Source organism: Westiellopsis prolifica IICB1, assembly GCF_004323185.1.
In the GTDB taxonomy this organism is placed as follows: domain Bacteria; phylum Cyanobacteriota; class Cyanobacteriia; order Cyanobacteriales; family Nostocaceae; genus Pelatocladus; species Pelatocladus prolificus_A.
Genome location: NZ_NAPS01000002.1, coordinates 854,753 through 895,123 on the forward strand (window position 1 = coordinate 854,753; position 40,371 = coordinate 895,123).

Sequence of the window (40,371 nt, forward strand, 5' to 3'; positions counted from 1 at the left end):
ATTTCTGGGTTCGCCGAAATCATTTCTGGGTTCGCCGAAATCATTTCTGGGTTCGCCGAAATCATTTCTTGATGCACCGAAATCATTTCTTGATGCACCGAAATCATTTTTGGGTTCACTGATAACTGATAAGTTGTCTCCCTTGTCCAGAATGTCTTCCTTGTCCCCAATCAAGCCACTTGACTAGAACTTGATCTCAAATTAACAACGTGTTCTGGGACTCCAGATTTACAAACAGTTGTGTGGCTATCATGATTTAGCCCAGCGATTGTGACATGCTTATTGAGGCGGTGATATTTACTTACTACCTTGGCGATCGCATTGGCTGCGGCCTGATCCCATACATGGGAACGATGAAAATCAATGACTACGTTGTCTGTATCTGTAGTATATTCAAACAATTCTACAAACTGGTTCGCGGAACCAAAGAACAATTGACCGTGAATGTAATACACTTTGTTTTCATCACGATCAATGCTGACTGTAGTCCCAATTTGAGATGCTTGCCAGCCAAATATTAATAAGTTCAGAATTACTCCTGCTAGTACGCCTTTAGCTAAGTCATGTGTAACTAGTGCAACTATGACTGTAAAAGGCATGACTAATGCTTCTGGTAGTGGTGTCTTCCGTAATACCTTCAAAGACTTCCAGTCGAATGTTTCAAAGGACACCATAATCATCACACCAACCAATGCAGCCATGGGAATTTGCTGTACAATATCCCGCAGTACGAAGATAGAAAACAACAAAAACGCACCAGAAACGAAGGTAGATAAACGTCCTTTCGCACCACATCTAGTATTGATAACAGATTGTCCGACCATACCACAGCCTGCCATCCCACCCATTAAGCCAGTAACTGCATTAGCTATTCCTTGACCTTTTGTTTCTCGATTCTTAGAGGTGCGAGTGTCAGTCAGTTCATCGACCAAAGCAGCTGTTAACAATGATTCTAATAGTCCGACGATCGCTAATGTCAGTGAGTAAGGTAGAATAATCATGAATGTTTCTGGGGAGAAACTAACCTGGGGTATATGTAACACAGGTAAGTTGCGTGTAATTTCTCCAATATCTCCGACTCTACGAATATCCAAATCCATTGCGATCGCAACAATGGTCATAGCAATAATTGCTATAAGTGGTGAAGGAATGCTCTTTGTCAGACGTGGAAATAAGTAGACAATCGCCAGTGTGACGGCTACCATCACATACATTTGCCAAGGTTCCCCAGCAAATAACCTTAACTGAGCGGTAAAAATGAGAATTCCTAAAGCATTAACAAATCCAGCAATGGCAGATTGAGGAATAAAACTGAAGCATCTTTCTAACTTCAAAACCCCAATTGAAAATTGAATAATTCCTGTCAAAATGGTAGCAGCAAATAAATATTCAACTCCATGCTTTTCAACCAATGTTGTCATCAGTAACGCCATTGAGCCAGTTGCCGCTGATATCATAGCTGGGCGTCCTCCTACCAAGGAAATGATCACTGCCATACAAAAAGATGTATACAGTGCTACCATGGGGTTAACTTTGGCGATCGCGGCAAATGCCAAAGATTCTGGAATCAGCGCTAATGCTACTGTTGCACCTGCAAGTACCTCAGTTTTAATTTTAGATAGATGCAGATTACTCGTTATTTTTCTCTGCAAGCATTGAATTTTTGTTCCCTGTTTTTTGTTAGGGTTTTCTCGTCGATGGAAAAGCATATCTAACCCTGCTACTGTGGTATGGCTGTGTAGCTCTGAATTGGCAAACTAAAAATTAATTGCTTCAAAAATGTAATTAATGCAGATATCATCAAGTGTTTGATAGACCTGTATGAACCAATGAAAGGCAAGTGCATTAGTATTAGATAAAAATCAAAACTAAGCTATTTTTACACTATTAAAGCCATATATTTCCGATATATTTGTCAAGCAATTATGATTTTGATTTCCTCTTCATACTGTGATGAATATGTATAAAATTTCAATCAAGGCATTGATATTGACCCTATAAACCCTAAATTACGACTCTCTCTAGTTAGCTTTATGAAATTTTCTTTACCAATAGGAAAGGGACTTTTGTATGTCCTGTTGACGCTGTACGCTATAGTCACCATCATCCCGTTTTTGTGGGCGCTTTCGGCATCCTTTAAACCTCTATCTGAAATAGTTAGCGGCGCAGCTAATTTTTTACCTCAAAACTTTACTCTTGAAAATTACAAGCAAATTTTTCTGCAAGAACCACTATTTCTGCGTTGGTTGTTCAATAGTGTAGTTATTGCGATTTGCGTCACTATTTTAAACTTGCTGTTCAATTCAATGGCTGGTTATGCCCTAGCAAGATTGCGGTTTCGGGGTAGACATTTTTGGTTTTTACTGATTTTGGCAGTACTCGCAGTACCAGCACAAGTCACACTCATTCCAACATTTTTGATTTTAAAAGCTTTCGGCTGGCTGAATTCCTATCAAGGTATGATTGTTCCAAGTATGGTGAATGCCACTTTTATTTTCATGATGCGGCAGTTTTTTGTTAATTTTCCTAAAGAATTAGAGGAAGCTGCTGCACTTGACGGTTTAGCTCCTTTGGGAATTTTCTGGCGTATTGTTTTACCTTTGGCAAAACCAGCATTGGCGGCGCAGGTAGTTTTTGTTTTTATGGGTAGTTGGAATAATTTCTTGTTGCCTGTGGTGATACTGTTTGATCCGGAGATGTTTACTCTGCCTTTGGGTTTGAATTCTTTCAAAGGTCAGTATATTAGCTATTGGAACTACATCATGGCAGCTTCAATGGTGTTTACTCTGCCAGCTTTAGCTATTTATGCTTTTTTCAATCGGTACTTTATTCAAAGTGTGACTTTTACAGGAGGAAAAGGGTAGGAATTGGAAGGAAGTGTGGGGAGTAATGTAGAGACGCGCTGTTTGAAGCGTCTGGGAAGTGTGGGAAAAATTATTTGACAAGTCTCTTCCAATACCCAATGCTCAATGCCCCATGCCCAATGCTCAATTGCGATCGCAACTTCTTTGACAGTAAAAATACTCATAATTCTATCCTAGTAGTTAGGGCAACAAATTGGCCTCCTAACGTGATATTTGTATAACAGCGACTTTATCTATAATCTGTCAGTTAACATACTTTATGGGTTGTCAACGACCCAGGTCTGAAGACACTAGGCTTCTAGCCTAAGACTTAAGACGATAGTTGACCAGACTAAGTACTTTGCGTACTACGTTAGAGGCAAGAGTTAAAGACCTACCAAGGAATGCGTAGCTAGTTCCTTGCTCTAGAACCGGGGGATTAAACAGATTTATTGGGTTAAGTCAGTGTCTTTCGGATAGTACCGACCTCTAACATTGTCGAAGCTAACTTTACCCCGCAAGGGAGGCTCTTCGGAGCAAAACCGTTATGTGTACAGGGCGAAAAATCTCAGTTCGTAATTGCCCGAACGAAAGTAGATTGCAAAACTACACGGGCTTGAGTAACCCCAAGGCAGTAATGGGAAATATTCAAGGCGATTAAAATCGCCCGTGTCGTTTCGCTCTCAGGTCGCCCATACTCGCTCGTTTCCCGCATACCGTAAGGTCTTATGACATCCATCCTGTAGGAGGGATTTGATCTGTATGCAACCGATTGCAACCAATATAGTTTAGTTCGTTGTTAGTGGTTGGTGGAACAAACAACAAACAACAAACAACAAACAAAAAACAAAAAAAATTGACAACTGGCAGTTAACAACAAAAGATTGAGTATCGCGAGATTTAGCTGTGTTGAGCGTCAAAATCTTTAAGGGGAAAGATGTTAAAAAGACTCATTGGCATTTTTGTAGCTACTGTGTTGCTGACTTTTCAGTTTGTTGTTGGTAGTGCAACAGCAGTGGAGATAGATCAAGCTTCACGCACAGTACAGTTAAATGAAAAGGGTGATACAGTTGTAATCAGCTTGAAACAGCTTACAGAAGGCAAGCGCTTGTTTAACAATACTTGCTCTCAGTGTCACCCTGGTGGAATCACCAAAACCAACCAGAACGTAGGACTTGATCCTGAAGCTTTGGCATTGGCAACACCACCACGTAATAACATTGAAGGATTAGTGGATTACATGAAAAACCCCACTACCTACGATGGAGAATATGAAATTTCTGAGTTACATCCCAGCATCAAGAGTGCTGATATTTTCACAGAAATGAGAAATCTGACTGATGATGATTTGAAAGCGATCGCTGGCTATATTTTAGTGCAACCGAAAGTAATTGGTATCAAGTGGGGCGGCGGTAAAATTTATTACTAAGTTCCCAGTCACTAACATTAGTAGAGACGCTATTATACTCTTACCTTGAAGCCGCTCTTACGAGTGTCTACGTGTCTGTACAATAGTCATTAGTCTTTTGGTAAGTAGTCCGAGATGATTAGGGCTACTTACGAAAAACTAATGACTATATTTTTGATTATCTTTCCAAAAAAAATTTTACATCTACGACATCTTGTCATATTTGGCGTTAATTTTATCTAAAATGAATAGAGGAAAATAAAACTTGTTGATTGGAGAAGGCTATGAAATTAATTGCGGCCGGCTTGCGTCGCTTTGGTCTAGCGGTATTGACAATCCTTTTAGTTGTTGGTAGCTTTGCTGTTTTCACTCCTAGTGCTGCTGCTGATACATATACAGTAAAACTTGGCAGTGATAAGGGAATGCTGGCGTTTGAGCCTGCAAAGTTAACTGTCAAGCCAGGTGACACAATTAAATGGGTAAACAACAAAGTTCCTCCCCACAATGTTGTATTTGATCCTGCCCAGTCAAAAAGTGCTGATTTAGCAAAAGCTTGGACTCACAAGCAGTTGTTCATGAGTCCTGGGCAAGAGTATGAAACCACAATCCCCGCAGATGCTCCCAAGGGTGACTATACCTTCTACTGCGATCCTCACCGTGGTGCTGGCATGGCTGGTAAACTGACTGTTGAATAATTAGCAGACTCTGTGGAAAACTAGACTTGGTATACTCTTTGAGTGATGTTTTGCCACACTAAAAGAGAATGCACACTTAACTTAAACACGATGACGAGTCTGATTCCTACTGTTGATGGTACTACAAGCCAAATGGCAAACTAGCGAATAGACTCGTCATCTGATTTTAGATTTTAGATTTTAGATTTTAGATTTTAGAAAACGGGGCATTTTGGCCCTCCTGTTGTAAGTGCTTTGCGTCCCCGAAAGGTAGCAAAAACTCCCACCACTAAAAGCGGGTAGAGTGTCAATAAAGTCGTGCCTGTTGACTAGGCCTTGAAAGCTTTGAACAACCATAGAATATTACTGAAAGGATTTTTCAATGGCTGGAAGCTTATTGCGAGGTCAAGACTTTGAGATTAGTATTATTAATTTTGCTATTGTTTATTTTTATATTTATCAGTCCAGCACAGGCGGCCGAAATTTCTCCTGCTGCCAAAATATTTGCTTCTAACTGTGCCTCTTGTCATATTGGTGGTGGGAATGTCCTCATCGCTGAGAAAACCTTGAGAAAAGAAGCCTTGCAAAAGTATTTGGAAAATTACGATGTTAACTCACTAACAGCAATTATTCACCAAGTCAAAAACGGCAAAAATGCTATGCCTGCTTTTAAAAGCAAATTAAGCGAAGATGAAATTATCGAAGTAGCTAGTTACGTTTTTCAAAAAGCAGAACAGGGTTGGTAATCAGTTATCAGTTATCAGTTATCAGTTATCAGTTATCAGTTATCAGCAATTTGTTAACTGATAACTGTTCACTGTTTACTGTTGATTTGAGTTTTCTCTTTCCTGTTTAACTTGACGTAGCTGTTGTATCAGTTTTTGGTTGGAATTTTGACTGTTGTTATTAACTTGTGGTTGGGATAGTTTTGGTATGGGTTGAGTCTGATTTGTTCCTACTTGGGCTGATTGTATGGGTTGCTGCTGTTGGGGTGATGATTGATTTTGTGGAAGCGATCGCAAACGCTGTTTTAAATCCTGTTGTTCACTGGGGGATAACTGTGTTTTGGGTGTTTCCAAAATCGGCAATTTTTGAGGAACAAGTGCAGGTAATTTTGATGGAGTAGCTGTTACGGGATTTATATTATTATTCGGTAAGAAAGAGAGTCGAAATGGATAATACTGGGGTTTGCCATTAGCCTGCACAGGATTTTTCTGGAAATAGTCCCTAAAATATTCCCGCGCTGCGACTTGAAGGCTAGATGAAACTGAATTATCAAGAAATTCTATAGATTCTACTTTGCCGTCAGAGTATACCAAACCGCCCTCTATTTTGCCTTCCTGACCTCTTTGACCGCTAACGGTTTCGGAGATCAGTTTTTTGGTTTCAATGTTGGGGTATTGATCTCTGACTTTTCGCAATTGATCATTTAGAGAATTGATTTTCGCGATTTGCTGTGCCGTCTGGGATGTTGTTGCTGTTGATGGTAAATTGGGTGTCTGAGGTATTGTAGACTGCTGTGATTGCCATTGTGGTAGGTTTGTACCTCCCATTGCTAGGTTACTTCCTGATTGTGGAGTACTTATAGCAACTGGAAATTCCTGATTTGGCAATCCACTGGCAGGATTGGAGTTAGGAGTACTAGAGTTATTGGAATAAACCGAAGTCGGCGTGTTAGGTAAATTAGTGGGGATGTTAGCAGCTTGTATATCCGGCAAGTTTGTGGGGTATTGGGAGTTAGAAGAATTGACAGAAGAAGGTAGTGGTTGTGGTTTTCCTAAGTCAATTTCATCTTGCAAACGAGAAACTTTCCTGTCATTTACACGGGGAACAGTTGCTGTATTGTTCTGGTTGATGTCAAAATTCGTTTGTTCTATTTGCAACTGGCTCTTCCTTGGTAAAGGTTGGACACTAACTCGATTAGGAGATACGGGAATAGAAGTTAGTGGGGGTTCAACCAGAGAAGTTGGTGATTGCTGTGGGGGTAAAGGTGTTGATTTGAGGGCAAAGTTGGGAAATGGCGGAACTTGCGCTTGTAGAGGAACTTGTCCAACTTGGGGAAGTTTTGCTTGTAAAGGAATCCCTGGTTGCTTGGGAAGCGCAGATGTAGTTGTCTGTGGTAAACGACTTTGATCAGCTTGGTTTAATTCAACAAGTCCGACGCCTGTTTTTGGTGTTTTTGTCTGTTTTGGTTGAGTTTCCATCTGCATCCACGGCAGAAATAATGCGATTACACCGTGGATACCAACAGAGGCTAATACTGCTATCCCTGTTGGCTGACTAAATATTTCTGGTATGCTTTTGAATACGGAAACGTATGACATAGTTGTTATCGTTCACTCGGCTTGATTAAAGTAAGCTGACAGACCTAATCTTTGACTCAAGTAATCTCTCTTTTGTAAGTGCGTTCCTCTACAAATAATAACTTCCTGCGTCATCAGTCAAAACAGGAAAACTGCAAAACCTTAAAATTATTTTATTAAAATTGATATTATATTGTACTAAAAATTGACTTTGGTCAATCCTAATCTTCAACAATAGTTAACTTTGTTAGCATTGTACAATTATCACAATAGCCCATATCCCCGACTTCTGGGAGAAGTAAGTGGGGGGTAGTGTTGTTAACGAAATATTTAGGAATACTATGGGGAAAATCTAACTAAATCTGAGTTCTATAGTGAAAATTCCAAAAGCTTGTATTCCAAGGTTTAACTTATACATACTTTACGAACTCTTGGTGTTCTGGGTGTCTATGGTAACTCAATCAATTAATACCAATTTCAAAAATGAATGCGATAGATAGACTTACAAAACTCTTATGCACAAAGAGTTTTTCAATCCCAAATCAATAGACACACTTTGGTGCAGCTTTTCGACAGAGTAATCTAAAATTCAAAATGGTATAAATAAGCTTGATCAGTGACCACAATTCAGTTTCTAGAAAGAATTAGAGCAATGAAGTCCTGATGTATCTAAGGCATCAACATTTGACAGTTCAGAATGATATAAATATAGCTTGATATTTACTGATTAATTCATTGAGTAGCTTGTATTCAAAATACTTACAAAAATTTCATAGGGATTTAGTATAATACGAGAGATTATTAATCATATAGACAAATTTTTCAGGGCATCCCTAGCGTCATTTGTCACGCAGTCGTACTTTTTGTAATCAATGATCTGCTGCTTAAATCCTGATTGCCCACATCCCCTTAATCCTGATGGAAAGGAATTCTGCCAAACTTGTAACAGTCCCCTCGTACAACTGTTACGGAAGCGTTTTCGTGTCATCCGTGTGCTTTCAGATGAGGGTGGATTTGGTAGAACTTACTTGGCAGAAGATATAGATAAACTTAACGAACGCTGCGTTATCAAGCAATTAGCGCCTAAATTCCAAGAAAGCTGGGCCCTCTCTAAAGCGATGGATTTATTTCAGAGAGAGGCACAGCGTTTGCAACAACTTGGAGAACATCCGCAAATACCCACTTTATTAGCTTATTTTGAAGAAAACACATATCTCTATTTAGTGCAGCAGTTTATAGATGGACAGAATTTGTTAAAGGAGTTGCAACAAAAAAGAGGGTATAGTGCTAAAGAAATTCGAGACATTTTGTTAGATTTACTACCTGTTTTAAGATTTATTCATGAACGAGGAGTTATTCATAGAGATATCAAGCCACAGAATATTATTCGCCGTAAAAATGATGGGCGTCTATGCTTGATTGATTTTGGTTCTTCCAAACAATTAACAGCGAAAGTACACATACAAATGGGTACTTCGATTGGTTCACATGGCTATTCTGCGATCGAACAAATTAGAGATGGAAAAGCTTACCCAGCCAGCGATTTATTCAGTTTGGGGGCTACTTGTTTTCATCTGTTGACTGGAGTTTCTCCTTTTAAATTGTGGACAGAATATGGCTATGCTTGGGTGCAAGATTGGCAACACTATTTAAAGAGTCCGATCGCCACTGAACTGGCTGAAGTCATTGATAAACTATTAGCAAAAGATACTCAGCAGCGCTATCAATCAGCGGAACAAGTTCTGAAAGCTTTGATGCCTAAGCAGCTATCAGAACGAAAAACACAAATAGCTCACTCGTCGGTAATACTACCACCAACTCAGCCGCCATTTGTACCTAAAAAATACACATTGCTAAGAAATTTATTCTTGCTGAGTTCTTTTGTGATGTTAATCGTGTTGGGTGAATTTTTCTATCGCCAATCGCATCATTTTGACACCTCTGTCTCCTCTCGTTTTGGTCAATCAGGTAACACACCAACAAATACTGAAGGAATTCTGCCCCAATCGTCTAAACTGCCTATGGGGAATTTTTATTTGGCGCATACTTTCAAATCGCCGTCTAAATCGGTTTTGTCTGTTGCGATTAGCCCAGATGATAAAACAATTGTCAGCAACAGTGGGGACACGATTAAACTTTGGAGTTTAACCACCGGACAGGAAATTATAACTTTGAAAGGGCATAGCGATCGCGTTAATGTTGTTAGCATCACCCCAGATGGACAAACCTTGGTTAGTGGTAGTGAAGATAAAACCATCAAACTCTGGAATTTGGCTAGAGGACAAGAAATCCGAACCTTTGAGGGACGTACAAATTCAGTTCATACTCTGGTCATTAGCCCGGATGGTAATCTTGTAGCCAACGGTAGCGACGATAACACGATTAAATTATGGGATTTGGCAACTGGCCAAGAAATTCGCACTTTTAATGGTCATACCTCTTGGGTGCGGTCTATCGTCTTCAGTCCTGATCAAAAAACATTGATCAGTGGTAGTCGCGATCAAACTATCAAAATTTGGGATGTGACAACCGGAAACGAAATTCGTACTCTTACAGGACATACCCAAGCTGTAACATCCATCGCCATTACGCCAGATGGAAAAACCCTGATCAGTGGAAGTGATGATAAAACCATCAAAATTTGGGATTTGACAACCGGAAAAGAAATTCGTACCCTTGTCGGTCATTCTGGAGGAGTTCGCTCTGTGGCCCTGAGTCCAGATGGCCAAACTCTTGCTAGCGGTAGTGGCGATAAGACTATTAAATTGTGGAATATAAATACAGGCGAACAAATTCGCACTCTAGCAGGACACGGTGACGGAGTTCAGTCTCTAGCTTTTAGTCAAAATGGCAACATCCTAGTCAGTTGCGGTTTTGACAATATAATCAAAATTTGGCGAGTCTCAACTTAATCGTTTTTTTACATATAAAAAGTAATGTTAAATATTGACCAATAAATCTGAAAAGTCTTTCATCCAATGGGTAAATAAATTTATCCCCAGGAAAATATATAAAATCTCTGGTTTGTGAATTTCACAGCATGAGACCTGAGCAACTGCTGAATTTGCAATATCTGTACAAATGAGCTACTCAAAAATCAAAATCTTAACGGGTGCGGCGATCATACTTTTAGGTTCTGGAGGAACTTGGCTGTGGCAATCTGCTCCAGCTGCCACCAGCTTGTCTCCTGAAAGCTTTAGTCAGCCGAATAAAACGGCATGGACAAATGTTGGGGTCGGCGACGCTCTCACCCTCAAAGGACATGCTTACCCCGTTTGGTCTGTGGCGATGAGTCCAGATGGTAAAAAACTTGCTTCCGCAAGCACAGACAAAACTATCAAAATTTGGGATACAGAAACAGGGTCAGAATTGCACACTTTGAGGGGGCATTCTGAATGGATTAACTCTGTTGCTATTAGTCCTGATGGCAAAATTCTCGCATCTGCCAGTGCAGATAATACCATCAAAATTTGGGATTTGCAAACAGGAAAATTAGTTCAGACTTTAAAAGGACATCTAGCCTCAGTTCAGTCTATCGCCTTCAGTTCAGATAACCAAACTTTAGTTAGTGGCAGTTGGGATCAGAGCATTAAAGTATGGGATGTAGCCACAGGCAAACAAATTCGTACCCTTAAAGGAGATTGTGACGTAGTAGATGCGATCGCTATTAGCCCCGACAGGAATACAGTTGCTAGTAGTAGTTACTTTGAAAACAGTGTAAAGCTGTGGAATTTACACACAGGAAAACAAATTCGCGTCTTGAGAGGTAACACACAGGCTGTTCATTCCCTTGCTTTTACCCCTGATAGCAATACTTTGGCAACTGGTAGCTGGGATAACACAATCAAACTATGGAATTTAAAGACAGGTAAAGAAAGTCACACAATGACAGGTCATACCAACAAGGTTTGGTCTGTCAGCTTTAGTCCAGATGGGAAAACTTTGGCTAGTGGTAGTTGGGACAAGACCATTAAACTTTGGAATGTGAACACAGGAGAAGAAATTCGCACCCTCAAAGGACATGACGACAAAGTTTGGTCTGTGGCCTTTAGTGCTGATGGTAATTCTGTTGCAAGTAGCAGTTTGGACAAAACGATCAAGATTTGGCGGGTATCGCAGTAAATATTGTTGATAGTTGGTAGTTGGTAGTTGATTGTTACTAGGAAAACAATCAACTACCAGATATTACTTAACTCTCAACTTGCACCTAGTCCGAAATTAAAATTTGAACTGAAAGCTAAAGTCGGCTTTTAACCGACTGGCTCAAGTTTGAACCCATTAAAATGGGTTTGAGCTTTGATCCGAAAATTTATTTTACCGCTGATTCCAGCTGGTGCAAGATATCACCATAATTAAAAAATAGTCAATCGATATGTACCTGTTCGTTGAGGAACAGAGGAAATGACCACAACATAATAAGCTCCATCTTCAGGTAACTTAGCTCGATCAATCAAAGCAGTATATCTACCATCTTTATCATTATCCGCCGCAATGACTTGACCTTTGGAATTAAGCAGAACGATGTAGGGAGAAAACTGTTCTAGGACGCTATCTACACGTATGCTCACAAGTTGGTCTTTTTTACCCTCAAATCTAGAAACACTGTAAGGACTGCCATTATTTTTGAGTTTAGAGCCGTTTGCAGCCAATTGATCTGATTCATCAAGAGTGTAACTAGCTCTGTCGTTCCTCAAAGCTAAACTATAGCGACCTATTTCTCCAGGATTACGACTAGTGACTGCGATGGTATAAACACCTCTAGCAGGTAGTCTGACAAATAGAAATGCGTCTTTGACTTCCCCATTAATTCCTATTTCCCCACTGCTTCTTTTAGCAAGAACGTTATTGTTGGGGTCAAGCAAAATCATGAATGGATTTAGATTCAGATTGTTAGAACGGCGTTGATCAGCACTACCAATCAGTCTAATTTGAATTAATTGATTTTCTCTGCCTTCAAACTGATAAAAGTGAAAATATCTACCTTGAGATTTAAAATCACCTGGAGCTAAGACACCCAATTGAATGTCTACAAAGTTAATTGGTTTGGCGTTAGGTATTTTGCTACCAGAAACAGGTGATCCGCCAGAATTTCTATTATTATTTGTAGGCTTAATTCTAGAAGGTGAAGAATTAACAGGACGAGGACTCGGTTGTGGCGCTGGTTGAGTATAAGTCGGTTTTGGTGTATTTGGTGTAGAACGACGAGGACTCGGTTGTGGTGCTGGTTGGGTACTGGGAGTACCAGTACCGGAAGGTTGGGGTTTTGGAGATGGTGTTGGAGATGGTGTTGGAGATGGTGTTGGTGTTGTAGTAGAACCAGTACCGGAAGGTTGGGGTTTTGGAGATGGTGTTGGTGTTGGTGTGGGAGGGATGGGAGATTCTATGGGTTGATTAGTTTGAGCAGCTGGGGATGGTTGCGTAACAGGAATTTGCTCAATCGCCTGTTTGACTGCTTCTGGTTGTCTCTCATCTGGTGTTTTAGCAATTATAAATTCTTCCGACTGTTTGGGAATTTCCAACGCAGCCATAGGTAGAGCATAATTTGTGATTAACAAACTACTACTCAAAGAAATAATTAAAGCCAAATCAAATTTATTCCAAAAGTTTTTGTTATTTCTTCTTACGAACATGTCACTCCTCACAATTTTGATGCATAGATAATATATAAAATACAAAAAATTAGTTTTAGAATACTAAAAAACCATAATCATCTTCTTGATCTCAAGGAGATTTTTAAAGAGAAACAATTTTAGTTATTTTAAATTTATAGCATTACTGATAAATAAAATTTTCATTTCAGCTAGTAATAGCTCCTGTTATTCTAACTTTAGATAGTTGTTTTTATTAGATATTGGATATATTCACTCCCTACAAAATATTGTATTTGCTTTGCATAATATTTACTTAACACAAGTATTACTGGTAAATTTTTGATTCATGACTGTACAAGTCTGTAAAAAAATGTTATTTCCGTGCTTGTTTGATAATATATAAAATGTGGACGTAGACATACTAATGCCGGCACCTGTGCTGCTAGCAACCACGATTATAGAAAAAATCCGATACTTTAATTTTAAATTGCCTAGTTACCAATAGATTGATTTTGGAGTCAAAAACTTTGTTTTGGCAAATTAATAGCAAAATGATACGTCATAAATTAACATATACTCAAGCTGCAAATTTCTTGCTAGTATGATTTGCTGCCTAAATCCCGATTGCCAAGATCCCTTAAACCCTGATGATAGCCAATATTGTCAGAATTGCGGAACCCTCCTAGTACCTCTGCTTAGAGGTCACTACCGTGTTATCGATAGATTGTCTGTAGAAGGTGGATTTAGTATCACCTATCTAGCGGAAGATATCGACAAACTAAATGCAAAATGCGTTGTTAAGCAACTCGCCCCAAAAGTCAAAGATACAGGGGCTTTAAAGAAGGCTGTCCAGCTTTTTGAACAGGAAGCCCGACGCCTACAAGAGTTGGGAGAACACCCACAAATTCCCCACCTGCTAGCTTACTTTGAGCAAGATAACTATTTATATTTAGTACAACAATATATAGATGGACAAAATTTACTAAAAGAATTGCAGCAGCAAGGTAGATTTAGCGAGAGAAAAATCCGGGAACTTTTATTAGATTTATTACCAGTTCTGAAATTTATCCATGATCACGGTGTAGTTCACCGAGATATCAAGCCTCAAAATATTATTCGTCGTAAATCCTTGCATCCTTTTGTAGACAGAGATTCAAAAGGAGAGCTAGTATTAATTGATTTTGGAGCCTCAAAGCTACTGACGACAACAGTGCAGCCGAAAATGGGAACAACTATCGGTTCACATGGGTATACTCCCGTTGAACAAATGCAAGATGGAGAGGCCTATCCAGCTAGTGATTTATTTAGCTTGGGCGCCACTTGTTTTTACCTGCTAACTGGAACTTCCCCATCAAAATTGTGGATGCAACAAGGCTATGGCTGGGTGTCATCTTGGTGGCAATATTTTAGTACTCCTAGTAGAGGTGGACTCGCCCTTTCTATGGAGTTGGGTAGGGTTTTGGACAAGCTGCTAAAGATAGAGATTCAAGAGCGCTATCAATCAGCTGATGATGTAATTAAAGATTTATCACGTCAACCATCGCCATTACCAGAACTTGATGAAACTGTATTGTCAGGTTCGCCACAAAATAAAGGCGGATTTTTTCCACTATCAACTAAAAAATTTAAAAATAGATTATTTATTAATGCTGTAATTGTCATATTGGCATTAGCAGGGGTTTGGTATTTTCAGTCTCGTCCACAGGTAACTCAGTCTGCTGATCCTGTTCCACCTCAACAGACTGTGACTGTAACTCAAAAATCTGATGAACCCAGCACTTTAAAAGGACATGCTAGCGATGTTAATTCTGTCGCTTTTGACTTTGATGGGCAAAAACTGGCTAGTGGTAGTGACGACAAAACTATTAAAATTTGGGATTTAGCAACTCAACAAGAAATTCAGACTTTGCGGGGACATTCCCAATGGGTTTGGGGTGTCGTCTTTAGTCCTGATGGAAAAACTCTTGCGAGTGCAAGTGCAGACGAAACAGTTAAATTGTGGGATTTAGCAACCGGAAGCGAAATTTTCACCTTCAAGGGACACAAAGCTGGTGTCACTTCTGTAGCTTTTAGTCCTGATGGGAAAATTCTTGCTAGTGCTAGTTTAGACAAGACGATCAAACTGTGGAATGTCAAAACTGGAAAAGAAATTTGCACTCTTGTGGGACATTCGGGGGCGATCGCTTCTGTAGCTTTTAGTCCCGATGGACAAACTGTTGCTAGCGGTAGCTGGGATAAAACTATTAGACTGTGGAATGTCAATACTGCTAAGAATATCCGTACTTTTAAAGGACACTCTGATTTAATTGTTTCCGTGGCTTTTAGTCCTGATGGTACTAGCCTAGCTAGTGGTAGTAAGGACAAAACTATTAAACTGTGGAACTTGGCAACAGGAAAAGCAACTCTAACTTTAAAAGCCCATACTGATAAAGTCAATTCTGTTGCTTTTGTATCTAATACTGCTAACAATAAATCTTTAGATACAGTGAGTCTCGTCAGTGGTAGTAGTGACAATACGATTAAACTCTGGAATCTAAAAACAGCAAAAGAAATTCGTACTCTCAAAAGAGACTCTGGATATATTTATTCTGTTGCGATTAGTCCAGATGGAAATACTGTTGCTGGTGGGGGTAGTGCAGAGAATATTATTAAGGTTTGGCGAGTGCAAGAATGAGTTTGGGGATTGGGGTTACACCCCTGATACCATTTCACGAAAAACCTGATACAAATACAGACCCTGTACCAGACGCGATATATCACGTCTGGTACAAAATTTATATGGATCGTGATTAACGTGAAATGGTATGAGCAACGTTTTTTCGTCATTCCACCAAATGTAGAGACGCGTTCGCTTTTAGCGTTCCCGCAGGGTAATTTCGCGTCTGTTGAAACTAATTTGTGAACAAATTAATACTCCTTACTAACCACTCACCACTTCCAAGAATTGCGCCGGTTTCATAAACTCATAATGTTCAAATGGTTGATGAATCCAAGGATTGTCAGGGAGATAGTCAACGTAGTAATCAGGTTTGATGACTGAACAAGCTTTATACCAAATAACCGCAGTACGAATTTCTTCTATTGGAGCATCAGAATACATCTTCAACCAAGGTATAGTCTCTTTGAGAGTCACTCCAGAATCTACTAAATCATCTACTAAAAGAATACGCGAACCTAACTTTTCTGTAGTCATTGTCAAATGGCGAGAAAAACTTAAACATGCTCTCTCTTGCTTGCCTGGGCCACTGTAAGATGATGTTGCTAAAATTGCCAATGGCTGTTTATATATACGGGAGAGAATATCTCCCACCCGTAGTCCTCCTCTAGCAATACAGATAATTTGATTGAACTCCCAACCGGATTGATAGATTTGAGCAGCCAGTTGTTCAATTTTGCGGTGATAATCTGACCAAGAAATGTAAAGGTCTGTCATAGTTAGGAAGGTTAATTGCAGCTATTAATAAATGGCAAACCAAACTTCTTATTGTAATATGAGCGTAGTCTAATATGAGCGATTCTGTCCCTGATGCTGATTTCCAGCAAAGTGCTGAGAATGAAAAACTAAACCTTAGTACTAAGCTGGCTTTTGGTGCTGGAGATTTGGGTACAGCAATTACTGCTATGATTGGGATTTCTTATTTGTCACCCTTCCTGACAGATGTAGCTGGCTTGAATCCCCAACTAGCAGGACAGACGCAACTAGTCGGTAAAGTCTGGGATGCAGTCAACGATCCCATGGTGGGAGTATTGAGCGATCGCACTCAAAGCAGTCAGGGAAGACGCTATCCTTGGATGATTTGGGGAGCAATTCCCTTTGGATTTTTCTTTTTTTTGCAGTGGATTGTACCTAACTTTGGTAACAACGAAAATGCAAATCAGTGGGGCTTATTTTGGTATTACACTGCGACTTCAATTTTGTTTAATGCCTTCTATACTGTTGTTAATTTACCATATACAGCTCTGACCGCAGAACTAACCCAAGACTACGATGAACGTACCAGCCTCAACAGTTTTCGTTTTGCTTTTTCAATTGGTGGAAGCATTTTTGCTGTAGTTCTTGGATTAATTATTTCTCTGATCATTCCTAATAACCGCAGCTTACAATTTTTCTTATTGGGGTTAATTTGTGCGATTCTTTCTGTTTTCCCCATATATTGGTGTGTCTGGGGAACGAAAAAACGCGCTCAAGCTATGGCAAATTTACACCCACAGATAGAACAAACTGTTTCAATTCCCTTTTTGCAACAACTCAAAATCGCTTTTACTAATCGCCCTTTTTTATTTGTAGTCGGTATATATCTTTGTTCTTGGTTAGCAGTCCAACTCACCGCTGGAATTGTTCCTTATTTTGTTGTTAATTGGATGCGTCTTCCACAATGGCACTACAATTTAGTGCTGTTAACAATACAAGGAACTGCTATGGCCATGCTATTTGTGTGGAGTGCCATCAGTAGGCGTGTTGGTAAACGAGCTGTTTATTGTATGGGTATGACTATGTGGATTATTGCTCAGGCTGGATTATTTTTTATGAAGCCAGAGCAAGTTGTGTTGATGTACTGTCTAGCTGTTTTAGCTGGTTTTGGAGTATCCACAGCTTACTTAGTTCCCTGGTCAATGCTACCAGATGTCATAGAACTAGATGAATTACAAACTGGACAGCGACGAGAAGGCATTTTTTATAGTTTTGTGGTTTTTGTGCAAAAAATCTGTTTGGGATTTGCAGTTAGCTTGATGCTGCAAAGATTAGGTGCAGCTGGATATATTAAACCCACACCACAAATTCCTGTACCAATCCAACCAGATGCAGTCCTAGAAGTAATTCGCGTAACTATTGGCCCATTACCAGCAGTAGCTTTGATTTGTGGCTTAGTTTTGGCATACTTTTACCCAATTACCCGCGAAATGCACGCTGAAGTCTTACTCCAACTTGAGGAAAGGAGGAGGAGATAGGGGAGCGGGGATTGGGGATCGGGGATCGGGGATCGGGAGACAAGGGAAGGGGGACACAGGGGACATAGGAGACAAGGGGGACACGGGGGACACGGGGGACATAGGACATAAGGGGGACATAGGAGATAAGGGGGACACAGGAGAATTTATTCCAATTCCCCGATCCCCGATTCCCGACCCCCGATCCCCGATCCCTGACCCCCAATCCCCGATCCCAACAATCAACCTAAAGATGGTGAATGTATCTGAAAAAACGTAATAATACTTAATAGATATGAAGTAGAAAAAGCCAATTAATTAAACCAAATGGCAGTTCCAAGCTTAGAGGAAATTTCCACTCAATTAGACAGTCCGAATCTGCGCGATCGCATGGTAGCTCTTGCTTCGTTGAAAGATGTACCAGCAGAGGATGCTGTACCTTTAATTAAAAAAGTGTTGGATGATGAGTCTCTGCAATTGCGCTCAATGGCAATATTTGCCTTGGGGATTAAACCAACTTCAGAATGCTACTCTCTTTTGGTAAAAATTCTGGAAACAGATCCAGACTATAGTATTCGTGCTGGTGCTGCTGGTGCGCTGGGATATTTGGGTGATGGAAGGGCTTTTGAGCCTCTCTCAAGAGCATTTTATGAAGATACTGACTGGCTAGTCCGTTTTAGTGCGGCTGTTTCACTAGGTAATCTTAAAGACTCCCGCGCCCGTGAACTCCTTTACCAAGCTTTAGACGGAGAAGAAATCGTACTACAACAAGCAGCGATCGCCGCACTAGGAGAAATTAAAGATATCGACGCAGTAGATCGGATTTTGCGTTTTGCTCAATCTGATGACTGGTTGGTGCGACAACGTTTAGCCGAAACTCTCGGTCAACTTCCCACTGTTAAAAGTGTCTCCGCATTAAAGTATCTAGAAAAAGACAGTAATAGAAACGTCGCTGAATCTGCAAGAATCTCTCTCAAACGATTAGAGGAAGCAGGTTATCAACCTTGATACACAAAATAGCAAATATGTCAATAGAAGGGAGAAAAATTATGTATATTCTCCCTTGTCCTCCCACACTCCCAGACGCGATGAATCGCGTCTCTACATTACTCCCCACTCTCCCTTGTCCCCTACATCCCCCTTCCTGCTACCTTGTAATAAGTGGGATCATCAAGATTTTGACGCAAGGTAATGTGATTCATGAATATTAAAGAGTTTTTTGAGTTAAGTGCTGGTAAATGGTTTTCCCATCGTACTAGTCATCACTTAGCTTTTAAGCAATCAGAGTCTGGCAAATCAGATATCATTATAGAAATGGTGGCAGTAGATCACCCGGAGGTGATCCAACTGTGCGAACAAAATGAAATTGACCCCAAACATGCTTCCTGTGGTGCGAGAGTCACTTGGAAAGGCACAATGCAATGGGATGAAGAAGATCACAAAGGTTCCACGATATTAGTACCTGTGCCGAATGCAGATAATCCCAATGAAGGCAAGTTATTGCGGGAAATGGGCTATGCTGAAAAAATGCCTGTTGCTGGCAGTTACAAGCTCGGTGATGATGAGGCGTTGACCTTAATTACAGAATACGAAACAATGTGGTCTGAAGAGCGCCTCTGGTTTGCTAGCCCCAACTTACGGATGCGAGTCGGTGTCCTGAAGCGCTTCGGTGGCTTCAGTATGGCTTCGTTCACTTCTGAAATTCGCATGGGTGGTGCTGTACCAGAGAAAGAGTCTGAAGCAGCAAATTCAGCATCAAGTTAGTTGAAGCAATTATCGAACCGCAAAGACGCTTAAAGATACAAGCTTTCTTCAGGCGTCTTTATAAACAGGTTCAAAAATAATCCGGGGATTCGCCCATTTAATCAAATATTTGGGTCTGATTGATATGTAATTTATATCTGTAGCCAACTAGCGATCGCCTGCGGTAATGGCAAGATAATCATCACTAACAAAGCCATTGCGAACAATCCCCAAACATCACGTTGGTTATCCAGGTCAGTAACGTCATTCAAAGCAGGTTCATCCATTAACGGTATGAACAACAAAATCAACGCCCATAAGAAAAATCCTGGCTGCACTAAAGATAACAACAACAACAATAGACGAGCAATTTGACCAATTACAATAGCATTTCTTTGTCCAAACATTGCATGGACAATATGTCCTCCATCTAATTGTCCCACTGGCATTAAATTTAATGCAGTCACTATTAATCCCAAACAAGCAGCGACTGCTACTGGATGTAAATCAATCGCAGATTGTGGTGTTAATTGACTACCCAAGGCCAGTTTTGACAGCAGTGCTAGTAAAATAGAATATTTAGGATTAAGAGCATCCGGATTTAATACTCCTGTTTTTTCGTCTGGTAAACTTACAATCGTAGAGTGAGCTAATCCCCAAAATAATAAGGGTAATGTCACTATAAAACCTGCCAAAGGTCCAGCAATGCTCACATCAAATAAAGCTTTACGGTTAGGTACCGGACTACGCATCTTAATAAATGCACCAAAAGTTCCCAAGAAAAATGGCATGGGAATAAAGTAGGGTGGAGTTGAACGAATTCTATAGCGTTTCGTTGCCATTAAATAGTGACCAAGTTCGTGAATACCCAAAATCAGCATTAAAGCTAGGGCGTAGGGTAATCCTTGGAAAATCAAACTAGGATTAGATTGAAACTGGCGGATTGTTAATTCAACACCAGCGATTCCTACTCCAACTTTGGTAGTTGTTAACAAAGTCGCTAAAAATAACAAAAATGCCCAAGCAAATTGTTTGAGTTTTTCTTCTTTTGTGGGCGTATTACCTTGGGTAAGTTGAGTATTCGGAATCAGTACAAAGAAGGGTTTAGCATTGACACCTTCTTGAAAGAACACCAAAAATCGACCCGCAAATTTTGTTTCTATATTTTCTTTTATCTTTTGGTACGCTTCGTTGGGTTTACTTCTTAACTGACCTCGGCAAATTACAGCTTGAGGTCTATATTCTATATTTTGAATGTAATATACAGACCAAGGAAAGCAATCGCGCAGTATTTGTTCTTCGTTGGGCTGAATCGGACGCACAGAATTTGGTTCTGTAGGAGTTGTCGGGGATTCAGTTTGTGGTGTTTGAGCTTCAGTTGGTTTGTCTGTTTGCGGTTGGCGTCCCGACTGAAATAGCACCCAGTATAAAATAGGACATATTACTAATGGCCAGATAATTAGCGCTTGCGGTAGTGGTTGTTTGTCTCCATACATTACCGTCCATCCCGTCCACAACATTGCTGGAGTCATTAATACTAACCACAATAACCAGACAGGTGTCCGGGTGAGGCGAGCCACACTACGCTGCACCATTAAATAAGTAATTAGTCCCAGTAGAATTAGAAACCAAACTGTCATGTGATTTTAGTTTATTTTGAAACGTCAGTCCTAACTTGTGGTCAACTGCACCACTATTATTGCCACAAGATAGACACTATTCCGCTTTTTGCTTCCGAGAAGTTTTATACTTAAACCGGGTTTGTCAAAACTCCTCAAGGAAATTGTTTTTCTTATGTGTCCCTTGTCTCAAGAATCAAATCATTTAGCCAAGCCAGCACAAGAAGTTCTCGATACTATTTTCGCATTTCCACCAAATCGGGACACACTGGGGGGAACCGCTTATTTTATTGTCAAAAATGAAGGTAACATCCTAATTGATTGTCCAGCTTTTGATCAAACTTACCAGGATTTCATGCGATCGCATGGTGGTGTACGTTGGTTATTTATTACCCACAGAGGGGCTATCGGTAAGACAGTAGAATATCAGCAAATCTTCAATTGTGAAGTTTTGATTCAAGAGCAAGAAGCATATCTCTTACCTGAACTATCTGTAACTACTTTTAGTCAAGAATTTGTCCTTGATTCCATCACAAAAGTGATTTGGACTTGTGGACATTCTCCCGGCTCGTCTTGCCTTTATTATAGTGAGTCTGGAGGCGTGCTGTTTTCTGGACGTCACTTACTTCCCAACCTACAAGGCGACCCAGTCCCACAACGAACAGCTAAGACTTTCCACTGGCGTAGACAAATAAAAAGCATAAAAATGCTTCTAGAACACTTTACTCCAGAAACATTAAAATATATCTGCCCTGGAGCAAATACGGGTTTTCTCAGAGGAAAACGTGTAATAGATAATGCATATCAACGTCTAGAGAGCGGGGATAGGGAATAGGGGATCGGGGATCGGGGATCGGGGATCGGGGATCGGGAAGACAAGGAAGACAAGGAAGACAAGGGGGACAAGGGAGACAATAAACACCAATCCCTGATCCCTGATCCCCGATCCCCGATCCCCAATTAAGCCGCTCCACCTGCAATGACTGAATGTTCTGTTAGCACTTTTATTGCTGCTTGATATTGCTGATCTGCTTCGGTCGCAATTTGTTCGCGGGTAATTGGTGCAGAGGAAATTATCTTGTCTGGTTTTATACCTAACTTATTAATATCTTTATGGTTTGGGGTTTCGTACTTGGCAATTGTCACTGCTAAACCAGAACCATCTGATAATTCAAACAAGGATTGGATTAAGCCTTTACCAAAAGTAGTTTCCCCTACAAGTGTTGCGCGATCGTTATCTTGCAATGCACCAGCGAGAATTTCACTAGCACTAGCTGTTCCTTCATTGACCAGAACAACTAACGGATCGTCTGTGAGTGCTGGGCCAAATGATTCAAAGCTACCTTGAATTCCTTGACGATTGGCTGTGTAAACTATGGTGCCAGAGTTTAACCACAGACGCGCAACTTCAATTCCTGCTTGTAGCAAGCCGCCCGGATTATTTCGCAAATCTAAAATATATGCGGATGCACCTTTTTTTTCTAAACTGTTAATGGCGTGTGCCAACTCCATAGCAGCATTGGCGTTAAATTGAGTGAGGCGAATATATCCAAAGGGCTGTCCAGAGGGAGTATTCTGTAACTCTGCGACTACAGGATTAAGGGAAATGCGATCGCGCATCACTCGAAACTCTTTTTGTCCTTCTCTATCCCGTTCGATAAGCAAGGTGACGAAACTGCCAATTGGACCACGCATTCTAGCAGCTGCTTCATCGAGGGTAAGATTTTGTGTCACCATCCCTTCTATTTTAATGATGCGATCGCGTGACCGGATTCCGGCTTTTTCTGCTGGTGAGCCTGCAAGGGGAGTCACGACTTCTAAACCACCTGTCTGTTGATTCAGAGCGATTTGCAAGCCAACCCCAGTCAATTCTCCAGAAGTATTTACCTGTAAACTACGGTATTGCTCTGGATCTAAAAAACGGGTAAAGGGGTCATCAAGGCTTTTGAGCATTTTCTGAATTGCTGTGTAGGCTGATTTTTGATCTGACACAGATGTAGAAAGAATTTTTTGCCTGACAGCTGCCCAATTTTGATGATTAAACGTGTCGTCTAAATAAGTACGGTTAACAATTCGCCATACTTCTGATATCAGCCTTTGTTCCTGAGTTAAAGCCATTGCTGGTTGACAAAAATTGCAAAATCCTAGCCAAAACGCCACGAACAGTGATAATCCAACCCGAAAAACCTGTTTATGCATTGACCCCATGTTTAATCCCATTTTCTAGCCAAAATTGTCTAGCTTGATGCAGTTACCTTAATTTAGACTTCTGATCACAAGTCAGTCAATCACGGGAAAATTCCTCTAATTTAACATAAAAATAGAACTCCTCGTACATCCCCAAACGTTCAACCTTTACCTTTTACCCCTTACCAACAATTACAAAAATTACTTTTGTAATTGATATATGAAATCTATCTCTCGACTATGTTACTTTTTTTATAGAAGTGGTGGATTTTGAAATCAAGAGGTTTAATCTCCTGATTCGTGCAAAACCCCCTCCACAAACGATAAAATCTACTTTGTGACCAATATTTTTTGATTGGGTGCAAAGAGAACGCAATATATTCTATCTTTGCAGAGTGTTAAGTTTTTTTAAATTATTAACACTCGTGAGGCTCAACAAAAAACGAGCTTATCCTCTGTTTGCGGGGACTAAAGATAGGGGATAAGGGGTCAGGGAGCGGGAATTGGGCATTGGGGAGCCAGTGCGCCCTTGGAGGTTCCACGCCACGTGCTTTATGCCGGGAAACCCGTCCACCGCAGTGGCTCCTCCGTTGTAGCACCTGGCGTCATTGGGCATGAATCAGTTAACAGTTAACAGTTAACAGTGAGCAGTTTAATTTGATAACTGATAACTGATAAGTTGTCTCCCCTTGTCCCTCTTCAGTTGTCTCCACTCCCCGATCACCTATCCCCAATCCTCGCTCCCAATCACCAATCCCCGGTAAGTCGGAGATTTATCAACCGCGATCGATTTCTAGGAATTTGAGATTGTATGGCCAACGTTTATGACTGGTTCGAGGAGCGCTTGGAGATTCAAGCGATCGCAGAAGACGTCACCAGCAAGTACGTCCCTCCCCACGTCAACATCTTCTACTGCCTGGGTGGAATTACCCTCACTTGCTTTTTAATCCAGTTTGCCACTGGATTTGCCATGACCTTCTACTACAAGCCAACTGTCACGGAAGCTTATGCCTCTGTGCAGCACATCATGAATGATGTCAGCTTTGGTTGGTTAATTCGCTCCGTCCACAAGTGGTCTGCCAGCATGATGGTGCTGATGATGGTTCTGCACGTATTCCGGGTTTACCTGACTGGCGGTTTTAAAAAGCCCCGCGAGTTAACCTGGGTAAGTGGAGTCATCCTAGCAGTAATCACCGTTTCTTTCGGAGTAACTGGCTATTCTCTGCCTTGGGACCAAGTAGGCTACTGGGCTGTGAAAATCGTTAGCGGCGTACCAGAAGCCATTCCTGTAGTTGGCACATTAATTTCTGAACTGCTGCGTGGTGGTTCCAGCGTTGGACAAGGAACACTCACTCGTTACTACAGCGCCCACACCTTTGTGTTACCTTGGCTAATTGCCGTCTTCATGCTGTTCCACTTCTTGATGATTCGCAAGCAAGGAATTTCCGGCCCATTGTAATTGAGATGAGGTGAGGCATTTTTTGTGGCATTGAGCCCACCAGCCACAGAGCCTAAAAGCATAAATGCTTCTCCCAAAGAGTGATCAGGCACTGACTTTTAGTTTCCAGATTTAGCTGTTCGTTTTAAACTGAATAAAAAATAACAAAGTTATTGACAAATAGAAGACAAAAAAACAAACAGTCACATCTTAAGCTGAAAGCTAGTGCCTGAAGCTCGAGGCTTAAACAAACGCTTTAACTCGACGTCAGCAGGAGAACACATTAAAAAATGGCAACAGTAAAGAAACCAGATCTAAGCGATCCAGCTTTAAGAGCCAAACTGGCAAAAGGAATGGGTCATAACTATTATGGCGAACCCGCTTGGCCCAATGACCTACTCTACGTCTTTCCAGTTGTAATTATGGGAAGTTTCGCTTGCATTGTGGCCCTAGCTGTACTAGATCCGGCGTTGGTCGGAGAACCAGCAAATCCCTTTGCAACACCACTAGAAATTTTACCAGAGTGGTACTTGTATCCTGTATTCCAAATTTTGCGCTCAGTTCCCAACAAACTCTTGGGAGTATTACTTATGAGCGCTGTACCCGTGGGTCTGATTCTTGTTCCCTTTCTTGAGAACGTCAACAAGTTTCAAAATCCCTTCCGCCGTCCTGTAGCAACAGCAGTTTTTCTTTTCGGTACTCTAGTTACCGTCTACTTGGGTCTTGGTGCTACCTTCCCATTGGATAAATCTTTGACTTTGGGATTGTTCTAAACACACGTCACCAAAAGCCTATTTGACGCCTGTAGAGTTCTCAAAAAGTGCAAGTGTACTTTATTTGAGAACTCTACAGGCGTTAATTTTAATAATTGAGTTTTTGTGACGCCGACTTATTTGTATAAAATAACTGAATATAATTGACACTCTCTTTCTCTGAAGCCACGCTCGATTCTTTAAGAAGGCACTCACAAGAAAACTTGTTGTGATTGATAGGCAAGGGTTTCAACTTATATCTTGTTACTAGGTCTAAATAATATCATGGTAAAACCTGCCCTTATAGTATTTAGTAGTTGGTGAGTACTGCAAACAAGACATAATAACCAATTTTGTTGGTGATTGGCGGTTCTTTCCAACAACAAACAACAAAACATGTTTATGCTGATCTACTTACAAACATTTTTCACCCATACACCAACATGTCAAGGTCAATGTTTAGCATAGTGCAGCAAGACCATCTGACTGTGAAAAGCGAACTCAAGCTTCTAAACCGAGTGCAACAGTGGTTTGAGCAATTCTGTCTACAACATTTATCTAAACTTGATTGGTCAGAAGGTCAACTTTATCGCCTGAACCTGGCGTTAGCAGAAGGTTTTACTAATGCTGTTCGCCATGCTCATCATACTCTTCCCCCGGAAACAGCAATTGATATAGATGTATCTCTATGGATGGATCGACTAGAAATTAGAATTTGGGATTATGGTAAACCTTTTAATCCGGATGCGATCGCCGAACCAGAACCAGGTACTCTACAAGTTGGTGGGTATGGATGGTTTCTGCTGCGACGTCTGGTTGATCATGTCGTCTACGAACGTAGTGCAGATGGGAGAAATTGTTTGCTGATCGTCAAGTATGGTTTACAAACACAGCATTGACCAAATTCTCCTCCTTGTCTTTTTTGTCCTCCTTCTCCCCTTCTATTTCCAATTCCCCAACACTCAATTAATACCAAAGCTGCGCTAGTCTAGAGGGTGGATCAAAAAAAACACTATGACACCTTTAGAAATTGCAGCGACGCTGACAGAACTATTTGGGGAAGCAGATGTTAAGGCGATCGCATCCGATTCTTGGCAAGTAGAAACTTCTACCTTTCGTCTACTGGTACTGCTTTGCGACGATCAAAGCTGGTTGCGAATTATGATACCAATCGTACCAGCACAACAAGCTCAACCTTTTTTTGAACAGTTTTTAGAAGCAAACTTTGATGATACTCAACAAGTACACTATGCCTTACAGCAAGGTGTAATTTGGGGTGTATTTCAACATAACTGCAACAGTCTAGTTGTAGAAGATTTTCGAGATGCGATCGCTAGACTCGTTGCTTTATACACAGCAGGTTTAGATGATGTCTTTAATCGACTAGTAGAAAGCCGCATCCGCCAGGTAATTATAGCAGCAAAACTACAAGGGCAATCCCTCCAATCCACAATGCAAAATCTGGAACGCTTCTACGCCGAAGGATTAATGGGAGATGAAAACCAAACTCCACAAGGAAGAGAAGAAACTTTAGCTGCTTGGCGACGCCAATTAGAACGACTTTGGCCAGAAATAGATGTGAATAGCTGATGCTAGACCACTACAAGCAAAAAACTGCTGATTTATCGCTAAAAGCCACTCTTGTTCCAAGGGTTAAATTACTTGTTTTTAAGCTTGGTGATCACCTTGCTATGTCAGTTCTCAAGTTGGCTTTTTTATTACTTTTTCACTAAACCCTATTTAGTTGGAACTATCCCTAATGATGTCAGTCTGCGAAGCAGAAGCAATTATCTTTAATTTGGTACAACCTCTGAACAATCAGTACGATACAGAAATTGTCGATTTGTTCGCAGCGGATAGTCGTATTCTTGCTTCTGTGGTTACGAGTCAGTTGGACTTTCCCCATTGGGATAATTCTGCGATGGATGGTTACGCAGTACGTTACGCTGATGTCCAGCAAGCTACTCAACAACAGCCAGCTATTTTAGAAATCATTGAAGAAATACCCGCCGGATATCAGCCCCAATCTACCATCCAAAAAGGGCAAGCAGCACGGATTTTCACAGGTGCGGTAATGCCAGCAGGTGCTGATACAGTGATCATGCAGGAATATACACAGCGAGAGGAAAATCGTGTACTCATCCTGACACCACCCACAAAACCACAAGAATTTGTCAGACAGCGTGCAGCTTACTATCAAGCTGGGACACAATTATTACCACCAGGAATTATGCTACATGGGTCAGAAATTGCTGTCTTAGCAACTGCCCAGTCTCCACAAGTCAGTGTTTATCGCCGACCACGAGTAGCAATTTTTTCTACAGGTAATGAACTAGTAGCTCCAGATCAACCCCTGCAACCAGGGCAAATCGTCGATTCTAACCAGTATGCTTTAGCAGCTTTAGTTAGGCAGAGTGGGGGAGAACCACTAATTTTAGGCATAGTCCCAGATGAACCAGCTGCCTTAGAAAAAGCGATCGCCTATGCAGTATCCAACGCTGATATAGTAATTTCTTCTGGCGGTGTTTCTGTGGGAGAGCATGACTATGTTGAGCAAATTGTCAAGTCTTTAGAAGGAAAAATTCATATTCAAGCCGTGGCCATGAAACCCGGTAAACCCCTCACTGTTGCCACATTTAGAAATCAAGTGATTTACTTCGGTTTACCAGGAAATCCAGCTTCAGCACTGGTAACATTCAGGCGATTTGTACAACCAAGTATCAAAAAACTTTCTGGACTAGTAGAAGGTTGGCAACCAAAATTTATCAAAGCCTTCACCCGTCAAGAATTACAATCTAATGGTAAGTGGGAAACTTATGTTTGGGGCAAATTAGATTTACAAAATGGAATTTACGAGTTTCAGCCAGCTCGTGGAAGTCAAAGTTCTGGCAATTTAATTAATCTTGCCCAAACTAATGCTTTAGCTGTGCTATCAGTGGGGCAAACATTAATTTCTCCAGGAGAACAAGTGCAAGTTTTACAGTGATCGAAGCAAAAAGCCCATAAGGGACAATCTAAAGGCGACGTATCCAGTACTTTAGGCGAAGAATCCTATACTAGCAAATCTTCTACGGTGTAAAAAGCTTTCATGCAGCAACTAGACTTTCAATAAGTATTTAATAAATGCTTGTTGTGTTTCTAGTAACCCTCTTGTAAGGAGGTGGTTTGAGCGATCGCATCTGAAATCCAAATCTGTTGTGACAACTCTGTTTTATATAAAAAAGCTACAATGCTTAACAGTACTCCTACTCACAAGGGCAAATAACCTCAGTAGGTGGATTTATCGGTCGGTTATGCGATCGCCATAATCCTTTGCGCTTTCGCCAAAGGAGTGTCAAAATCTGTTATGAATACTCGACAAAAGCAGGAGTTAACCCTTGAAGAACGCTGAGTTTTCTGGAAAACCGCGAAACTCATCACCTCTGTCTGGTGAAGATATTCCAGCAGCTTTACGCGATACTCCTGATATAGTACCCAGGAGGCGCCTGTCCCTCTTGGTTTTGGGAATTGCGGGATTAATTGGTTTTGCTGTGCTGGCTATAATTAGTGGTTTTTTATTCGCCTCGACTGCACCGAAAAAAAATCCAGTTTCTCAGCCTTCGACTACTAATTCAACTCCTGCAACCACACAAAACAATAATACCAATGAAATTCTTGGACATTTAGTATACGAAGAAGCATCAGAATCAGAACTAGTACCAATTTCCGCGGATGGACGGCAAAAAATGCGAAAAGTAGCCGCCCAAAAATATCAGGAAATGGTAGCCGCAGCTAGGAATGCTGGTGTAACTTTGACACCGATTTCTGGTTTTCGTTCAGTTCAAGAGCAAGAACAATTATTTTTTAAAGTCAGTTCTCAGCGCAATCAAACCCCAGCCCAGAGAGCGGCTTTAAGTGCTCCTCCTGGTCATAGTGAGCATCATACAGGTTACGCTGTGGATATTGGGGATGGAGCAGTACCAGCCACTAACTTAAATGAGAACTTTGAAAATACCAAAGCTTTTCAATGGCTACAAACAAATGCTGCTCGTTTTGGCTTTGAGATGTCCTTTCCCAAAAATAATCCTCAAGGCGTCAGTTATGAACCTTGGCATTGGCGTTTTGTAGGCGATAGCGACAGCTTAGAAACTTTCTACAAAGACAAAAATATCAAGCCGAGCCAAACGCCGCAATGAGGGAAGGCGAAACGTCGAGGACACGGGAGACAAGGGAGACAAGGGAGACAAGGGAAGCGAGAAAAACAAATGACAAATGACAAATGACAAATGACAATGTTAAATACATCGTCCCATAATTACTAAATCCCGCTCTACACTATCTAATTCTGCAACCTTGGGTAAGTATCCCCAATTTTCAAAGCCAAATTTTTCAAATAATTTTAAACTGGGATGATTATGGGCAAAAATAAAACAGACTAAGTTTTTGATGCCTAAGCTCGGACTTTGGTTAATTGCTTGAGTTAGTAGCTGTTTTCCTAAACCGTGGCGATGATACGTAGGAGCAATGTAAATACTAACCTCAGCAGTCGCGTGATAGGCTGGTCGCCCGTAAAAACATTGTAAACTGATCCATCCAGCCACAACGCCCTCAACTTCGATTACCCAAAGGGGACTTTTTGAGGGCGTGCGCGCACTAAACCAAGTACGACGACTTTCCACAGACACTGGTTCTAAATCAGCAGTTGCCATGCGGCCGGGAACTGCGGCGTTGTAAATTGCCACTACCTTTGGCAAATCAGCTTCTGTCGCATGGCGAATAATCATTTGCTGTTCCAAGAAAAACCTAAAAAATATTTAAAAAATCATACAGTGTATTGATTGAAAACATGTAATTATAAGATACTTTTCCCATCAGTGTAGTTTATGTATCAACTAATGCTGTAAATCATATCTTTCGCTAAAAAAATCAGGTCTAGCAGACTCCTACTAGACCAACTAAAAATTTTATATTAGAGCGCGATCGCAATTCAAAATATGTGTCGCGACACGAAAAGTTACTGATGGGAGTAATTACAATTAAGGGTGGACAGTAGCACACTGCAAACAAGCTCATGTATACAGGAAGCTCAACACAAAGCACTCACTAGAGTGAAAATTTAAACAGTGCAACTAAAAAAATCTGATAGTCACGTGAACTTTTGCAGTGCTGGACTTTGGCAGGAGACACAAGCCTTTGCCCATGGGTTAGTTGTATTAACGTGTGCCTGTCGCTAATAGAACTGAATTTTATACATTTTAGATTATTTAGTTTTTGATCAAAAGTCAAGTAGATTCTTAAGAAAATATTAAAAAAATTCAAAACAGGAAAAAGCAACTCTTAACAGTGAGTTCCCCAAAGGGGACCCCTACCTTCCCCAATCCCCGATCCTTAACGATTTAAAACCTATTTTCATACTCAAATACTGCCTGAGTATCACCAGATAAATCAGTGGAAGTACGCAGACGTAATTCTGAATTAAAACGGTAATTCAAACCAAATTGCAGTGGTTCGTCATTGGTTAGAACTTTGAGAGCAGAAAAAGAAATATTGCGCGAAACGTCAATTCCTGCTTCCGCAGCTAAATTCATTGAAAAGTTTCTCTTTGTTTCTTGTGGATTATCAGGATCATCGGAAGCGATAGTGGGGAATACACGTAGTTCACTTAAACCAAAAGCGTTTCCGATTTGATTGAAAGTTCGTTGAAGATTCAAAGCCGAACCTGCTAAATTTACAAGTCCTAAAGTACTATCGCCACGTCCCAATGTTTGTACAAAACCACCCCCAAGTAAAGCAACTAATTCTGTTTGATTGCGGGGAGGATTGCTGGTGAGTTCAAGATTTTGGTTGAGTTGGTTAGCTGGCCCATCAATTCTGGCTTCGACACGGACTGTATTTACAGGTTCAAAAGATGTAATGATTTCATCACTGATTTCAGAAGAAAAGGGTGAGGTTGTTACTTGGGAAGGATTGACATCTAAGACCTTAGCAAAGAGGCGAATGTCTAAATCAGGGTTTTGATTCCTTCTAAAAGTCGCTTTATTTTCATAACCACGAGCGAGGTTAAATTGAGTAGTAAATAAATTTACATCTCCACCCCGTAGGCGAATAGTTCCTTCTGGTTCTGGATTATTAAGTGAACCATTGACTTTCAAAGAACCAGTAGCACCGAAACTAAGAATTGGTGGTAAGGCAATTTCTACATTTTTGCCTAATACCAACTCTAAGTCATTAAATCGCGTGACTGTATTGTTATTTTCAGATTTTTCTGGCTTATTTGTTTTGGCATAAGTAATTTCTTGACCATTGTTTCCTGCATTCATGGCGTTGTTAGCTGATTCTGTAATTAGAACCTGACCATCAGCTAATTTCAGATTACCGCCAATGACTGGACTTAAAGCAGAACCAGTAATCTGTAAATTTCCACTAACTCCTCCTTGATAGCGTCCCTTCAAATTCACTGCTAATTTATTCAAAGACACAGTAAAGGGATTATCTATTTGTTTTTGTGAGTTAATGAAAATGGGAATTTCTCCTTTAGCTACCACATTACCCTGACTAAAATTGCCGTAGAGGTTTTCAACTCTAATCCGGTCAAAATCAAACTGGGCCTTTCCTGTGACATCAGTTAATTTTTCTGGTAAAGCCTGCGCGGAAAAAGTCGCATTTTTAACAGCGACAATACCATTGACTATTGGCTCTTTTGCTGTACCGCGTACAGTCAGATTGACTTGTCCTTCTCCGTTTTCAAAAGTCACTTGATCGGTAAACAAGTTTAAAATTGCTAGACCTTGGTTTTTCACCTGTACATCCAGATTGATTTGATTACTATCTGGTGCTGCGGTAGCAAAAGGCAGTTTAGCAGGAATATTCCCCGTAATGGTAACAGGTTCAGAACCAGCAATCATGAGTTTACTACCAAAATTTAAGCGTCCATCGTTATAGCTAAAACTAGCAGCAGCCGATTCTATACCTTTTCGATTCAGGGTTCCTTGTGTAACTTGCAATTCTCCTTTGGCTTGGGGATTTTTGATACTACCTGCTAATGTTGCTGTAGCGTTGATATTACCTGTTGCACCCACAGGTAAATTCACATAATTACTTAAAATCTCCAGAGGGAAATTTTTTACCCGTAGCTGGCCAGATTGTTCTGCACCGCCAATGTTACCTGTAAAAGCAAGCAGTTTATCTTCAGATTCCAAACGTAAAGGTAATAACCTGAGAACACCGTTTTCAAAATTACCGCGAGCTATGATTTGATCTACTGTATATCTCCGATTGGGTTCGCTTTTGCGTCCCCAAACAAAGTTTTGACCGTCTAACTTAAAGTCAGCTACTAGTCCGTTTGCTGTCGCAGTATCAAGATTAATTTCACCGTTAAAAGTTCCTTGTAAGTCTGCTAAATCTGGTACTAAGGAAGCGTCACGCCGTTGTTGTTGCTGTTGGACGATGAGTGCTTTAATTTCGGAAAAGCGTCGGATTTGATCTAATACAGGTTGATCTGCAAATCCTACTGACACGGTGTTGAGGTCACTAGCACTACCGTAGGTTGGCGTAGATGTTAAGCGTTGAAAATCTTGTAGTTCAAAAAACTGGAGTGTTGTTAATATATCTTGAATTTCACCTTGGCTAATATTGAGTTTGCCTTTGATTTGAGGAGTTGTCGTTGTGGGTGTAAACTCACCAGTAAAAGCATAGCGACTGTTACCTTTAATAAAAGCGCTATCGGTTAAGCTTACCTTATCAGCTTCATAACGGAATTGAGCTTGTAGGCGATCGCCTTTAATTCTACCAACTTGTGGTTGTGCGATCGCTGCATTCCCAACTACTGCTAATGTGTTTTGATTAATCTGAAAATCTCCACTCAGTGAACCTGCTACTTCTCCTTTACCCAAGTAACTATTCGCAGGTACTGGCAAATTTAATACTTTCAAGGGAAAATTTTCGACTTTTGTCATTAAATTTTCACCCTGTGCTTGACCCGTTGCCAAAGCTTGTTGCCATTTTACTGTGAAGGAATTAGGACGATCATTGGCATCAAGATTGAGAGCAATTTTGTCACGCTTGCCATTAACATCCAAATTTACACCACGTCCTACCACTGATTGAATGTTACCATTTAACTCTGACTCAAAAGCCAATTTATTAACCTTTAAATCTCGCAGCGCTAGTTTTCCTACCAAATTTGGTACAGGTAAATTACCAGTTATTTGTCCATTAAAATCAGCTTTTCCAGCCAAATCTAAATATTCCGGCAACATTAAAGACAACTTTTGCAGATTGTAATCTTGGGCTTGGACATCAAGATTTAACTCCGTAATTTCCGGTATGCTACCTTGATTTGTATTGGCTAATATGTAACCACTGGCATTTAACCCAGGGGCTGTTGCTCGTTCAACGAGCAACTTTTCTCCATCCCAGCCAACAACCGCAGTTAGTGGTCGATCAATTCCCCCTAGACCTTGAGAAAAGCTTACTTTACCTGTTGCGCGTACATCTGCGAAGTTAGAACTTGCCAAATTCCCGCTCACTTGGGCTTTACCGCCAAATTCACCCTCTAGCTGCTGCTGAAACCGATTTAATGCCACACCCGCCGCATTCACTACAGTCTGATAGCGACCGTTAGCGACTTGGATGTTTGTGGCTGTCAATGTGCCATTAGCAACATTAAGTTTTGCTTGACCTTGAGCTTGAATTGTCTCTGCTTCAAAAGATTCTACAGAACCAGCAACGTTGAACTGACCAGTTGTTAGACCGTGGAATTGCGTAATTATTGGTGTTAATTCTTGTAGCGGAGCGTTTTTTGCTTGCAATTGTGCCTGATAGCGACCGTTAGCGACTTGAATATTTGTAGCAGTTACTGTACCACTGCTAACAGCTAAACTGGCTGAACCATTGCCACGGAGGGTTTTGAGGTCAAAATTATTTGTATTACCCGATATTTGGAACGTACCCCCCATCGCAGTTTCTAATGCTGGTTTTAAGGCGGGGGCTGGTTTTTTCAGCAAACGCGCCAACCTCACACCATCCGCTACTAGTTGGGCAGAAAAACTATTTTCCCCTAGCTGAATATTAGAAACTGCTACCGTGCCATTTGCGACTTTAACTTTGGCATTCTCGGTGCGAATATTAACCAGTTTCCAGGGTGCGGAACCACCAGAGAGAAACAGACGACCGTTAAAGCGGGCATCATCAAGATTAATATTTTCTAGTTGTTTGGGGTTGACAAAAGGTTCTACTTGTACACCAGTAGCATCAGCCACTCCTTGCCAATTCTGATTATTCCAACTACCAACAGCTTGAACTTTACCACCAGCGACACTAAAACTAAGATTACGGAAATTGAGAGTGCGATCGCTATTGACTACAACTTCACCTGTAGCTGGATATTGGGCTTGGGGGGCTTGGAATTGGACTGTTGTTTGCACATTGTCGGTATTACCAGTCATCTGGGCTGTACCAGAGACAGTACCGACTTTAATAGTTGGTTGAGAGTTGTAGAGAAGAGCGATCGCATCACCAGGAACATTCTTCGCAGATAAATTAAAATCCAAACGAGGAACTGTCCCCAACTCAACTTTGCCGATACCGATAACTTCACCACCAACTTTAGCTTTACCTTGAATGTCTTTAAAGACAATCACTTCATCTTTTGGTGCAAACTCAAACTTACCACTTGCACTTTCAAAATCAACTTTATCAATCTGAGCTATCTTGTTGGTGCTAACAACACCTCTAATCATCGGTTCGGTCGTTTTTCCTGTAAATTGCAAATCTGCTTGCACTTCTCCTGTTACAGGTACAGGTAATTTGAGTTTAAGAGTTTCTTGCACATTAGCGACATTGACACCATTTACACGACCTGCCAATTTGTAACCAGCTTTAGTGTCAATAATACCGTTAGCTATTAATGGAATTTTGCCGTAGCTGCTGATCACATTGTCAAGTTTAATTTCTGTGCCTTGAAACCGCAGCTTCCCTTGAGAATTGAAAAACGGTTGTGGAACTTTCGGAACTTGAAACTGAACCGTTTGCAAATCAACGCTACCAAATAAAATGGGCGGCTGAGTTTGTCCAATTTGAAACTGCATCTGCAAGTCGCCATTGACGCGACCAGCTTCTAGCAAGAGTGGTAACTTAACCAAGCGCGTCACATCAGAGGCTAGCAACTCTTGTCCACGTATTTGTAAATTTGTAGCCCATGTTTTTGGACGAATATCCCCTTTCAAGCCAAAATTACCACCACTGTTTGGTTTTCCTGCCAAATCCAACCTAATTACTTGGTTGTTTTCTAACAGTTGGGTAGTTCCGCTTATTTGTGAAAATGAGACTGGGGAGGAGAGGGGAGAAGACGGGTTGACACCGGAATTACCAGACGCGGGGAGTATTTGATTTAGATTCCCCTTGTCCCCCTTGTCCCCCTTGTCCCCCTTGTCCCCCTTGTCTTCTATATCTCTCTTGCGTGGTACTAATACCAATTGGGCATTCCGGAACCGTATTTTATCTAAATCTGTTTGAATTAATTCGCCCTGACCTCGTTTTTTGATGGTGGTTGTCAGCCAACGCCCTTGTTGATCCTGTTCCACGTAAACGTCTGCGTTAACTAGGGTGACATCCAACTTCAAGTGATGCTTAAAAACTAACTGTAACGGTTCAAAATCAACTTCTACAGATTCGACCACAACATGATCTGCATCTGTGGGTGTCGCAGGAATCTTAGAAGCCCCAAATTGTACTCCCGTCAACGAAAATCCTTTAACTTCTCCAAGGTTGACTGGACGATTGAGTGTATTAGTAAGATTCTTTTCTACTAACGGTGTTAAATCTTTTTGAATAAAATTCCACAACCGCCAAGTACCACCTACAAATCCTATTAGTAAAATGCCACCTAAAGCGATGCTACTACGACCCAACACCAGCAACCATAAACGTTTGTTGCCAAGGTTAACGCTAAAGCTAAGGATTGAAGATTTACAATTTTGCTGGGGAGATTTACTCATGGGATTTTCGTTTATTAGTTAGCCGAGTTGTACAGGCACACTAGTTGTTCATCATCTTAAACATTGACGGGTGTAAGTCGGGAAAAGTTTAAACCAGAAAGGCTAAGTTCCTTCTGGTATTGTTGAGATTTGCTGACAAGTAAACCTTAATCCCATAAAAAATTAAGCTAAGTTGGCACAAATGTACCAGACGTGTCATGGCACGTCTGGTAAGAGTTGAGGTCGTCATTTCTTATTAGCACAGATGCGAAGAACATCGCGTCTGTACAATATTCATTTGTCATTGGTAAAGGTTTTAGATATGTTTATTTTTCGTAACACAGTTATGTTTATTTCCACCGACTTCCTTCAAATTTAAAATTCGGTATATCTAGTAATACTGGTATGGTTAGCACAATTTCATACATTTTTTGTATCAATTAATATAAATATACAAAATTATATCAATTTACTTTTTAATTCCTGTTGTGGCAATACCTTGAATCAATTGACGCTGACCAAGGAAAAATAACAATAAAATCGGTACAGTGGCTATAGTGACTGCTGCCATTAGCAAAGGCCAGTTATTGGTAAATTGCTCTTGAAACTCAGCCAAAGCTAGCTGTACAGTTCTCAATTCTGGTTTTGTAGTAAATACTAACGGCTTAAATAGATCATTCCATTCACCAATAAAGGTGAACAAAAACAATGTTACTAAGGCTGGACGTGCTAGAGGTAAGATTATTTGCCACAAGATTTGTAAGCGGTTGGCTCCGTCTATCGCTGCTGCTTCTTCCAACTCTACAGGAATTGTTAAGAAATATTGCCGTAACAAGAAGATACCAAAACCATTGGCTGCTGTTGGTAAAATCAAAGCCCAGTAAGTGTTAATTAAATGCCCCCATTTTAATACCAAAAATATGGGAATTACGAGTAATTGAAACGGAATCACCAGTGTTGCTAACACAAACAGTAGCAATGCTTGTCTTCCGCGAAATTTCAGCCTTGCTAAGGCATAACCTGCTAATGCAGAAGTCACAATCTGAAAACCTGTGACAACCAATGCTACCAAACTAGAATTAGCAAATGCCAGTAATAATTTACCTTGTTGCCATGCTTCACGGTAGTTAGCCAAAGACCAACCGTTTTGAGGAAACAGAGTGGGAGTAGTTCCAGACGGTGCAACAGATGTCAATAAAACAACAAAAAGGGGTAATAAGACAATCAAGACCCCTAACAAAAGTACTCCTAAACTCCATACAGAGGAAGATTTAAGATTCCAGAGTAGCTTAGACATGAACGAAATTAAGATCCAACCATTTATTTTTTCTTGCTAGAGCAAACCTGATTGCACAGGAGCTAGGCTAACGCTCCCGGCAACAGCTAATCTAGAACTATAGTGACTTGTTAAGTTAAATTAAACCACAGTGAGTAAAAATAAGGATGTAAGGATGAAATCAGTAAACACTTACTCAGTTATCAACTCGTAACTGGTAACTGATAACTCATTTCATCACTTGACACATACCCTCAGGGAATTCACCCTCTGGGTGTTTTACGCCCTGAGATCACCATTTCCCTACTTTCATAGGGTTAAATACAATTTTGGTATCCAATGTATCATATGTTCAGGAGTGAACGTACAATGCAGCAGCTAGCAAATCAACCTGAAATCGATTTCAAAAGCGAAACCTATAAAGACGCTTATAGTCGGGTGAATGCAATCGTGATTGAAGGGGAACAAGAAGCGTATGAAAATTACCTCAAACTTGCTGAACTGCTGAGTGAACATAAAGATGACCTGATTCGTCTTTCCAAAATGGAAAGTCGTCACAAAAAGGGATTTGAAGCTTGTGGACGCAATCTTCAGGTAACGCCAGATCTGGAGTTTGCTAAACAATTTTTTGCCCAATTGCATCAAAATTTTCAAATAGCAGCACAAGAAGGCAAAATCGTTACTTGCTTGCTAATTCAATCTTTAATTATTGAATGTTTTGCGATCGCAGCATACAACATCTATATACCTGTAGCTGATGACTTTGCCCGTAAAATTACTGAAGGTGTTGTCAAGGATGAATACAGTCACCTAAATTTTGGAGAAGTTTGGTTAAAAGAACACTTTGAAGAATCAAAAGCTGAATTAGAAGAAGCAAATCGCCAAAATCTTCCTATTGTTTGGCAAATGCTCAACCAAGTTGCTGATGATGCCGAAGTACTGGCAATGGAAAAAGAAGCGTTGGTAGAAGATTTTATGATTCAGTACGGTGAAGCTTTAAGTAATATTGGCTTCGATACTCGTGATATCATGCGTCTTTCCGCCTACGGACTTAGAGCTGCCTAACCCCAAGGTAAAAGTTAAAAGGAAAAAGGTTAAGACTTTAACCGTGCCAATTTGAGATTTTGGATTCAATTCAATCTAAAATCACAAATCTAAAATCTAAAGTCTAAATTTTGAGTTAGATTGACCTTTTAACTTTTATCTGCCACCAGTAGAATCACTATCCAGAATTTTTAAGGGTTAGTAATTTCTTTTCCACTAACCCCTGTGATTTTAGATAACTGATTGAAGATTATTTTTTTGGTACGAGACCCATTGCTGTTTCCAATTTAGGTCATAAATTCCAAATCTAAAATCCAAAATCTTTGTTGAAAAGCTTTGATTAGGAGAAAATCTCCGCACCTTAATGGGAAGACGCTTTGCGTGTACAAAGTTTTCGCAAGATCCAAAATCTAAAATCCACTCATCCAAAATCCACTGCCACCACGCTTTTAAAAAAGCATACGCTTAATAGAACAGTTCATGTTTGGTCTAATCGGACATCTTACTAGTTTGGAACACGCACAAGCGGTAGCCAGAGACTTAGGCTATCCGGAGTACGCAGATCAAGGTCTAGATTTTTGGTGCAGCGCCCCGCCCCAGATTGTTGATCACATCACTGTAACCAGCATCACTGGTCAGAAAATAGAGGGAAAGTACGTAGAATCGTGCTTTTTGCCGGAAATGCTGGCAACCCGTCGGATCAAAGCAGCTACACGTAAAATCCTTAATGCTATGGCTCTTGCTCAAAAGCATGATATAGATATTACGGCTTTGGGCGGATTTTCCTCGATAATTTTTGAAAATTTTAATTTAGAGCAGTTCAAACAAGTCCGCAACATCGAACTAGAGTTTGAACGCTTCACCACAGGAAATACACACACCGCTTATATTATTTGTAGACAGGTAGAACAGGCATCAAAACAATTAGGGATTGAACTGTCGAATGCTACTGTTGCTGTATGTGGAGCGACTGGAGATATTGGTAGTGCTGTTTGTCGCTGGTTAGACGCAAAAACAGATGTCAAGGACTTACTGCTAATTGCTCGTAACCAAGAACGTCTTACAAACTTGCAGGCTGAATTAGGACGGGGAAAAATCTTAGCTTTGGAAGAAGCCTTACCCGTTGCTGACATTATAGTTTGGGTTGCTAGTATGCCCAAAGGTATGGAAATCGATCCGACAGAGTTGAAAAAACCCTGTTTGTTGATTGATGGTGGCTATCCAAAAAATTTAGCTACTAAGATCCAGCATCCTGATGTGTATGTTCTCAATGGTGGCATTGTGGAGCATTCTCTTGATATTGACTGGAAAATCATGAAAATTGTCAATATGGATGTTCCAGAACGGCAGTTGTTTGCTTGTTTTGCAGAATCAATGCTATTGGAATTTGAGAAGTTGCATACGAACTTCTCTTGGGGACGTAATCAGATTACCGTAGAAAAGATGGAGCAGATTGGTCAAGTATCGGTGAAACACGGATTTAGACCGCTTTTGGTGTAGGGATCGGGGATCGGGGATCAGGGATCAGGGTCGGGGACAAGGGGGACAAGGAGGAGATGGCAGACAAGGAAGCAGGGAACTCTTAGTGGGGAGTGTTGGGAGTGTGGGG

29 protein-coding genes are annotated in these 40,371 nt (G+C 40.7%); 19 read left to right on the top strand and 10 right to left on the bottom strand.

Features of this window, described 5'->3' with window-relative positions:
- Window positions 1-170 precede the first annotated feature (170 nt).
- Complete coding sequence (locus B4U84_RS18035; protein ID WP_131119859.1) at window positions 171-1,709, bottom strand: SulP family inorganic anion transporter; 1,539 nt, start codon at window positions 1,707-1,709, stop codon at window positions 171-173.
- 324 nt (window positions 1,710-2,033) lie between these two features.
- Here B4U84_RS18035 and B4U84_RS18040 point away from each other — a divergent pair, with 324 nt between their 5' ends.
- Window positions 2,034-2,864 carry a carbohydrate ABC transporter permease gene (locus B4U84_RS18040; protein ID WP_044449351.1) on the top strand — a complete coding sequence of 277 codons (831 nt, stop codon included), beginning with the start codon at window positions 2,034-2,036 and terminating at the stop codon, window positions 2,862-2,864.
- Here B4U84_RS18040 and B4U84_RS18045 read toward each other — a convergent pair.
- Complete coding sequence (locus B4U84_RS18045) at window positions 2,831-3,028, bottom strand: hypothetical protein (RefSeq protein ID WP_131119861.1); 198 nt, start codon at window positions 3,026-3,028, stop codon at window positions 2,831-2,833. The genes B4U84_RS18040 and B4U84_RS18045 overlap by 34 nt on opposite strands.
- 752 nt (window positions 3,029-3,780) lie before the next feature.
- On the opposite strand from B4U84_RS18045, the gene psbV reads away from it, so the two are divergent.
- The 3 genes from psbV (at window position 3,781) to petJ (ending at window position 5,671) form a co-directional block, all read left to right on the top strand.
- Complete coding sequence (psbV, locus tag B4U84_RS18050; RefSeq protein ID WP_017310501.1) at window positions 3,781-4,272, top strand: photosystem II cytochrome c-550; 492 nt, start codon at window positions 3,781-3,783, stop codon at window positions 4,270-4,272.
- Between the two features lie 263 nt (window positions 4,273-4,535).
- On the top strand, window positions 4,536-4,946 hold the full coding sequence (gene petE, locus B4U84_RS18055; protein ID WP_017310502.1) for a plastocyanin: 411 nt from the start codon (window positions 4,536-4,538) through the stop codon (window positions 4,944-4,946).
- Between the two features lie 392 nt (window positions 4,947-5,338).
- Window positions 5,339-5,671 carry a cytochrome c6 PetJ gene (gene petJ / locus B4U84_RS18060; protein ID WP_131119863.1) on the top strand — a complete coding sequence of 111 codons (333 nt, stop codon included), beginning with the start codon at window positions 5,339-5,341 and terminating at the stop codon, window positions 5,669-5,671.
- 75 nt (window positions 5,672-5,746) lie between these two features.
- On the opposite strand, the gene B4U84_RS18065 is transcribed toward petJ, so the two are convergent.
- On the bottom strand, window positions 5,747-7,249 hold the full coding sequence (locus B4U84_RS18065; protein WP_017310504.1) for a hypothetical protein: 1,503 nt from the start codon (window positions 7,247-7,249) through the stop codon (window positions 5,747-5,749).
- Between the two features lie 851 nt (window positions 7,250-8,100).
- Here B4U84_RS18065 and B4U84_RS18070 point away from each other — a divergent pair.
- A complete protein-coding gene (locus B4U84_RS18070; RefSeq protein ID WP_131119865.1) occupies window positions 8,101-10,140 on the top strand; it encodes a serine/threonine-protein kinase in 2,040 nt (679 codons plus the stop codon).
- Window positions 10,141-10,309: 169 nt separating this feature from the next.
- On the top strand, window positions 10,310-11,350 hold the full coding sequence (locus tag B4U84_RS18075) for a WD40 repeat domain-containing protein (RefSeq protein WP_017310506.1): 1,041 nt from the start codon (window positions 10,310-10,312) through the stop codon (window positions 11,348-11,350).
- Between the two features lie 230 nt (window positions 11,351-11,580).
- On the opposite strand, the gene B4U84_RS18080 is transcribed toward B4U84_RS18075, so the two are convergent.
- Entirely contained in the window at window positions 11,581-12,858 is a 1,278-nt protein-coding gene (locus tag B4U84_RS18080) for a peptidase (RefSeq protein ID WP_131119867.1), read from the bottom strand.
- A gap of 562 nt (window positions 12,859-13,420) precedes the next feature.
- On the opposite strand from B4U84_RS18080, the gene B4U84_RS18085 reads away from it, so the two are divergent.
- Complete coding sequence (locus B4U84_RS18085; RefSeq protein WP_131119870.1) at window positions 13,421-15,493, top strand: serine/threonine-protein kinase; 2,073 nt, start codon at window positions 13,421-13,423, stop codon at window positions 15,491-15,493.
- A 246-nt stretch (window positions 15,494-15,739) separates the two neighbouring features.
- Here the strand turns inward: B4U84_RS18085 and B4U84_RS18090 are convergent, their stop codons facing one another.
- On the bottom strand, window positions 15,740-16,252 hold the full coding sequence (locus B4U84_RS18090) for a phosphoribosyltransferase (RefSeq protein ID WP_017310510.1): 513 nt from the start codon (window positions 16,250-16,252) through the stop codon (window positions 15,740-15,742).
- 74 nt (window positions 16,253-16,326) lie between these two features.
- On the opposite strand from B4U84_RS18090, the gene B4U84_RS18095 reads away from it, so the two are divergent.
- From B4U84_RS18095 to B4U84_RS18105, 3 genes are all read left to right on the top strand, one after another.
- On the top strand, window positions 16,327-17,769 hold the full coding sequence (locus B4U84_RS18095; protein WP_131119872.1) for an MFS transporter: 1,443 nt from the start codon (window positions 16,327-16,329) through the stop codon (window positions 17,767-17,769).
- A 306-nt stretch (window positions 17,770-18,075) separates the two neighbouring features.
- Window positions 18,076-18,756 carry a HEAT repeat domain-containing protein gene (locus tag B4U84_RS18100; protein WP_131119874.1) on the top strand — a complete coding sequence of 227 codons (681 nt, stop codon included), beginning with the start codon at window positions 18,076-18,078 and terminating at the stop codon, window positions 18,754-18,756.
- Window positions 18,757-18,948: 192 nt separating this feature from the next.
- Window positions 18,949-19,512 (top strand): phycobiliprotein lyase, encoded by a 564-nt coding sequence (locus tag B4U84_RS18105; protein ID WP_131119876.1) that lies wholly within the window; start codon window positions 18,949-18,951, stop codon window positions 19,510-19,512.
- A 131-nt stretch (window positions 19,513-19,643) separates the two neighbouring features.
- Here the strand turns inward: B4U84_RS18105 and B4U84_RS18110 are convergent, their stop codons facing one another.
- Window positions 19,644-21,131 carry a site-2 protease family protein gene (locus tag B4U84_RS18110; protein WP_044449361.1) on the bottom strand — a complete coding sequence of 496 codons (1,488 nt, stop codon included), beginning with the start codon at window positions 21,129-21,131 and terminating at the stop codon, window positions 19,644-19,646.
- A 154-nt stretch (window positions 21,132-21,285) separates the two neighbouring features.
- Here B4U84_RS18110 and B4U84_RS18115 point away from each other — a divergent pair, with 154 nt between their 5' ends.
- Window positions 21,286-21,945, top strand: coding sequence for an MBL fold metallo-hydrolase (locus B4U84_RS18115; RefSeq protein WP_131119878.1), 660 nt, complete (start codon window positions 21,286-21,288; stop codon window positions 21,943-21,945).
- A 125-nt stretch (window positions 21,946-22,070) separates the two neighbouring features.
- Here B4U84_RS18115 and ctpA read toward each other — a convergent pair whose 3' ends face one another.
- Window positions 22,071-23,318: a carboxyl-terminal processing protease CtpA gene (gene ctpA / locus B4U84_RS18120; protein ID WP_017310516.1), complete on the bottom strand. Its 1,248-nt coding sequence runs from the start codon at window positions 23,316-23,318 to the stop codon at window positions 22,071-22,073.
- Window positions 23,319-24,108: 790 nt separating this feature from the next.
- On the opposite strand from ctpA, the gene petB reads away from it, so the two are divergent.
- The 6 genes from petB to B4U84_RS18150 all read left to right on the top strand — a co-directional run bounded on the left by petB (window position 24,109) and on the right by B4U84_RS18150 (window position 29,662).
- Complete coding sequence (gene petB, locus B4U84_RS18125; RefSeq protein ID WP_017310517.1) at window positions 24,109-24,756, top strand: cytochrome b6; 648 nt, start codon at window positions 24,109-24,111, stop codon at window positions 24,754-24,756.
- A 269-nt stretch (window positions 24,757-25,025) separates the two neighbouring features.
- Window positions 25,026-25,508, top strand: a complete 483-nt coding sequence (gene petD, locus B4U84_RS18130) for a cytochrome b6-f complex subunit IV (RefSeq protein ID WP_017310518.1) — start codon at window positions 25,026-25,028, stop codon at window positions 25,506-25,508.
- Window positions 25,509-25,942: 434 nt separating this feature from the next.
- On the top strand, window positions 25,943-26,386 hold the full coding sequence (locus tag B4U84_RS18135) for an ATP-binding protein (protein ID WP_017310519.1): 444 nt from the start codon (window positions 25,943-25,945) through the stop codon (window positions 26,384-26,386).
- A 115-nt stretch (window positions 26,387-26,501) separates the two neighbouring features.
- On the top strand, window positions 26,502-27,077 hold the full coding sequence (locus tag B4U84_RS18140; RefSeq protein WP_017310520.1) for a hypothetical protein: 576 nt from the start codon (window positions 26,502-26,504) through the stop codon (window positions 27,075-27,077).
- A gap of 169 nt (window positions 27,078-27,246) precedes the next feature.
- Window positions 27,247-28,473, top strand: a complete 1,227-nt coding sequence (locus B4U84_RS18145) for a molybdopterin molybdotransferase MoeA (RefSeq protein ID WP_131119880.1) — start codon at window positions 27,247-27,249, stop codon at window positions 28,471-28,473.
- 391 nt (window positions 28,474-28,864) lie between these two features.
- Entirely contained in the window at window positions 28,865-29,662 is a 798-nt protein-coding gene (locus B4U84_RS18150; protein ID WP_131119882.1) for a M15 family metallopeptidase, read from the top strand.
- A gap of 99 nt (window positions 29,663-29,761) precedes the next feature.
- On the opposite strand, the gene B4U84_RS18155 is transcribed toward B4U84_RS18150, so the two are convergent.
- The 3 genes from B4U84_RS18155 to B4U84_RS18165 all read right to left on the bottom strand — a co-directional run bounded on the left by B4U84_RS18155 (window position 29,762) and on the right by B4U84_RS18165 (window position 37,739).
- The gene (locus tag B4U84_RS18155) at window positions 29,762-30,250 is read right to left on the bottom strand and encodes a GNAT family N-acetyltransferase (protein WP_131119884.1); all 489 of its coding nucleotides are present in this window, start codon (window positions 30,248-30,250) and stop codon (window positions 29,762-29,764) included.
- 612 nt (window positions 30,251-30,862) lie between these two features.
- Window positions 30,863-36,463 (bottom strand): translocation/assembly module TamB domain-containing protein, encoded by a 5,601-nt coding sequence (locus B4U84_RS18160; RefSeq protein WP_131119887.1) that lies wholly within the window; start codon window positions 36,461-36,463, stop codon window positions 30,863-30,865.
- A 448-nt stretch (window positions 36,464-36,911) separates the two neighbouring features.
- The gene (locus tag B4U84_RS18165) at window positions 36,912-37,739 is read right to left on the bottom strand and encodes a carbohydrate ABC transporter permease (RefSeq protein ID WP_017310526.1); all 828 of its coding nucleotides are present in this window, start codon (window positions 37,737-37,739) and stop codon (window positions 36,912-36,914) included.
- Window positions 37,740-38,087: 348 nt separating this feature from the next.
- Here B4U84_RS18165 and B4U84_RS18170 point away from each other — a divergent pair, with 348 nt between their 5' ends.
- Both B4U84_RS18170 and B4U84_RS18175 read left to right on the top strand, forming a co-directional pair.
- Window positions 38,088-38,783: an aldehyde oxygenase (deformylating) gene (locus tag B4U84_RS18170; protein WP_131119889.1), complete on the top strand. Its 696-nt coding sequence runs from the start codon at window positions 38,088-38,090 to the stop codon at window positions 38,781-38,783.
- Window positions 38,784-39,242: 459 nt separating this feature from the next.
- Window positions 39,243-40,262, top strand: a complete 1,020-nt coding sequence (locus B4U84_RS18175; protein WP_017310528.1) for a long-chain acyl-[acyl-carrier-protein] reductase — start codon at window positions 39,243-39,245, stop codon at window positions 40,260-40,262.
- Window positions 40,263-40,371: the final 109 nt, after the last annotated feature.

Bases quoted from the DNA above. Each gene is read 5' to 3' on its own strand.
- B4U84_RS18035 (WP_131119859.1), bottom strand. From the start codon at position 1,709: ATGCTTTTCCATCGACGAGAAAACCCTAACAAAAAACAGGGAACAAAA.
- B4U84_RS18040 (WP_044449351.1), top strand. From the start codon at position 2,034: ATGAAATTTTCTTTACCAATAGGAAAGGGACTTTTGTATGTCCTGTTG.
- B4U84_RS18045 (WP_131119861.1), bottom strand. From the start codon at position 3,028: ATGAGTATTTTTACTGTCAAAGAAGTTGCGATCGCAATTGAGCATTGG.
- psbV (WP_017310501.1), top strand. From the start codon at position 3,781: ATGTTAAAAAGACTCATTGGCATTTTTGTAGCTACTGTGTTGCTGACT.
- petE (WP_017310502.1), top strand. From the start codon at position 4,536: ATGAAATTAATTGCGGCCGGCTTGCGTCGCTTTGGTCTAGCGGTATTG.
- B4U84_RS18065 (WP_017310504.1), bottom strand. From the start codon at position 7,249: ATGTCATACGTTTCCGTATTCAAAAGCATACCAGAAATATTTAGTCAG.
- B4U84_RS18070 (WP_131119865.1), top strand. From the start codon at position 8,101: ATGATCTGCTGCTTAAATCCTGATTGCCCACATCCCCTTAATCCTGAT.
- B4U84_RS18075 (WP_017310506.1), top strand. From the start codon at position 10,310: ATGAGCTACTCAAAAATCAAAATCTTAACGGGTGCGGCGATCATACTT.
- B4U84_RS18080 (WP_131119867.1), bottom strand. From the start codon at position 12,858: ATGTTCGTAAGAAGAAATAACAAAAACTTTTGGAATAAATTTGATTTG.
- B4U84_RS18085 (WP_131119870.1), top strand. From the start codon at position 13,421: ATGATTTGCTGCCTAAATCCCGATTGCCAAGATCCCTTAAACCCTGAT.
- B4U84_RS18090 (WP_017310510.1), bottom strand. From the start codon at position 16,252: ATGACAGACCTTTACATTTCTTGGTCAGATTATCACCGCAAAATTGAA.
- B4U84_RS18095 (WP_131119872.1), top strand. From the start codon at position 16,327: ATGAGCGATTCTGTCCCTGATGCTGATTTCCAGCAAAGTGCTGAGAAT.
- B4U84_RS18100 (WP_131119874.1), top strand. From the start codon at position 18,076: ATGGCAGTTCCAAGCTTAGAGGAAATTTCCACTCAATTAGACAGTCCG.
- B4U84_RS18105 (WP_131119876.1), top strand. From the start codon at position 18,949: ATGAATATTAAAGAGTTTTTTGAGTTAAGTGCTGGTAAATGGTTTTCC.
- B4U84_RS18110 (WP_044449361.1), bottom strand. From the start codon at position 21,131: ATGACAGTTTGGTTTCTAATTCTACTGGGACTAATTACTTATTTAATG.
- B4U84_RS18115 (WP_131119878.1), top strand. From the start codon at position 21,286: ATGTGTCCCTTGTCTCAAGAATCAAATCATTTAGCCAAGCCAGCACAA.
- ctpA (WP_017310516.1), bottom strand. From the start codon at position 23,318: ATGGGGTCAATGCATAAACAGGTTTTTCGGGTTGGATTATCACTGTTC.
- petB (WP_017310517.1), top strand. From the start codon at position 24,109: ATGGCCAACGTTTATGACTGGTTCGAGGAGCGCTTGGAGATTCAAGCG.
- petD (WP_017310518.1), top strand. From the start codon at position 25,026: ATGGCAACAGTAAAGAAACCAGATCTAAGCGATCCAGCTTTAAGAGCC.
- B4U84_RS18135 (WP_017310519.1), top strand. From the start codon at position 25,943: ATGTTTAGCATAGTGCAGCAAGACCATCTGACTGTGAAAAGCGAACTC.
- B4U84_RS18140 (WP_017310520.1), top strand. From the start codon at position 26,502: ATGACACCTTTAGAAATTGCAGCGACGCTGACAGAACTATTTGGGGAA.
- B4U84_RS18145 (WP_131119880.1), top strand. From the start codon at position 27,247: ATGATGTCAGTCTGCGAAGCAGAAGCAATTATCTTTAATTTGGTACAA.
- B4U84_RS18155 (WP_131119884.1), bottom strand. From the start codon at position 30,250: ATGATTATTCGCCATGCGACAGAAGCTGATTTGCCAAAGGTAGTGGCA.
- B4U84_RS18160 (WP_131119887.1), bottom strand. From the start codon at position 36,463: ATGAGTAAATCTCCCCAGCAAAATTGTAAATCTTCAATCCTTAGCTTT.
- B4U84_RS18165 (WP_017310526.1), bottom strand. From the start codon at position 37,739: ATGTCTAAGCTACTCTGGAATCTTAAATCTTCCTCTGTATGGAGTTTA.
- B4U84_RS18170 (WP_131119889.1), top strand. From the start codon at position 38,088: ATGCAGCAGCTAGCAAATCAACCTGAAATCGATTTCAAAAGCGAAACC.
- B4U84_RS18175 (WP_017310528.1), top strand. From the start codon at position 39,243: ATGTTTGGTCTAATCGGACATCTTACTAGTTTGGAACACGCACAAGCG.